44 protein-coding genes and 1 pseudogene (2 of these 45 running past the window's edge) are annotated in these 57,671 nt (G+C 66.4%); 18 read left to right on the top strand and 27 right to left on the bottom strand.

Annotated elements, in window-relative coordinates:
• From ABNQ39_RS29375 to ABNQ39_RS29365, 3 genes are all read left to right on the top strand, one after another.
• On the top strand, nucleotides 1-606 hold the 3' portion of the coding sequence (locus tag ABNQ39_RS29375; RefSeq protein ID WP_098735201.1) for an FCD domain-containing protein. It extends 165 nt beyond the left edge of the window; the window shows 606 of its 771 coding nt (coding positions 166-771); its start codon lies off the left edge, out of view; the stop codon is at nucleotides 604-606.
• 183 nt (nucleotides 607-789) lie between these two features.
• On the top strand, nucleotides 790-2,205 hold the full coding sequence (locus ABNQ39_RS29370; RefSeq protein ID WP_376965739.1) for a sigma-54-dependent transcriptional regulator: 1,416 nt from the start codon (nucleotides 790-792) through the stop codon (nucleotides 2,203-2,205).
• A complete protein-coding gene (locus ABNQ39_RS29365) occupies nucleotides 2,202-5,999 on the top strand; it encodes a response regulator (protein ID WP_376965550.1) in 3,798 nt (1,265 codons plus the stop codon). Before ABNQ39_RS29370 ends, ABNQ39_RS29365 begins: the two co-directional genes overlap by 4 nt.
• Nucleotides 6,000-6,017: 18 nt before the next feature.
• On the opposite strand, the gene ABNQ39_RS29360 is transcribed toward ABNQ39_RS29365, so the two are convergent.
• Nucleotides 6,018-6,263, bottom strand: a complete 246-nt coding sequence (locus ABNQ39_RS29360; protein ID WP_376965548.1) for a hypothetical protein — start codon at nucleotides 6,261-6,263, stop codon at nucleotides 6,018-6,020.
• 263 nt (nucleotides 6,264-6,526) lie between these two features.
• Between ABNQ39_RS29360 and gltA the strand changes: the two genes are divergently transcribed.
• The 3 genes from gltA to ABNQ39_RS29345 all read left to right on the top strand — a co-directional run bounded on the left by gltA (nucleotide 6,527) and on the right by ABNQ39_RS29345 (nucleotide 9,700).
• Entirely contained in the window at nucleotides 6,527-7,858 is a 1,332-nt protein-coding gene (gene gltA / locus ABNQ39_RS29355) for a citrate synthase (protein WP_376965546.1), read from the top strand.
• 46 nt (nucleotides 7,859-7,904) lie between these two features.
• Nucleotides 7,905-8,918, top strand: a complete 1,014-nt coding sequence (locus ABNQ39_RS29350; RefSeq protein ID WP_376965544.1) for an NUDIX hydrolase — start codon at nucleotides 7,905-7,907, stop codon at nucleotides 8,916-8,918.
• Nucleotides 8,919-9,049: 131 nt separating this feature from the next.
• Nucleotides 9,050-9,700, top strand: a complete 651-nt coding sequence (locus tag ABNQ39_RS29345) for a response regulator (RefSeq protein WP_098735207.1) — start codon at nucleotides 9,050-9,052, stop codon at nucleotides 9,698-9,700.
• A gap of 189 nt (nucleotides 9,701-9,889) precedes the next feature.
• On the opposite strand, the gene ABNQ39_RS29340 is transcribed toward ABNQ39_RS29345, so the two are convergent.
• From ABNQ39_RS29340 to ABNQ39_RS29325, 4 genes are all read right to left on the bottom strand, one after another.
• The gene (locus ABNQ39_RS29340) at nucleotides 9,890-10,699 is read right to left on the bottom strand and encodes a hypothetical protein (RefSeq protein WP_376965542.1); all 810 of its coding nucleotides are present in this window, start codon (nucleotides 10,697-10,699) and stop codon (nucleotides 9,890-9,892) included.
• A gap of 332 nt (nucleotides 10,700-11,031) precedes the next feature.
• Entirely contained in the window at nucleotides 11,032-11,865 is an 834-nt protein-coding gene (locus ABNQ39_RS29335) for an amino acid kinase family protein (protein WP_376965540.1), read from the bottom strand.
• 11 nt (nucleotides 11,866-11,876) lie between these two features.
• Nucleotides 11,877-12,716: an amino acid kinase family protein gene (locus ABNQ39_RS29330; protein ID WP_109051710.1), complete on the bottom strand. Its 840-nt coding sequence runs from the start codon at nucleotides 12,714-12,716 to the stop codon at nucleotides 11,877-11,879.
• A gap of 279 nt (nucleotides 12,717-12,995) precedes the next feature.
• Nucleotides 12,996-16,502, bottom strand: a complete 3,507-nt coding sequence (locus tag ABNQ39_RS29325) for a hybrid sensor histidine kinase/response regulator (protein ID WP_376965538.1) — start codon at nucleotides 16,500-16,502, stop codon at nucleotides 12,996-12,998.
• A gap of 268 nt (nucleotides 16,503-16,770) precedes the next feature.
• Here ABNQ39_RS29325 and ABNQ39_RS29320 point away from each other — a divergent pair, with 268 nt between their 5' ends.
• The gene (locus ABNQ39_RS29320; protein WP_376965536.1) at nucleotides 16,771-17,955 is read left to right on the top strand and encodes a hypothetical protein; all 1,185 of its coding nucleotides are present in this window, start codon (nucleotides 16,771-16,773) and stop codon (nucleotides 17,953-17,955) included.
• Between the two features lie 87 nt (nucleotides 17,956-18,042).
• Here the strand turns inward: ABNQ39_RS29320 and ABNQ39_RS29315 are convergent, their stop codons facing one another.
• Together ABNQ39_RS29315 and ABNQ39_RS29310 are read right to left on the bottom strand one after the other, a co-directional pair.
• Nucleotides 18,043-19,758 (bottom strand): MFS transporter, encoded by a 1,716-nt coding sequence (locus tag ABNQ39_RS29315; protein WP_376965534.1) that lies wholly within the window; start codon nucleotides 19,756-19,758, stop codon nucleotides 18,043-18,045.
• Between the two features lie 211 nt (nucleotides 19,759-19,969).
• Nucleotides 19,970-21,037, bottom strand: a complete 1,068-nt coding sequence (locus ABNQ39_RS29310) for a transporter substrate-binding domain-containing protein (RefSeq protein ID WP_376965532.1) — start codon at nucleotides 21,035-21,037, stop codon at nucleotides 19,970-19,972.
• Nucleotides 21,038-21,206: 169 nt separating this feature from the next.
• Between ABNQ39_RS29310 and ABNQ39_RS29305 the strand changes: the two genes are divergently transcribed.
• Entirely contained in the window at nucleotides 21,207-24,671 is a 3,465-nt protein-coding gene (locus ABNQ39_RS29305) for an ATP-binding protein (RefSeq protein WP_376965530.1), read from the top strand.
• A gap of 37 nt (nucleotides 24,672-24,708) precedes the next feature.
• Here ABNQ39_RS29305 and ABNQ39_RS29300 read toward each other — a convergent pair whose 3' ends face one another.
• Both ABNQ39_RS29300 and ABNQ39_RS29295 read right to left on the bottom strand, forming a co-directional pair.
• Complete coding sequence (locus ABNQ39_RS29300) at nucleotides 24,709-25,362, bottom strand: bifunctional 4-hydroxy-2-oxoglutarate aldolase/2-dehydro-3-deoxy-phosphogluconate aldolase (RefSeq protein ID WP_376965528.1); 654 nt, start codon at nucleotides 25,360-25,362, stop codon at nucleotides 24,709-24,711.
• Nucleotides 25,362-26,288, bottom strand: coding sequence for a MurR/RpiR family transcriptional regulator (locus tag ABNQ39_RS29295; protein ID WP_376965526.1), 927 nt, complete (start codon nucleotides 26,286-26,288; stop codon nucleotides 25,362-25,364). Before ABNQ39_RS29295 ends, ABNQ39_RS29300 begins: the two co-directional genes overlap by 1 nt.
• A gap of 211 nt (nucleotides 26,289-26,499) precedes the next feature.
• Between ABNQ39_RS29295 and ABNQ39_RS29290 the strand changes: the two genes are divergently transcribed.
• Nucleotides 26,500-27,342, top strand: coding sequence for a fumarylacetoacetate hydrolase family protein (locus tag ABNQ39_RS29290; RefSeq protein WP_376965524.1), 843 nt, complete (start codon nucleotides 26,500-26,502; stop codon nucleotides 27,340-27,342).
• A 67-nt stretch (nucleotides 27,343-27,409) separates the two neighbouring features.
• Here ABNQ39_RS29290 and ABNQ39_RS29285 read toward each other — a convergent pair whose 3' ends face one another.
• Both ABNQ39_RS29285 and hmpA read right to left on the bottom strand, forming a co-directional pair.
• The gene (locus ABNQ39_RS29285) at nucleotides 27,410-29,587 is read right to left on the bottom strand and encodes a methyl-accepting chemotaxis protein (RefSeq protein WP_376965522.1); all 2,178 of its coding nucleotides are present in this window, start codon (nucleotides 29,585-29,587) and stop codon (nucleotides 27,410-27,412) included.
• 493 nt (nucleotides 29,588-30,080) lie between these two features.
• Nucleotides 30,081-31,256 carry an NO-inducible flavohemoprotein gene (gene hmpA, locus ABNQ39_RS29280; RefSeq protein WP_376965520.1) on the bottom strand — a complete coding sequence of 392 codons (1,176 nt, stop codon included), beginning with the start codon at nucleotides 31,254-31,256 and terminating at the stop codon, nucleotides 30,081-30,083.
• A gap of 134 nt (nucleotides 31,257-31,390) precedes the next feature.
• Between hmpA and norR the strand changes: the two genes are divergently transcribed.
• Both norR and ABNQ39_RS29270 read left to right on the top strand, forming a co-directional pair.
• On the top strand, nucleotides 31,391-32,992 hold the full coding sequence (gene norR, locus ABNQ39_RS29275) for a nitric oxide reductase transcriptional regulator NorR (protein WP_376965518.1): 1,602 nt from the start codon (nucleotides 31,391-31,393) through the stop codon (nucleotides 32,990-32,992).
• Nucleotides 32,989-33,255, top strand: coding sequence for a hypothetical protein (locus tag ABNQ39_RS29270; RefSeq protein WP_376965516.1), 267 nt, complete (start codon nucleotides 32,989-32,991; stop codon nucleotides 33,253-33,255). Before norR ends, ABNQ39_RS29270 begins: the two co-directional genes overlap by 4 nt.
• On the opposite strand, the gene ABNQ39_RS29265 is transcribed toward ABNQ39_RS29270, so the two are convergent.
• Nucleotides 33,252-34,535 (bottom strand): TRAP transporter large permease, encoded by a 1,284-nt coding sequence (locus tag ABNQ39_RS29265; RefSeq protein WP_376965514.1) that lies wholly within the window; start codon nucleotides 34,533-34,535, stop codon nucleotides 33,252-33,254. The two genes, ABNQ39_RS29270 and ABNQ39_RS29265, sit on opposite strands and share 4 nt — an antisense overlap.
• Nucleotides 34,532-35,071, bottom strand: coding sequence for a TRAP transporter small permease (locus tag ABNQ39_RS29260; protein WP_376965512.1), 540 nt, complete (start codon nucleotides 35,069-35,071; stop codon nucleotides 34,532-34,534). Before ABNQ39_RS29260 ends, ABNQ39_RS29265 begins: the two co-directional genes overlap by 4 nt.
• Nucleotides 35,072-35,530: 459 nt before the next feature.
• On the opposite strand from ABNQ39_RS29260, the pseudogene ABNQ39_RS29255 reads away from it, so the two are divergent.
• The 3 genes and pseudogenes from ABNQ39_RS29255 to ABNQ39_RS29245 all read left to right on the top strand — a co-directional run.
• Nucleotides 35,531-35,674 (top strand): annotated as a pseudogene (locus tag ABNQ39_RS29255) (hypothetical protein); the annotation flags it as partial.
• Nucleotides 35,675-35,679: 5 nt separating this feature from the next.
• Nucleotides 35,680-35,958, top strand: coding sequence for a hypothetical protein (locus tag ABNQ39_RS29250; protein WP_376965510.1), 279 nt, complete (start codon nucleotides 35,680-35,682; stop codon nucleotides 35,956-35,958).
• A 244-nt stretch (nucleotides 35,959-36,202) separates the two neighbouring features.
• The gene (locus tag ABNQ39_RS29245; protein ID WP_376965508.1) at nucleotides 36,203-37,207 is read left to right on the top strand and encodes a hypothetical protein; all 1,005 of its coding nucleotides are present in this window, start codon (nucleotides 36,203-36,205) and stop codon (nucleotides 37,205-37,207) included.
• Between the two features lie 28 nt (nucleotides 37,208-37,235).
• Here ABNQ39_RS29245 and ABNQ39_RS29240 read toward each other — a convergent pair whose 3' ends face one another.
• Both ABNQ39_RS29240 and ABNQ39_RS29235 read right to left on the bottom strand, forming a co-directional pair.
• On the bottom strand, nucleotides 37,236-39,068 hold the full coding sequence (locus ABNQ39_RS29240) for a sensor histidine kinase (protein WP_376965506.1): 1,833 nt from the start codon (nucleotides 39,066-39,068) through the stop codon (nucleotides 37,236-37,238).
• A gap of 188 nt (nucleotides 39,069-39,256) precedes the next feature.
• Nucleotides 39,257-39,460: a general stress protein gene (locus ABNQ39_RS29235; RefSeq protein WP_376965737.1), complete on the bottom strand. Its 204-nt coding sequence runs from the start codon at nucleotides 39,458-39,460 to the stop codon at nucleotides 39,257-39,259.
• A 215-nt stretch (nucleotides 39,461-39,675) separates the two neighbouring features.
• Here ABNQ39_RS29235 and ABNQ39_RS29230 point away from each other — a divergent pair, with 215 nt between their 5' ends.
• On the top strand, nucleotides 39,676-41,160 hold the full coding sequence (locus ABNQ39_RS29230) for a sigma-54 interaction domain-containing protein (RefSeq protein WP_376965504.1): 1,485 nt from the start codon (nucleotides 39,676-39,678) through the stop codon (nucleotides 41,158-41,160).
• A 32-nt stretch (nucleotides 41,161-41,192) separates the two neighbouring features.
• Here ABNQ39_RS29230 and uxuA read toward each other — a convergent pair whose 3' ends face one another.
• The 11 genes from uxuA to ABNQ39_RS29175 all read right to left on the bottom strand — a co-directional run bounded on the left by uxuA (nucleotide 41,193) and on the right by ABNQ39_RS29175 (nucleotide 53,289).
• The gene (gene uxuA / locus ABNQ39_RS29225) at nucleotides 41,193-42,389 is read right to left on the bottom strand and encodes a mannonate dehydratase (RefSeq protein ID WP_376965502.1); all 1,197 of its coding nucleotides are present in this window, start codon (nucleotides 42,387-42,389) and stop codon (nucleotides 41,193-41,195) included.
• A gap of 48 nt (nucleotides 42,390-42,437) precedes the next feature.
• Nucleotides 42,438-43,712 carry a TRAP transporter large permease gene (locus ABNQ39_RS29220; RefSeq protein ID WP_376965500.1) on the bottom strand — a complete coding sequence of 425 codons (1,275 nt, stop codon included), beginning with the start codon at nucleotides 43,710-43,712 and terminating at the stop codon, nucleotides 42,438-42,440.
• Nucleotides 43,712-44,215 carry a TRAP transporter small permease gene (locus tag ABNQ39_RS29215; protein WP_376965498.1) on the bottom strand — a complete coding sequence of 168 codons (504 nt, stop codon included), beginning with the start codon at nucleotides 44,213-44,215 and terminating at the stop codon, nucleotides 43,712-43,714. Before ABNQ39_RS29215 ends, ABNQ39_RS29220 begins: the two co-directional genes overlap by 1 nt.
• 71 nt (nucleotides 44,216-44,286) lie before the next feature.
• Nucleotides 44,287-45,312, bottom strand: a complete 1,026-nt coding sequence (locus tag ABNQ39_RS29210) for a TRAP transporter substrate-binding protein (RefSeq protein ID WP_376965496.1) — start codon at nucleotides 45,310-45,312, stop codon at nucleotides 44,287-44,289.
• A gap of 72 nt (nucleotides 45,313-45,384) precedes the next feature.
• Nucleotides 45,385-46,413, bottom strand: coding sequence for a Zn-dependent oxidoreductase (locus ABNQ39_RS29205; protein ID WP_376965494.1), 1,029 nt, complete (start codon nucleotides 46,411-46,413; stop codon nucleotides 45,385-45,387).
• Nucleotides 46,414-46,452: 39 nt separating this feature from the next.
• The gene (locus ABNQ39_RS29200) at nucleotides 46,453-47,973 is read right to left on the bottom strand and encodes a mannitol dehydrogenase family protein (protein WP_376965492.1); all 1,521 of its coding nucleotides are present in this window, start codon (nucleotides 47,971-47,973) and stop codon (nucleotides 46,453-46,455) included.
• A 159-nt stretch (nucleotides 47,974-48,132) separates the two neighbouring features.
• Nucleotides 48,133-48,891, bottom strand: coding sequence for a GntR family transcriptional regulator (locus ABNQ39_RS29195; protein ID WP_098735233.1), 759 nt, complete (start codon nucleotides 48,889-48,891; stop codon nucleotides 48,133-48,135).
• Nucleotides 48,892-49,173: 282 nt separating this feature from the next.
• Nucleotides 49,174-50,007: an ABC transporter permease gene (locus tag ABNQ39_RS29190; protein WP_376965489.1), complete on the bottom strand. Its 834-nt coding sequence runs from the start codon at nucleotides 50,005-50,007 to the stop codon at nucleotides 49,174-49,176.
• Nucleotides 50,008-50,019: 12 nt separating this feature from the next.
• Entirely contained in the window at nucleotides 50,020-50,922 is a 903-nt protein-coding gene (locus tag ABNQ39_RS29185) for an ABC transporter permease (RefSeq protein ID WP_098735235.1), read from the bottom strand.
• On the bottom strand, nucleotides 50,919-51,986 hold the full coding sequence (locus ABNQ39_RS29180; RefSeq protein ID WP_109096235.1) for an ABC transporter ATP-binding protein: 1,068 nt from the start codon (nucleotides 51,984-51,986) through the stop codon (nucleotides 50,919-50,921). Before ABNQ39_RS29180 ends, ABNQ39_RS29185 begins: the two co-directional genes overlap by 4 nt.
• 112 nt (nucleotides 51,987-52,098) lie before the next feature.
• The gene (locus ABNQ39_RS29175) at nucleotides 52,099-53,289 is read right to left on the bottom strand and encodes an extracellular solute-binding protein (RefSeq protein ID WP_376965486.1); all 1,191 of its coding nucleotides are present in this window, start codon (nucleotides 53,287-53,289) and stop codon (nucleotides 52,099-52,101) included.
• Nucleotides 53,290-53,930: 641 nt separating this feature from the next.
• Here ABNQ39_RS29175 and ABNQ39_RS29170 point away from each other — a divergent pair.
• Nucleotides 53,931-54,992, top strand: a complete 1,062-nt coding sequence (locus tag ABNQ39_RS29170) for a hypothetical protein (protein WP_376965484.1) — start codon at nucleotides 53,931-53,933, stop codon at nucleotides 54,990-54,992.
• A gap of 36 nt (nucleotides 54,993-55,028) precedes the next feature.
• Nucleotides 55,029-55,913: a hypothetical protein gene (locus ABNQ39_RS29165; RefSeq protein WP_376965482.1), complete on the top strand. Its 885-nt coding sequence runs from the start codon at nucleotides 55,029-55,031 to the stop codon at nucleotides 55,911-55,913.
• 333 nt (nucleotides 55,914-56,246) lie between these two features.
• Here the strand turns inward: ABNQ39_RS29165 and ABNQ39_RS29160 are convergent, their stop codons facing one another.
• Nucleotides 56,247-57,068 carry a hypothetical protein gene (locus ABNQ39_RS29160; protein ID WP_376965480.1) on the bottom strand — a complete coding sequence of 274 codons (822 nt, stop codon included), beginning with the start codon at nucleotides 57,066-57,068 and terminating at the stop codon, nucleotides 56,247-56,249.
• Between the two features lie 393 nt (nucleotides 57,069-57,461).
• On the opposite strand from ABNQ39_RS29160, the gene ppc reads away from it, so the two are divergent.
• Nucleotides 57,462-57,671: the 5' portion of a phosphoenolpyruvate carboxylase gene (gene ppc / locus ABNQ39_RS29155; protein WP_376965478.1), read on the top strand. It continues 2,562 nt past the right edge of the window; only the first 210 of its 2,772 coding nucleotides appear in the window; its start codon is at nucleotides 57,462-57,464; its stop codon lies beyond the right edge, outside the window.

The following is a 57,671-nucleotide window of genomic DNA, read 5'->3' as shown; positions in this document are numbered from 1 at the left end:
AAGCTGGAGGAGCGCGGCCTGCTGGTCAGCGGGCGCGGCGGCACTCATGTCGCCAGCTTCCTGTCGCAGATCGCCGATCCGCTGATGACGCTGATGCGCAACAAGCCGGACGCGTCCTTCGACTATCTGGAGTTCCGCCGTTCCATCGAAGCGGCTGCGGCCGGGCTCGCGGCCCAGCGGGCGACCGACCTCGACCGCGACGGCATCCGCACCATCGTCGCCCGGATGCAGGCCGCCCACGGCAAGGACGACAGTTCGGAAGAGGCGGATTCGGACGCCGACCTGCATCTGGCGATCTACGAGGCAGCGCACAACGTCGTTATGCTGCACATCATGCGGACGTTGTCCGACCTGCTGCGCAACGACGTGTTCTACAACCGCACCGACCTCTATTCCCGGCCGGGCGTGCGCGAACTGCTGCTGCAACAGCATCTGGCCATCGCCAATGCGGTGCTGGACGGCGACGCGGATGCTGCGAGTGCGGCGGCCGAGGGCCATGTGGAGTTCACCTTGCAGACCCTGCGCGAGATCCGCGAGCACAACGCCCGCGTCCAGGTCTCGCTGCGGCGGATCGGCCGGACCGACCTGATCGACAGCGGTGTGTGAGAGGACCCGGACCGCTCCGGATCTCCGCCCGGCGGGGCGTCATGGCGAAGGTCCTATGTCTGTGGGATTGCCCTGACTGGCGGCAAGCCTTTGGCCGGGTTACACTGTGGCATTGCTCAGTGTCGCCGTCTGCCTGACTGGACTTGCCTTATCCACTCTGCCCGAGTGCCGCCCTTGTCTTCCTTGTCCACTTCCAAGAAGCGCCGGATCCTGCTGATTGAGGATACGGTCCCGCTCGCCAAGCTCTACATCGAGTTCCTGCGCGCCGACGCGCACGAGGTCGTGCATTGCACCCGCGGGGGCGAAGCGTTGGACGCGGCGGCGGCCTCCCCGCCCGACGCGGTGATCCTCGACCTGAAGCTGCCGGACATGGACGGGCTGGAGGTGTTGCAGGCGCTGCATGCCCGTGACGCAAGCGTGTCGGTGGTCATCATCACCGCCCATGGCTCCATCGATCTGGCGGTGGAGGCGATGAAGCTCGGCGCCTTCGATTTCATCGTGAAGCCCTTCAACGCCGACCGCCTCAATCTGACCCTGCGCAACGCGCTGGAACGGCGGACCCTGGCCCGCATGGTGGAGGGATACCGCAAGGATCTGGACCGCGGGCGCTTCCATGGCTTCATCGGCAGCTCGCCCGAGATGCAGGCGGTTTACCGGACGATCGAGAGCGTGGCGGCCAGCCGGGCCAACGTCTTCATCACCGGCGAAAGCGGGACCGGCAAGGAGGTGGCGGCCCAGGCCATCCACCGCGCCAGCCCCAGGCGCGACGGCGCCTTCGTCGCGCTGAACTGTGCCGCGATCCCCAAGGACCTGCTGGAATCGGAGATCTTCGGCCATGTGAAGGGCGCCTTCACCGGTGCGTCCGGCGACCGGCCGGGTGCGGCGCTGCTGGCCGACGGCGGCACGCTGTTCCTGGACGAGATCTGCGAGATGCCGTTCGACTTGCAGAGCAAGCTCCTGCGCTTCGTCCAGACCGGCACGGTCAACCCCGTCGGCAGCGGCCGGGAGGAGCGGGTGGATGTGCGCTTCGTCGCCGCCACCAACCGCGATCCGCTGGCGGAGGTGCAGGCCGCCCGTTTCCGGGAGGATCTCTACTACCGTCTGCACGTCATCCCGCTGGCCCTGCCGCCGCTGCGCGACCGCGGCGACGACGTGATCGAGATCGCCCGCACCTTCCTGTTCGACTATGCGCGGGAGGAGGGAAAGGCGCTGGCGGCCTTCACGCCGGAGGTGGAGGCGAGGCTGCGCGCCCATGACTGGCCGGGCAATGTGCGGCAATTGCAGAACGTCGTCCGCAACGTCGTGGTCCTGAACGACGGGCCGCAGGTCACCCTGGACATGCTGCCGCCGATGAGCGGCCCGGATGCGGCTTCCTGCGCCGCCTCCGGTTCGCCGTCCGCCGACCTGCCGGAGGGGGACGATGCCGTGCAGCCATTGTGGCAGGTCGAGAAGGAGATGATCCAGAAGGCGCTGCGGCTGACCGGCGACGATGTGCCACGCGCCGCCCTGATGCTGGAAATCAGCCCCTCCACCATCTACCGCAAGCTCCAGCAGTGGCGTATCGCCGACGGCCGCAGCGCCGGGGAGACGGCTGCGTGAGTGCGGATCCGGTCGAAGGGCCGGTGCCGGCGGCCCTGCCGCCCGATGAGAGCGGCCGGCTGGCGGTTCTGCACTCCTACTGCATCCTCGATACGCCGCCCGAGCCGGGGTTCGACAACATCACCCGGCTGGCCCAGCATTTCTTCCGGACCCGCATCGCGCTGGTGTCGCTGATCGACCGCGACCGCCAGTGGTTCAAGAGCCGCGCCGGGCTGGAGGCGACGGAAACCCACCGCGACTTCGCCTTCTGCGCCCATGCCATTCTGGACGACGGCGTGCTGGTGGTTCCCGACGCGACCGAGGACCGGCGGTTCGCCGGCAATCCGCTGGTCACCGGCGACCCCCACATCCGCTTCTATGCCGGTGCGCCGCTGGTGGCGGACGGGCGGACGCTGGGGACGCTGTGCGTCATCGACGACAGGCCGCGTGACGGCTTCGATGCCCGCGAGGCGGAGACGCTGGCCCAGCTCGCCCGGCTGGTGGTGGACGAGATGACGCTGCGCCGCGAGGTTGCCCGGCGCGAGCGGGCGGAAGCGGAGCTGCGCGACCGCTCGCGCCTGCTGAACCTCGCCGAGGAGATCGGCCAGTTCGGCCACTGGTACATCGATTTCGTCACCGATGCCCGCCGCTGGTCCGACGAGGTCTATCGCATCCTGGGCCTGCCGCCGCAGCAGCAACAGCCGACTGTCGAGCTGTCGCGCGCCTGCTACCACCCCGACGACCGCAAGCCGCTGGCCGCTCTGGTCGAGCGGGCACGGAAGACCGGCGAGGGGTTTTCAATCGAGGCCCGCGTCATCCGGCCCGACGGGGCGCTGCGCCATGTCTTCGTCCGCGGCATGGCCGAATGCGGCGACGACGGCCGGCCGGTCGGCCTGCTCGGCGTGGTCCAGGACATCACCGACGCCAAGCGGGAGGAGGCGGAGCTGCGGTCGAACCGCGAGCTTCTCGATCTGACCGTCCAGGCGACGCGGGACGGCATCTGGGACTGGAATCTGGAAGGCGGCGGGATCTGGTTCTCCCCCACCTGGAAGGAGCAGCTCGGCTACCGCGACGGCGAACTGGAGAATAGCCTGGACATGTGGGCCGGGCTGATCTTCGAGGAGGACCGGATCGCCGCGCTGGAGATGGTCCGCGCCTACAATGCCGGGCTGATCCCGAAATTCGAGGCGGTCCAGCGCTTCCGCCACAAGCAGGGCCACACCGTCTACATCCTCAGCCGCGCCACCCACATCCGCGACGCCGAGGGCCGCGTCGTGCGCATGGTCGGCGCCCACACCGACATCACGCGCGAGAAACTGACGGAAGAGGAGCTGAGGCTCGCCAAGCAGACGCTGGACGATGCGATCGAGGCGGTGCCGGAGGGGCTGGCCTATTTCGATGCCGACGACCGGCTGATCCTGTGCAACGAGCGCTATCGCGAAGCCCATCCGCTGACGGCGCCGCTGATGGTCCCCGGCCGCCCGTTCGAAGATATTCTGCGCGCCGCCGTGGCGAACGGCGAGTTCGCCGGCAATCCGGACGGGCCGAGCGACGAAGCCTGGATCCAGGCCGAACTGGCCCAGCACCGCAATCCCGGTGCGCCGTTCGAGCGGGAACTGCCCGACGGCCGCTGGATCGTGGTGGCGGAGAACCGGACCAGCAACGGTTCGCTGGTCTGCACCCGCACCGACATCACCGAACGCAAGCGCTTCGAGGCGGAGTTGCAGCGTCAGGCCGCCGACATGTGCGCGCTGGCCGAAGGGCTCGACGCCGCCCGCGAGGAGGCCGACACTCTGCGCGCCCGTGCCGAGGCGGCGACCCAGGCGAAGTCGGAATTCCTGGCGGCGATGAGCCACGAGATCCGCACACCGATGAACGGCATCCAGGGCATGACGGAGCTGCTGTTCGACACCCCGCTTACCGACGAGCAGCGCCAGTTCGCCCAGGCCATCCGCAGCTCGTCCAATGCGCTGCTGACCATCATCAACGACATCCTCGACATCTCCAAGCTGGAGGCCGGCCGCGTCACCATCGAAACGCTGCCCTTCGACGCCGCCGATCTGGTGGAAGGGGTGGTGGAACTGCTGACGCCCCGCGCGCACGAGAAGGGGATCGAGATCGGCTTCTACATCGATCCGCTGCTGCGCCGCACCCTGTTGGGCGATCCGACGCGCATCCGGCAGATTCTGGTCAATCTGGTCGGCAACGCGGTGAAGTTCACCGACCGGGGCTCCGTCGCGGTGGAGCTGGAAGTGCTGGACGCCACCGACGCCCATCTGGTGCTGCGCATCACCGTGACGGATACCGGCATCGGCATCCCCGCCGAGGCGATGCCGACCCTGTTCAACAAGTTCCAGCAGGTGGACGGCTCGATCACCCGCAAGTTCGGCGGAACCGGCCTTGGGCTGGCGATCTGCCGCCAGTTGTCGGAACTGATGGGCGGCAGCATCGCGGTGGAAAGCAGCCTGGGCATCGGCAGCCGTTTCCTGGTCGACCTGCCGCTGGCCCTGTCGGAAGAGGCTCTGCCGCCGGCCGAACAGCCGCTGGCCGGGCGCAGCGTGCTGGTGGTGGACGATCTGGCGGTGAACCGCCGGGTCCTGGCCTCGATGCTCGACAGCCTGGGTGCCCGGCCGGCCTGCGTGGAGAACGGGTCCGACGCGCTGGAGGCGTTGCGGCGCGGGGCGGCCGGGGGCCGTCCCTTCGACGTGGTGCTGGCCGACCAGACCATGCCCGGCATGGGCGGCGAAGCACTGCTGGCGACGGTTGCCGGCGACCCGGCGCTGATCGGGACGCGGCGCGTGCTGATCGTCACGCTGGGGCCGGCGGTGCGCAGCGAAAGCGGACCGGCGCCCGGCTTGGCCCATGCGACCCTGAACCGTCCGCTGCGCCAGAGTTCGCTAGCCGCCTGCCTGACCGGGCTGTTCGCCGCTGCGGCCCCCGCCACGTCTGCCGCTCCATCGGCCGAAGCGAAGGTGGAGGAGGTGCCCCGCCGCGGCCGCATCCTGCTGGCGGAGGACAACCGCACCAACCAGCTGTTCGCCACCACCCTGCTGCGCCGGCTGGGCTACACGGTGGAGGTGGCGGAGGATGGCGAGCAGGCGGTGGCGGCGGCCTGCCGCGGCGGCATCGATCTGGTGCTGATGGATGTCCAGATGCCGGGAATGGACGGGCTGGAGGCTGCCCAGGCGATCCGCGCGCGCGGCGGTGCGCTGGCCTGCCTGCCCATCATCGCCCTGACCGCCGATGCCATGCCCGGCACGCGCGAGCTGTGCCTGCGTGCGGGGATGAGCGATTATCTGACCAAGCCGATCAGCCGCGCCGGGTTGCTGTCCGCGCTGGATCGCTGGATCGGCACGGTGGAACCGCCGGCCGCTGCGGCGGAGTCGGGTGGTGGAAACGGTAAGGGCAGCGCCCCCGAAATCGATGACGGCAGCGGCGAGGACGGCGAGGTGCTGGACGAGGCGGTGCTGGACGATCTGGTGGAGACGGTGGGCGCCGACAGCTTGGCGCTGATCGTTGACAGTTTCCTTGAGGATGTCTCGCACCGGCTGGAACGGCTGTCCGCCATGGCGAACGCCATGCCGGCCGGCACCGTCGACCTGCGCGCACTGGCCCAGGAGGCGCACGACCTGTCCAGTCTCGCCGGCAGCTTCGGCGGCATGGCGGTCATGCACATCGCCTGGCGGATGGAGGTTCTCTGCCGCAACGGCGACAGGGATCAGGCGGCCAGGCTCCTGCCGGTCCTGTTGCGCGAGGCCACACGGCTGGAGCGGACCCTGCGCGAGCGCACCGGCGTTTCACCGCCGGTGGCCTGACGTCCTCCGGCCCTCGAGTCAGCCGGTGCCGGGCTGGGTCGAGCCGTCGGTGTCCTCCGCCCGCTCCCGCAGTTCCTTCGACGACAATCCGGCCGGGGTGGCATCCTGCAACGTGCCGTCGCCCGGCGTTTTCGTCATGTCCTCGCGCGGGGAGCGCTCGCCGGCCGGGGTCTGGTCATGGGTGTCCGCCCCGGATTTCACCCCGGATTTCTTCGGCTGGGGCATTCCTTCGGAGGGGGTGCGCGTTTGAGGCGTGTCGGTCATGATGTCCTCTGCTATCTTCTGCCTCTGCAATCTTCCGGAGGAGTCAACGACCAGGATGGGTGCGTGTTCCGCATCCGGCCTATCCTTCGGAGGGTTGAAGGAAGACGTCTCCGTCCAAGGGGACCGGGAGAAGACGGCGCGGCGCCCCGCAGGTGCCGAAGCGCGCAGACCCAATGCGTGCCAAAGTCGGGCCAACCACCAAGGTCCGGCAGCGGAGGCCGCGAGCCGCCGCCCAGCCGGCCAGCAAGGAGTGTGAAAAGGTCATGGAATCGAGCAAGCACACGCCGCATGGCGATGTGACCCAGGTCGGCACCGTCACGCTGACCGACGACGCCACCGGCAAGACTTTGAAGCTGCCGCTGCTCGGCGGGTCCACCGGTCCCAACGTGATCGACATTCGCAAGCTCTACGCCGAAACCGGCTATTTCACGTACGACCCCGGCTTCACCTCCACCGCCGCCTGCGATTCGGCCATCACCTACATCGATGGCGACGAGGGCATCCTGCTGCACCGCGGCTATGCCATCGCCGACCTTGCCGAGAATTGCGATTTCCTTGAGGTCTGCCATCTGCTGCTGAACGGCGAACTGCCCAACCCGCAGCAGAAGGCCGATTTCGAGCGCACCATCACCTACCACACGATGGTGCACGAGCAGCTGGCCAAGTTCTACAGCGGCTTCCGCCGCGACGCCCACCCGATGGCGATCATGTGTGGCGTCGTCGGCGCCCTGTCGGCCTTCTATCACGACTCCACCGACATCTTCGATCCGGTGCAGCGCAAGATCGCGGCGCACCGCCTGATCGCCAAGATGCCGACCATGGCCGCCATGGCCCACAAATACACGGTCGGCGAGCCCTTCATGTATCCGCGCAACGACCTGTCCTACGCGGAGAACTTCCTCTACATGACGTTCGGCACGCCGTGCGAGGAATGGAAGGTCGATCCGGTCCTGTCGGAAGCGATGGACAAGATCTTCATCCTGCATGCCGACCACGAGCAGAATGCCTCGACCTCCACCGTCCGTCTGGCCGGCTCGTCGCACGCCAACCCGTTCGCCTGCATCGCGTCGGGCATCGCGGCCCTGTGGGGTCCGGCCCATGGCGGTGCGAACGAGGCCGTGCTGAAGATGCTGGATGAGATCGGCTCGGTGGAGCGTATCCCCGAGTTCGTCCGCCGCGCCAAGGACAAGAACGACAGCTTCCGCCTGATGGGCTTCGGCCACCGGGTCTACAAGAACTACGATCCGCGCGCCAAGATCATGCGCGAGACCTGTTATCAGGTTCTCGACCGGCTGGGCATCCAGGACGAGCCGCATCTGGCCATCGCGATGGAGCTGGAGAGGATCGCCCTGTCGGACGAGTATTTCATCGAGAAGAAGCTCTATCCGAACGTCGATTTCTACTCGGGCATCATCCTGAAGGCGATGGGCTTCCCGACCAGCATGTTCACCGTGCTGTTCGCGCTGGCCCGCACCGTCGGCTGGATCAGCCAGTGGAAGGAGATGATCGAGGATCCGGCCCAGAAGATCGGCCGCCCCCGCCAGCTTTTCACCGGCCACGCCGCCCGTTCCTTCGTCCCGTTGGACAAGCGTTGATCCCACACCGCCGGACGCCCCCTCTTCGAAAGGAGAGGGGCGCACCGTGACCCAATCTCTCCAACTGGGCCTGTCGGTCGCCATCGTGGCGGTGACCGGCGGGACGCCGCGCGTCGTGACGGTGCGCAGCGGCTTCACCGTGCCGGACAACCACCGGCGCGGTGACGAGCCGTTGCCGCATCGCGACGCGCTGCCCGGCGCGCCCTTCGAGCCCGACCGTTTCCGCACCCTGCAGGACGGCGTTCGCGCGGTGGCGGAGGGGTTGTCGGGCCTGGCGCTCCGCTATGTCGAGCAGCTCTACACCTTCGGCGACCGTTACCGCGACCCGCATGAGCTGTTCGGCGGTCCGCGCTCGGTCGTGGTCGGTTATCTGGCGCTGGTCCGGGATGGCCCCCTGGGCGGCGGCGGCTCGGCCGAATGGCGCGATCTTTACGACCATTTCCCGTGGGAGGACTGGCGCGATCAGCGCCCGCCGCTGCTGGATGCTGTCATCGCCCCGGCGCTTGGCGGCTGGATCGCTTCGGCGCCCGACGAGGAGACCCGGCTGCGCCGGGCCGAGCGCGCCCAGATGGCCTTCGGCCTGGACGGCGCCGACTGGGACATGGAACGCGTGCTGGAGCGGTTCGAACTGCTCTACGAGGCCGGGCTGGTGGTGGAGTCCTTCCGCGACCGCGACCTTACCGCCCGGATCGACCCGTCGGTGTCGGCCGGCGGGCCGATGCCGCGCGCGCTCGGCCGGCCGATGGCGCGCGACGGCCGGCGCATCCTGGCAACCGCGCTGGAGCGGCTGCGCGGCAAGCTGCGCTACCGCCCCATCGTGTTCGAACTGCTGCCGCCGACCTTCACCCTGCATCAGCTCCAGCTGGTGGTGGAGGCGCTGTCGGGCGAACGGGTCCACAAGCAGAATTTCCGCCGCCTGATGATCACCGGCGGCTTCGTCGAGCCCACCGGCCAGTATGAAAGCCAGACCGGAGGCCGGCCGGCCGAGCTGTACCGCTTCCGCCGTCAGGCCATCCACGAACGCACCAGCGCCGGTGCCATTCCGTCCGCGGACGGATGAAGGGAAATCCATCGGAAACGTCGACGCGCGGCATTGGGCGCAGTTGTCAACGGTCGGCTGCAAGGGGATACTGGTGGAACCGTTTTAAACCCGGACTATCCTTGTCCGGAAATTCCATTCTCGGAAAATCAATGTCGCACCGCATCCTGATTGCCGACGACCACCCGCTGATGCGTACCGCCTTGACCCAGACCATCGGTCAGGCGATTGCCGGCGCCGTGATTCTGGAAGCGTCGCGGTTCGACCAGATCAAGCCGCTGCTGGACACTGGGGAGCCGCCGGACATCATCCTGCTGGACCTGCACATGCCCGGCATGAGCGGCCTGATCGGCCTGATGATGCTGCGGTCCGAACACCCGGCGATCCCGGTGATCGTGGTCTCGGCATCGGAGGATCCGGTGACGATCCAACGCTCCATCGATTATGGCGCCTCTGGCTTCGTGCCCAAATCGGCGCCGAACACCCAGATCGTCGAAGCGATCCACGCCGTGCTAGACGGCGAACTGTGGCTGCCGGAGATCAACGGCGGACCCGAAACCGAAGCCCCCGACCCGGCCCAGCGCGCCGCCACCCTGACGCCCCAGCAGCTCCGCGTCCTGGCCGGCATCGCCGAAGGCAAGCTGAACAAACAGATCGCCTATGAGATGAACGTCGCCGAAACGACGGTGAAGGCGCACGTCACCACGATTCTGCGCAAGCTGGGCGTGCTGACCCGCACCCAGGCCGCCGTGCTTGCGAGCCAATTGGCACTGTCCGCCGTACCGCCGCCGCCGGTGGAGTGAGCGTGCGGCCTTGCTGCCCATGGTTGGCGGTCGGTCCTGCAGGGCGTGGATGAGGAGGCTGCGCGGTTACGGGCGTGCAGGTGGCTGGCCGTCTTGGATATCGGCATTCTTCCGGCCAGCCGAGTATCGGTGACGGTCGGCCAGCAGGACAATGGGGCCAGTTTGTGACCGACGGCGCCTGCTTGTTCGTTACACGAGCAGATTCAGGCTCTGCATCGGTGTGGTGCCCTTGGAGGCATCATGCGCTTTGCGCGCGTCGATGTAATCGTTGAGTGTCTTGGCTATGCGTTTGTTCGAGGGATCGCTGCCAGTCAGCGCCTTCGCGGCTTTAGCCAGCTGGTCGGTTGGCACATCTTTCAGAGCATCGAACAGATCGTCTGGATTGCCGTCGTGCAGCAGCTTTGAAATCCCCTTGTTCAGCTTTGCGTAGAATTCCGATTCATCATTGAGGCTCTTGAACGTCAGCTTGCTCATGAGCGTGTCCGCGGCCTTGCGTCCGACAGCCTCGACACGGTTGTAGGCACGAAATTCCTCACGCGAGGAAAAGATTTTTCCGTTGATGACCCAACTGGTGAGGTGGGAATCGACTTCGTCTTGGCTTTCCAACGCACCGTCGACAACATTCTTTTCAAAAGCATCGATGTCGTCGAGGCTGCCGATCACGTTGGAGCCGCTGCCTCCCCGGCCCCCATATTCCGTGTCGGGCGAGTAGGGCAGCCCGGTCAGGTCATCGATGCCGCCAGTCAGGGTTTTGCCGAGTGTGGCTCCCTCTGTACCGTCGATGCTGTAGCGCGACTCGAGAACCTCGCGGCCGTCGTTCAGCTTGCGGCCGCTCAGGCTGATCGTTACGTTGCCGTCGGCCGAGGTGAAGCTCTGGGACACGCCCACGATGTGACCGGTTTCCTGGAATGCCTTCCTCGCCGCTGCGAATCCGCTCTTGAACTGGTCGCGGAGCTCTCCGATCAGTGCCGATCCAGAACTGGTTGCCGTGATCGTCATAACATCCCCGTTTCAGAACGGTGGCTGGGTGCTCCTTGATAATATTCTATCACCAAGGTTGGGAAAATCCAACCCTGGGGAGAAAATCTATGCGTTTTTACCCCGTTACCCGCTGCCCATCCGCCAGCAACTGCCCCAACAATGCCCGCAGCGCGCCCGGACGAACCGGTTTGTAAAGCAGCCGGCAGCCTGGGCGTGTTGACCCACACCCAGGCCACTGCGTTGGCGAGCCAATTGGTGCTGTCCGCCGTATCGCCGCCACCGGCGGAGTAGAGGCGGGCGCACCGGATCGCCGCCGGTACGCCCGCTGCCCTGACTTCAATCCCCGGCCGTCAACCCCGGCGGGCGCCGGTGTGGATCATGGTGCCGACATGCTCGCCGCGCAGTGCGGCGGTCAGCCGTCCCGGAACCAGGCCGTTCACCAGCTGGACGCGGGTGATGTGACGGGCATTCGCCAGCACCTCGACGAAAGCCCGGTCCACCGGCAGGGGACCGTCATGGGCGGCCAGATCGGCAGCCGTGATTTCCGGCAGCAGACGGGCCACGGCACCGTCCGCACCGTTGGGATCGTTGCTGTGGATACCGTCCACATCCTCGACGATGGTCAGGCTGGCGGCCCCCAGCGCGTCGGCCAGCAGGAAGGCCCCGGTGTCGGCCCGGTGGGACGGAATGCGCGAGGTCGGGAATTCGTGATGGTGATAGGGCGGGAAGGCGCTGCCCACCACCGCGCGGGCGGCCGACAGATGGACGGCCAACTGGCTGGCGATGGTCGGATGCTCCACATAGGAGACGCCGTCCGGTGCCAGCAGCGAGGCCAGGATATGGCCGTTCTGTCCGGCCTCGCTCGCCGCCAGCGGCGCCAGCGAGCCGACCGGCAGGCCCAGATCGAGCCCGACGCTGTAGAGATGGCGGGCGCGGATACCGGCCCCCGTCAGGATCAGCAGGCGGTGTTCCGGCAGGATGCGGCGGATTTCCTCGACGACCGGCAGGATCGCGTCGCGGCCGCGGTCTATGATCGACCGGCCGCCGATCTTCACCACATGCAGCCAGGGCAGCAGCGCGATCGGCCGGCCGCCGGCGACCGGACGGGTCAGATCGTCGTTGAGAAGGGTCTGCCGCGCGAGCGGCGAGGCCACATGCTTGATGGTGTTGATGGTCTCGGACATGTCCCGGCTCCTCAGCTCGCGGTGATGATGGTGCCGACATGCTCGCCGGCGAGTGCGCGGGTCAGGTTGCCGGGGACCAGACCATTGACGATCTGCACCTCGCGGACATGGCGCGCGGCCTTCAGCAGGTCGAGCACCGGGAATTCCAGGATCGAGTCCTGAAGTCCCTTCGCCTTCATCTCGTCGACCGAAATCTTGGGAATGAAGGTCGCATCCTTGGACGTCTTCGGGTTGGCGGTGTAGAGCCCGTTCTCGTCCTTCACATAGATCATCCGCTTGCAGCCGAACTGTTCGGCGACCAGGAAGCAACCGGCGTCGGTGCGGTAGGGCGGGATCACCCCGTTGGCCGGAGGACGCATCCACAGCGTGTAGGGCGGCATGCCGCTGAAGACCACGGCATGCACCTCCGCCAGATAGAGCGGAACCGCCGACAGGCCGGCGCCGTCCACCGCGGAGACGCCGTGCTTGGCGAGGAGCTGCCCCAGCATGGCGGCATTCTGGTCGGCGACCGAGGCGCCGAGCTGCGACAGCACGCCCGCCGGCAGGCCGAGGCCGGCGGCGATGGAGTAGAGGTGCCGGGCGCGGGTGCCGGCGCCGGTGCCGATCAGCAGCTTGTGGGCCTTGCGCGCCGCCGCGATCTCGTCCACCAGCGGGTAGACCGCCGCCCGGCCGCGGTCGATGACGCTCTGTCCCCCAATCTTGATCACCGTGGCATCGGGGAGGATGCGGAAATCCGCCGCCGCTTCCGCCGTCGCCTGAAGCTCGGCATCGGTCAGCGGACGCTGCATCAGCAGCGCCTCAAGTTCCGCAGTCGAATGTGTCGTGGAATTTGCCGCCGTGGGATTCACCATGGAAGGGCAATCCTTTCGTTCCGTCATTGCACGTCAATACCTGTCGTCGGCGCCGCCGCTGCGTCCTTTTGTGGAACCGAGTCCTCCCGACGGTTCCGGACGAAGCCGCAGAGCGCCTCCCCAGTATTCGCATCCTGCCTGACGGGGCCTGTTCGGATCGTGGAGTCCGTTGACCGGAAGCTCCAAGGCTGGCCGTGACGGTCGATGCCCCGGAACCGTATGGCTCCGCGTCTCAACCGTCAATAATCTCAATTTCTGTACGGTTTAATTTCAGCGTGGCTAACCGGCCATCCGCTGCCTTTCGGCGAGCAGCTGGCCCAGCAATGCCCGCAGCGCGCCCGGACGCACCGGCTTGTACAGCAGCCGGCAGCCGGCCGCCTCGATGTCCTCGCGCACGGCGGCGTCGCGGTCGGCGGTGACCACGGCGGCGGGGATGTCGCTGCCCAGCGAGGCGCGCAGGGTCCGCAAAGCCTCCACGCCGGTCAGGCTGCGGTCGAGGTGGTAGTCGGTCAGGATCACGTCGGGCGTCCGTCCTTCTAGCTTCTCCAACGCAAGGTCGGGGGCGACGGCGGTGACGACGCGGCAGGACCAGCTGGACAGCAGATCCTCGGTGGCGCGGGCGATGGCCGGCTCGTTCTCCAGGCAAAGGACCAGCACGCCGCGCAGATCGCGGCCGCGCGGGCGGACCACGACGGCACGAGCGGCGACCGGCTCGTCGGTCAGCGGCACCAGCACGGAGAAGGCGCTGCCCCGCCCGACCTTGGAGCGCACCTGCACCGTGTGGCCGAGGATGCCGGCCAGACGCTCGACGATGGCGAGGCCAAGTCCAAGCCCCTTGCCGCGGTCGCCCCGATCGTCGCCGTCGTTGTCGAGCTGGCGGAACTCCATGAAGATTTCCGGCACCTTGTGTTCGGGGATGCCGGGGCCGGTGTCCCACACCTCGATGGACAGGAAGTTCCCGCGACGCCGGCAACCCAGCAGGATGCGGCCGGTGCGGGTGTAGCGCACCGCGTTGGCGAGATAGTTCTGCAGGATGCGCCGCAGCAGCGTCGGGTCGCTGCGGACGATGGCGGAGCAGTCGACCACCCGCAGCCCCAGCCCGTGGCGACTGGCCAGCACGGTGAACTCCTCGCCCAGTGGCTTCAGCAGTTCCTCGATCCGCATCGGCACTGGGTTCGGCTTCACCACGCCGCTGTCGATTTTCGACACGTCCAGCAGATCGCCCAGGATCGTTTCGACCGACCGCAGCGAGGTGTCGATCTGGCGGATGGCGCTGTCGCCGTTGCGTTCGCCCAGAGCCGACAGGAACAGCCGGGCGGCGTGCAGCGGTTGCAGCAGGTCGTGGCTGGCGGCGGCCAGGAAGCGGGTCTTGCCGCGGTTGGCGCGCTCAGCCTCCGCCTTCGCCTCCGACAGGGCGTGGGTTCGCTCCTCGATGCGGCGTTCCAGCGTTTCGTTGGCCTCGCGCAGGGCGGCGGCGGCGCGGTGGCGTTCGGTGACGTCGGTGTAGACGGCGACGAAGCCGCCGCCGCCACCGGGCCTTTGACCCGGCATCGGGTTGGTGGCGATCTCCAGCACCGTGCCGTCGGGCCGCACCCGCTCATAGACGTCGGGCTTGTTGCGGCGGCGTGGATCGGACCGGCGTTCCAGCAGGGTCTCGATCTCACCGTTGCGGCCATATTCGCCGCGCCGGGCGATCAGCCCGACGATGTCCTGCAACGAGGTGCCGACCTGGACGAAGCCGTCCGGCAGTTCCAGCAGGACGACGAACTGGTTGTTCCAGGTGGCGACGCGCCAGTCCTCGTCGAACACGGCGATGCCCTGGGGCACATTCTCCACGGTGGCGCGGAGCAGCTCGTGCTGCTTCAGGATGGCGCGCGAGGCTTCGTCGATGATCGACCGCGCGTCGGTGCGCGACAGCCGGCGGTCGGACAGCAATCCGGCCACCACGACGCGGGCCGACGCCGACCCGACGGCGCCGGCGAGCAGACGCTCGGTCAGCTGGATCGCCTCGCCGTCGGTGCGCATCAGCAGCGCGGTGCGCAGATCGCCATCGGCCACGCCGGTGAAGCGGCGGAAGGCGGCATCGGCGCGCGACTGTCCGACATAGCGCAGGGCCAGATCGTGCAGGTCGGCCAGCGTGGCGCCGCGCGGTCCGTGCGGCTCGCCGTCGGAGGCGCGGCGCAGGCTCATGAAGCGGGCGGCCTGCTGGCGCTCCAGCGTCGACGGGCGGGTCAGCAGCGAGACCACGACGAACAGCAGGAGGTTCGGCCCCAGGCTCCACAGGGCGGCGTTGGTCAGCGGGTCGATGCCGGCGATGCCGGCCAGCGCCACCGGGCTGAGGCCGGTCAGGCCGAAGGGCCCCTCGCGCAGGGCGCTGGAGGCCAGCCATCCGGCATCGGCGAAGGACGGCAGCAGCATGGTGTAGGCCCAGCCGACGAAGCCGGCGCAGATGCCGGCGAAGGCGCCGCTCCGGCTGGCGCGGCTCCAGATCAGCCCGCCCAGCAGGGCCGGGGCGAACTGCGCCACCGCGGTGAAGCTCATCATGCCGATGGTCGCCAGCGGAAAGGCCGGGCCGATCAGCCGGTAGCAGCCATAGGACAGCAGCACCAGCACGATCACCGCCGACCGCCGCACCAGCAGCAGGATCCCTGCCGGATCGTCGCGCAGCCGCCGGTCGTCCGGGCGCAGCGCCATCAGCAGCGGGACGGCGACGTCGTTGCAGATCATGGTGCTGAGCGCCACCATCTCCACCAGGATCATGCTGGTGGCGGCCGACAGACCGCCGATGAAGGCGGCCAGCGCCAGCCACGGCCAGCCCTGGCTCAAGGGGATCGACACCATGAAGGTGTCGGCATTCGTAGTGCCGTCCGGAAACAGCATCAGCCCGGCCAGCGCCACCGGCAGGACGAAGATGTTGATGGCGACCAGATAGGCCGGGAACAGCTTCGCCGACGACCGCACGTCGCCGCCATGGGTGTTCTCCACCACGGCGACGTGGAACTGGCGCGGCAGGCACAGGATCGCCAGCCCCGACAGCAGGCAGGCCACCCACCAGTCGGTACCGATGCTGTCCATCCGGATCAGTTCCAGAAAGCCCGGATGGCGGACGGCGGCGTCGAAGAAGGTCGCCGGGTCGCCGAAGACGGACAAGGCGATGGCTCCGCCCACGCCCAGCGCCGCGGCCAGCTTCACCACCGACTCCGCGGCGATGGCCATCATCAGGCCGCGGTGATGCTCGTTGGCCGACACGCTGCGCACGCCGAACAGGATGGCGAAGGCCGCCATCAGCAGCGCCGCCATCAGCGCCGTCCCGCCCGGCATCTGGCTGAGATCGGTGCCCAGCGACGCCCCGGCCAGGATTTCGAAGCTGACGCTGATCGCCTTCAATTGCAGGGCGATGTAGGGCAGCAGCCCGATCACTGCGGCGACGGTGACGAGTGCCGCCAGGCTGCGGCTCTTGCCGTAGCGTGCCGACAGGAAGTCGGAGATCGAGACGACGTTCTCCGACTTCGCCACCCGGACGATGCGGGCCAGTACCGGCCAGCCCAGCCCGATCATCAGGATCGGCCCGATATAGATGGGCAGGAAGTAGAAACCGCCGGTCGCCGCCCGGCCGACCGCGCCGTAGAAGGTCCAGGAGGTGCAGTAGACGCCGAAACTCAGCGCGTAGAGCCAGGGCGTGCGCCGCTCGCTGCCATGGGGGCCGGTCCGGTCGCCGTACCATGCGATGGCGAACAGCGACAGCAGATAGGCCAGCGATGCGGCCAGGATGAACCAGCTTTCCATGGGGCTTTGCGCCTCCAATTCTTGATTTTCGCTCCCTGCGGACAGCAGCCTATCACAAACCAGCCATTGTCGCCGCGCCTGCGATCCGCATCCACACGCGGTTTCCACTTTCGGCAGAGCGCAAAGGGATGCGCCCGGTTGTATGGGGAGCAAAGGGAGCCGTCCTACCGCACGGCCGGTCCCGTCGGGACACTTCCCATCCTTTGGTGTTCTTCCTGCAAGGCTGCAAAGCCTTTGGTCGAACACGAAAAGGTGAAGGAGAGTCCGAATGGTTTCGGTCAGCGCCGGTTCCCAGTCCAGCCTCAACACCGACGCGCTTGATGTGACGAACATCCAGGGCGGCACGATCACCGGTGCCACGCCCGACCAGCTCGTCATCACCTATCCCGGCAACCGGTTCACCGATTTGCGCGGCAATTTCACCTACGATCCCCTCACCAAGGCCCTAACCGGGGGCACCATCACCAGCGTCACCAACGCGAGCAACGGCGTTCTCGACGTGGCGGTGTCGGATCTGAACCTGCCGGTGGCGACGGCTCTGAACTGGGCTGGCACCGGCACCAGCCCGGAGGCGATCCGCGCCGCCCTGCTGGGAGGCAATGACAGCCTGTCCGGGTCGGACCTCAACGACACGCTGCGCGGCTATGCCGGCGACGACACCATCAAGGGTGGCATGGGCGACGACCTGCTGGATGGCGGCAGCGGCGTCAATGTCATCGACGGTGGCGACGGCAGCAACGACACGGTCGCCCGCCACGCCTCGCTGGCCGACAGCGGCGCCGTCAAATACAATGGCGAGATCTATGTGATCGACGCCAATGGCTATGACCGGCTGACCAATGTCGAGTTCATCCAGTACACCGACCAGACGGTGGCCGGCGCCTCGGCCCCGGTATTCGACGGCCTGTCCTATCTCGCCGCCAATCCGGACCTTGCCGCCGCCTATGGGATGGACAGCGAGGCCGCCTTCGACCATTACCGCTCCTTCGGCTGGAGCGAAGGGCGGTCGCTGACCTTCAATGCCGCCGGCTATCTGGCCGACAACCCCGATCTGGCCGCGGCCTTCGGCACCAACACAGCCGACGCCACCCGCCATTACATCGAGACCGGCCGCAACGAGAATCGCCGGTTCGATTTCGATGCGGAGTCCTATCTGGCCGCCAATCCCGACCTGATCCAGGCCTTCGGCAACGACCCGACCGCGGCGGCGCTGCATTACGCCACCATCGGCCGGACCGAGGGGCGGAGCCTGGGCTTCGACGCGCAGGCCTATCTGGCGCGCTACCCGGATCTGCAGGCAGCCTTCGGCAGCGACCTGCAGGCGGCGACCGCCCACTATGTCGCCGAGGGCTATGAGGAGGGTCGCGTCGCCGCACCGCTCGCCCCCGCCACTGGCGCCGCCTTCGCCGTGGACGATGCGGCCCAGCGCCACGCGACGCTGACCATCGCCTGACGGCGAACGGGTGGAGGCTGAACGGCAAACGGGCGGAGGGTCATCCCCTCCGCCCGTTTTCTTTGTCAGGCGTTCATGCGACGACGGTCAGTCGTGCTGGTATATGTCCACGTCCTTGGTTTCGCGGACGAACAGCAGGCCGATCACCAGGGTCGCCGCGGCGATGATGATCGGGTACCAGAGGCCGGAATAGATGTCGCCGGTGGCCGCCACGATGGCGAAGGAGGTGGTCGGCAGGAAGCCGCCGAACCAGCCGTTGCCGATGTGGTAGGGCAGCGACATCGAGGTGTAGCGGATGCGGGTCGGAAACATCTCCACCAGCATCGCGGCGATCGGGCCGTAGACCATCGTCACGTAGAGGACCAGCACCGTCAGCAGGGCGATGACCATCACCGTGTCGATGCGGGCCGGATCGGCCTTGGCCGGGTAGTTGGCGGTCTTCAGCGCATCGCCCAACCCCTTGTCGAAGGCGGCGCCGGCTGCTTTTGCGTCGGTCGGGGTGGCGGCGGTGGCCGGACCGTGGCTCAGCGACACGGTGGTGTTGGCCTGCGGCACAGCCGTGTAGCTCGGGATGACCGTGCTGCCGACCTTGATCGACGCCACGGTGCCGGCGGGCGCCACTTCGTTGGTGTAGGGGATGCCGCGCTTCACCAGGGCGCTCTTGGCGATGTCGCAGGAGCTGGTGAACTGGCTGGTGCCGACCGGATTGAACTGGAATGAGCACTCGTTGGGATCGGCGAGGACGACGACCGGCGCGGTGGCGATGGCCTCCTCGAGCGCCGGGTTGGCGTAGTGGGTGATGCCCTTGAACAGCGGGAAGTAGGTCAGGCAGGCCAGCAGCAGCCCGGCCATGATGATCGGCTTGCGGCCGATCCGGTCGGCCAGCGTGCCGAAGATCACGAAGAAGGGAGTGCCGATCAGCAGGGCCGCCGCGATCATCAGGTTGGCCGCCTGTGCATCGACCTTCAGCGTCTGCGTCAGGAAGAACAGTGCATAGAACTGGCCGGTGTACCAGACCACCGCCTGGCCGGCGACGAGGCCGAACAGGGCGAGCAGGACGATCTTCAGGTTCTTCCACTCGCCGAAGGATTCGGTCAGCGGCGCCTTCGAATGCTTGCCTTCCTCCTTCATCTTCTTGAAGGCGGGCGATTCGTTCAGCATCAGCCGGATCCACACCGAGATGCCGAGCAGAGCGATGGAGATCAGGAACGGGATGCGCCAGCCCCAGGCGTTGAAGTCCTCCGGCGACATGGCGACGCGGCAGCCCAGGATGACCAGGAGCGACAGGAACAGGCCGAGCGTCGCGGTGGTCTGGATCCAGGAGGTGTAGTTGCCGCGGCGGCCGTGAGGGGCATGTTCGGCGACATAGGTCGCGGCACCGCCATACTCGCCGCCCAGCGCCAGCCCCTGCAACAGGCGCAGGCCGATCAGGATGATCGGGGCGGCGATGCCGATGGAGGCGTAGTTGGGCAGGATGCCGACGATGAAGGTCGACAGGCCCATGATCAGGATGGTGACGAGGAAGGTGTATTTGCGGCCGATCATGTCGCCGAGACGGCCGAAGACCAGGGCGCCGAAGGGGCGGACCGCGAAGCCGGCGGCGAATGCCATCAATGCGAAGATGAAGCCGGCGGTCGGGTTGACGCCGGAGAAGAACTGCGCGGCGATGACCGCGCTGAGCGATCCGTAAAGATAGAAGTCATACCATTCGAAGACGGTCCCGAGCGAGGATGCGAAGATGACTTTCTTCTCCTCGCCCGTCATCGGTCGGACGGCGTCCGATGTCGAAGCCGCATAGGCCATGGTCTTCACCCTCCCAAGTGAATAATCTATAATTTTGGTTGGTTTTTTCGCGTGCGGTGCCTGTCGGTCACGTGATTTGATGACCGAGCCCGCGCCTTGGTTGTGTGACTGATAGTTGCGTACACGAACAGTACGCGTCACCCCCGACCATGGTCGGGGGTATCGGGGGTGCGGTAATGGGTTACGCTAATCTTTTGAGCGGATACCGGACTTACTGGAACACGGGAGCGTAGAGCAGGCCCCCTTGAGTCCAGGGCCGGTTCAGGCCGCGGTCGAGCTTGAAGGGCGACCGGTTCCCGAGATTGCGTTCGAAGATCTCACCGTAATTGCCGACCTGCACCACCGCCTGATAGGCCCAGTCCGGCCGCAGTCCCGCTTTCGCCGCCACCTCCGGCATGCCGGACAGCAGGCGGCGCATCTCGCTGGTGCCGGTGATGCGCTGGAAATTGGCGTTGGCGCCGGACACGCCGGCATCGTCGGTCAGGAACAGGGCGAACATGGTCCAGCGCACCGCCGCCATCCAGTTGCGGTCGCTGTTCGGCGTCAGCGGAGCCAGCGGCTCGCGCGAGGCCAGGGACGATGGAATGTCGGCGATCTCCACCGCGTCCTGCGGTGTCTCCATCATGTGCAGCGCCGTGGTGAGCAGCGCGCGGTCGGCGCTGATCGCCGCGCAGTCGCGGCTGAGAAAGGCTTCCAGCGTGTCGGGCCAGCCGGGGAAGCTGCGCAGCTTCCAGGGCCGCTTGCCGCCGCCGATCAGGGTTTCCAGCTCGGCCTGGGTGGTGGTTCCGGCCGGGACGCAGACCGTGAGGTCGCCGTCCAGCGCCGAATGGCCGTCGGGCAGCCGCCATGCGGCGATCCCCTGCACGTCGTAGAAGATCGGCGGCCCGAAATCGACGGCATAGGTGGCGTCGCGGGTCAGCGTCCAGGAGGTCTGGGCGAAGGAGACGTCGACCTCGCCGGCGGCGACGGCGGCAAACTCCTGCGGCTTGGACAGACGGCGGATTTCGATGGCATCGGCCTTGCCCAAAACCGTTGCGGCCAGTGCCCGGCACAGGTCGACCATGAAGCCGACCGGCCGCCCGCCATCGTCGTTGGCGGCGAAGCCGGGATTGAAGGACACCCCGCAGCGCACGACCCCGCGCCGTTCGATCTCGGCAAGGACCGGGCGGTCGCCGTTGCGTGCGGCGGCGTCCGGCTGTGCCGCGACGGTTCCGGCGGACAGCAACGGTTGCAGCGCCAGCAGCAAGCCGACTGTGGCGGCAACAGGCTTCGACCCCATCCTTCTCCCCTTATCCGACGGCCGCGCTATGATACGCTGCCGGCGCGGCCACGCAAACGATGCGCAGCCGAGGGAAGCGGGAACGGGAATGGCGGGTGACAGCAAGGCGGGGCCAAGCGGTTCCGAATCGGGCGGTTCCGGATCGGCAAAGGCGCCGGGGAAGGCTGGCATGGTCAGGATCGGTGTCGGCGCCCGATTGTTCGGTGCACTCGCCTTCAACGGTCTGGTCGCCTTCCTGATCGGGCTTGGCGCCTATATCGCCTTCGACGGGCTGCATGCCGGCATCACCAAGGTCACGTCCGAGCAGTTCCCGGCGGTGGTCGCCTCCGCCAAGCTGGAGCGCCAGCACCAGCGGATCATGCGGACCCTGGAACAATTGGCCCTGTCGCAAGAGAATTTCGGACGCGAAACGATCAAGCAGGGGTTGGCCGACCAATTGGACGGCTATGACCGGTTGCTGGCGGAGATGGACTCCTCCGACGGCCGGCAGACCCAGCGGATCAGCGGGCTGAAAAGTCAGCGCGACGAGATCCTGCGGCTGCGCGACGCCATCGACCGCGGCGTGACCGCCCGCATCACCGCCCGCCGCGCCCTCGCCGAGCGCAACCGCGACGTGCGGCGGATGGCCGACGCCCTGGCCGAACCGGCCCTGCGCGGGGTGGAGGATGCAGGCGTGCAGCGCTGGTTGGCGATGGCGGAGCGGCTGCTGTACCTGATCGCCTCGGTCCATCAGGCGGAGAACAGCTTCGCGCTCACCCGGCTGGCCGACAGCGCGGTGGCGCAACTGTCGGCGCTGGATGGGTCCGCCCCGGTCGGTCCGGCGGACGGCTCAGGTGACAATGTGGCGGACCGGCTCGCCCGGCTGGCGGAGGGCATGCGCTCGGTTGTGGAGGGCGACCGCTCCGTCTTCCGCCAGCGGCAGGCGGAGTTGCAGGCCTCGGAGATGCTGAACGGGCTGGTCGACCGTGCCAATCAGGTGTCGCTGGTCAACACCGGCCTCAACACCGGCATCTTCGTCGAGCAGACCAAGGCGGCGGAGGAAAGCCGCCAGCAGGTGATCGAAGTGTCGACCACCTACACCCGCCTGTTCTTCGCCTCGGTCGGCGTCGTGGTGCTGGGGATGGTTCTGTCGGTGCTGTATGTGCGGCGCAAGGTGCTGGCCCGGCTGTGGGCGGTCAGCGAAGCGATCCGCGACCGCACCGGCGGCGGCCGGGCGGAGGTGCCGGTGACTGGCGCCGACGAGATCGGCGAGCTTGCCCGCGCCCTGCGCTTCTATATCCAGGAGACGGAGGACAAGAGCGAGGCGCTGCGCCGCAACGAGCAGTGGCTGCGCACGGTGCTGGAGGCCGCCCCGGTCCCGCTGGTGATCTCCGGCCGCGCCGACGGCCAGATCCGCTTCGTCAACCGCCGCGCCGCCGACCTGTTCGAGGTCGATGAGGCCGGCGAGTTGCTGGGCCGCCCCGCTGCCAGCGTCTGGTACGTCCCGCAGGTGCGCGACGAGTTCGTCCGCGACGTCTTCACCAGCGGGCTGGCACTGGATGTGGAGACCGAACTGGTGACCCGCTCCGGCCGCCGGCTGTGGGGGCTGCTGTCCGGCATCGCCTTCGAATTCCAGGGCGAGGAGGTGCTGCTCAGTTCGGTGGTCGACATCACCCGCCGCCGCGAGGCGGAGGAGCTGCTGCGCCGGACCCAGGCCTTCCTGGACGCGGTCATCGACAATGTGCCGAGCGTCCTTTACGTGCTGGACGGCGACAGCGGCCGCGTCCTGCTGTGGAACCGGGCGGCGGAGGATTGCTTCGGCACCCGCCGCGCCGACATCGAGAACCGCACGCTGGCCGATGTGCTGGGGCCGGAAACCGGCCGGGCGCTCGCCGGCGGCGATCCGGGATCCATGCGCTCGCTGGGGGTGGAGGAACTGGTTCTTCCCCGCAACGGCGAGAACACCGTCTTCGCGTTGCAACGCCATCCCTTCGAATGGTCGGGCGACGGGCGCTGCCGCATCATCTGCGTTGCCAACGACATCACCGCGTCGCGCCGGGCGCGCGAGGAACTGCGGCAGGCCAAGGAACGGGCGGAGCGAGCCGACGCCGCCAAGACGGAGTTCCTCGCCACCGTCAGCCACGAGATGCGCACGCCGCTGAACGGCATCCTCGGGCTGTGCCGGCTGCTGCTGACCGGGCAACTGCATGCCGGGGAGCGCCGCTACGCCATGTCGATCATGCGCTGCGGCCACGGGCTGCTCGATCAGGTCAACGACATCCTCGACCTGCGCAAGATCGAGGACGGCAAGCTGGATCTCGACCCGGCTCCCTGCGCCCTGCTGCCGGTGCTGGAGGAGGTCGTTGCGACCGTGGAAGGACTGTCGAACGAGAAGGGGATCTACCTCGACCTCGACATCGCGCCGGAGGTTCCGGAACAGGTGGTCATCGACCGCCAGCGGTTGCGGCAGATCCTGGTGAACCTCGTCGGCAATGCGGTGAAGTTCACCGAGCGCGGCGGGGTGGACCTGCGCGTCGACATCGAACCGGGTCCGGAACGTTCCGGTGCCGGAGAGATGCTGCGTCTGGCCGTGCGCGACACCGGGATCGGCGTACCGGCTGACCGCCGCGCCGCCATCTTCGAAAAGCTGGAGCAGGCCGATCCGACCATCGCCCGGCGGTTCGGCGGCAGCGGGCTGGGGCTCGCCATCGTCCGCCATCTGCTGGACGCCATGCAGGGCAGCATCCGTGTCGACAGTGTGGAGGGGCTGGGCAGCGTCTTCACCGTCACCATCCCCTTGCTGCGGGTGGAGGAGCCGGCGCTGCCGGCGCGTCCCGGACGGCTGCTGCCGATCAGCCGGGTGCGGTCGCTGGCCCTGCTGCTGGTGGAGGACGATGCGATCAACCGGGAGGTGGCGCTGGGGCTGCTGTCCGACGCCGGCCACCGCATCACCGTCGCGGAAACCGGCGAAAGCGCGCTGGAACTGGCCACCCGGCGGCACTTCGACGCCATCCTGCTGGACATCCGCCTGCCCGACATCGACGGGCCGGAGGTGGCACGCCGCATCCGTGCCCTGGAGGATGCCGACCGTGCGGCGGTGCCCATCGTCGCGGTGACCGCCAACGTCTTCGCCGCCGACCGTGCCCGCTACATCGCCGCCGGCATCGATGCGGTGATCGAGAAGCCGATCTTCCCGGAGCGGCTGATGCACCTGCTGTCGAACGCCGTCGCCCCGCGTGACGACGAAGACGAGGAGGTGGGGGCGGGAATGGTCCCGGCGGAAACGTCGCCCCGCCCGCGGGTGGTCGAGGACGATGTGAACGAGGAGATTCTGGAACGCTATATCCGCTCCCTCGGCCCCGCCCGCTTCGCCACCATCCGCGGCCTGCTGCTGGAATCGGCCCGGGAAGGGCTGCCCCGCCTGTCCGCCGCCGACACCCCCGACGACGAGATCGAGGACATCGCCCACCGGCTTGCCGGGGCCGCCAGCCATTTCGGCCTGACCGCGTTCGTCGGGCTGATGCGGGCGGTGGAGGACGGCATGCGCGAAGGCCGCCGGGTGGAGGCGCAGGAGTTGGCCGCCACCGCGGAATCGGCCTTCAGCCGCGGCCTTGCGGCGATGGACGCCGTGCGCGGGGTGCTGGAAGGGGTTTGAGGCGGAGGGTCGAGCCCCCCGCCTCATGCCGGTTCGCTCAGGCGCCCTTGGCGGCGCGATAGGCTTCCATCAACTGGCGGCCGGCGGCGAGGATGCCCTCGCGGTCGCCCTTCTTGACCAGGGTTTCATCGACCAGCTTGCCGCCGGCGCCGACGCAGGCGACGCCGGCCGCGACATAGGAGGCGACGGTGGTGGCGTCGATGCCGCCGGTGGGGACGAAGCGGACGCCGGGGAAGACCGACTTCAGCGCCTTGATGTGCGCCGGACCGACGGTGGAGGCCGGGAAGATCTTGATGGCATCAGCGCCGGCGGAGATGGCGGCATGCACCTCGGTCGGGGTCAGGGCGCCCATCAGGCAGGCCACGCCATGGTCGCGGCAGGCGGCAGCCACCTTCGGCACGACGCAGGGCGACACCACATACTTGGCGCCGGCCTTCACCACCTCGGCGACGGCGACGGGGGTCAGGACGGTGCCGGCGCCGATCAGGGCGCCGCCCTCCGCCGACAGCTCCTCGATCAGGCCGACGGCGCCGGGGGTCGTCATGGTGATCTCGAAGGTGCCGTAGCCGGCTTCGCGCAGCCAGGTCACGGCGGTGCGCGCCAGATCGGCGGAGCTGTTGCGGATGACCGGGACGACGCCGTAAGCGACGAGCTGGTCGAGGATTTCGTTCGGGGATTGCGTGGTGGACATCAGGATTCCTCTGTTTTTTTTCGGGTGGCGGAAGACGTGGAGTTTGAAACGGAAGCCGGCCGTTCCGGTGCACGGTGGTGCCCGGCCAGGACGGCCTTGATGCGGGCCAGACGGCGGTCGAGGCCGGGCGGGGCCTGCAGGCCGACGGCGACGGTCAGCACGTCGATCAGCGCCAGCTGCGCCAGACGCGAGGCCATCGGGGTATGGACCGCAGTGTCCTCGTCCACATCGACGGTCAGGCGGATGTCGGCCCGTTCGGCCAGCGGAGTCGCCGATGCGGTGATGGCGATCACCGTCGCCCCGCCGTCGCGGGCGATGGCGGCGACATCGAAGATCTCGTCGCTGGTGCCGGTCTTGGAGATCGCCAGCAGCGCGTCGCCGGGGCCGAGCGTCGCGGCGGCCATCGCCTGGAGATGGGCGTCGGTGCTGGCGGTGACCTGCGGCAGCAGGCGGAACAGCTTGTGATGGGCGTCCAGCGCCACGGCACCGGACGCGCCGACGCCGACGATCTGCACCCGCCGCGCCCGTGCCAGCACCCCGGCCGCCTTTTCCAGCGCCATGCTGTCGAGCCGGCCGCGCAGGCGGACCAGCGCATCGATGGAGCGGTTCAGCACCTTTTCCGCGGCACTGGCGACGCTGTCGCCGGGAGAGAGGTCGCGCACCAGCGGGGTCGGGCGGTCGCCCGCCTCCTCCCGCGCCGCCGAGGCGGCCAGATGCTGGGCCAGCGCGATCTTGAATTCCTGGAAACCGCCGAAACCGGCGGAGCGGCAGAAGCGCAGGACCGACGGCTCGCTGACCCCCGCCTTGCCGGCAAGCTGGGCCAGGCTGTCGCGCACCGCCGACCCGGGATCGGCCAGAACGCTGCGAGCCACCGCGGCTTCCGCGCGGCGCAGGCTGTCGAGGGAGGAGGCGATGCTGTCCAGCATGGGAGGACCGGAGTGGCTGCCGGATGGGCAGCGGATGGAGGCTTATCGGAACCGAATGTAGTTTTACTACAGGATGGCCGCTTTGTCGACCCGCCTGTGAAGCAATGCTACAATTCGTTCGCTCACCCCTTTACTTTCCACGCCGTCCGGGCAGGATCGACCGGCACCGCCGTCCTGTCGGAGGCAACCTCCTTATCTGGAAGGGTTTTTCATGAAACTGCTGCGCTACGGCCCGCCGGGCCAGGAAAAGCCGGGCCTGCTGGATGGCGATGGCCGCATCCGCGATCTGTCCGCCCATGTTGACGACATCGCCGGCGCCACTCTGCTGCCGGACGGGTTGGACCGCCTGCGGGCCATCGACCCGGCCTCGCTGCCGCTGGTAGAGGGCAACCCGCGCCTCGGCCCCTGCGTCGGGCAGGTGGGCAAGATGGTCTGCATCGGCCTGAACTTCTCCGATCATGCGGCGGAGACGGGCATGGCGGTGCCGCCGGAGCCGATCATCTTCATGAAGGCGACCAGCGCCATCGTCGGCCCGAACGATCCCATCGAACTGCCGCGCGGCTCGGAAAAGACCGATTGGGAAGTCGAACTGGCCTTCGTCATCGGCAAGACCGCCAAATACGTCTCGGAAGACGAGGCGATGGACCATGTCGCCGGCTATTGCATCGTCAACGACGTGTCCGAACGCGCCTTCCAGATCGAACGGCAGGGCCAGTGGACCAAGGGCAAGAGCTGCGACAGCTTCGGCCCGACCGGCCCGTGGCTGGTGACCCGCGACGAGGTCGAGGATCCGCAGGCGCTGAAGATGTGGCTGGAGGTCAACAGCCACCGCTATCAGGACGGCAGCAGCGCCACCATGGTCTATGGCGTGCGTTATCTGGTGTCCTACCTGTCGCGCTTCATGAGCCTTCAGCCGGGCGACATCGTTTCCACCGGGACTCCGCCCGGTGTCGGCATGGGCCAGAAGCCTCAGGTCTTCCTGAAGGCCGGCGACGTGGTGGAACTGGGTGTCGAAGGGCTGGGCACCCAGCGCCAGACGGTGGTCCAGGGCTGAAACCGCTTCGGGGCTGAAAAACGAAAGGCCCCTCCTTCCTGCGGGGAAGAGGGGCCTTTCGCTGGCATCACGCCGACCGCACCTGACTGAGGAAGCGGTCGATCTGCTGCTGGAGGCGGCCGGTCTGGCTGGAGACCTCCTGGGCAACCGACAGGACTTCCTGGGCCGACTGGCCGGTCTGGCCGGCGGCGGTCCGCACCTGACCGATGTTCTGGGACGCCTGGGCGGTGCCGCCCGCCGCCTGCTGGACATTGCGGGCGATTTCCGAGGTGGCGGCACCCTGTTCCTCCACCGCTGCGGCGATGCTGGCGGCGATGTCGTTCAGGCGGCCGATGGTCAGGCCGATGCTGCGGATGGCGCCGACCGCCTCGCCGGTCGCCTGCTGCATGGCGCCGATCTGGCCGGCGATCTGCTCGGTGGCCTTCGCCGTCTGGCTGGCCAGCTGCTTCACCTCGCTCGCCACCACGGCGAAGCCCTTGCCGGCCTCCCCGGCGCGTGCCGCTTCGATGGTGGCGTTGAGCGCCAGCAGGTTGGTCTGGCCGGCGATGTCGGAGATCAGGTCCAGCACGGCGCCGATGCGGCTGGCCGCCTCGTTCAGTTCGCGCATGGTGCTGTCGGTGCGCTCGGCCTCATTGGCGGCCTTGGCGGCGATGGACGCCGATTCGGTCACCTGCCGGGCGATCTCGCTGATCGACTGCGACAGCTCATGCGCGGCCGAAGCGGCGCCGTCCACGTTGACCGACGCGGTTTCCGCCGCCTCTGCCGCGTTGCCGGCTTGGCGCGAGGTGTCGTCGGCGGTCGCCACCATGCCGGCGGCGGTCTGGTGCATCTGGGTGGCGGCGGCGGACACCGTCTCCACCACCGTCTTGACGCCGTTTTCGAACTGGTCGGCCAGCGACAGCATGGTCTGGCGGCGCTCGCCGGCGGCCCGCTGGCGCTCGGCCTCGGCGGCGGTGCGGGCGGTCTCCACCTCGCGTGCGGTGTCGCGGAAGACCAGCAGTGCGGCACCCATCTCCGCGATCTCGTCCTTGCCGGTCAGCGCGATCTCGGCATCCAAATCGCCGGCGGCGATGCGGTCCATGCCGGTCTTCAGATCCATCATGCGGCGGATGACGATCCGGCCGATATAGAGCCAGACCACCAGGATCGACACCAGGATGCTGATCCCCGCGACGGCGATTTGCGTCATGCGGCTGTTGTCCAGCATATGGGTGGTGGCGGCGCTGGCCTCCGCGATGCTGCTCTTCTGCCCGTCCACCAGGGTGGAGATGCCCTTGGCCAGCGTGGTGGTCAGGGCGTGGTTGCTCTCCAGCAGCTGGGTGAAATAGCCCTCGATGGTCAGTTCCTTCTGGCGCAGGGTGACCATGGAGTTTTCGCCGATGGAAAAGCCGTTCAGCAGTTCCGCCTGCTTGGTAGCCACCGCGGCCAGCCGTTCCGGCAGTGTCTGCGCGTTGTTGGAAAGCCCGGCGAGCGACACGCCCACCCGCGTCTCGATGATCGCCAGCCGCTGGTCGTCCCTGGTGGTCGACGCTTCCATCAGCATGTTGCGGATGTTGGCGGCTTCCGCCGTGACGATGGCCAGCGGCTTCTTCTGCGCCATCACCTTGTTCAGGGTGTCCGCCGCCTCGCGCATCGCCGCAGGGGCGGCATCCGGCTCCGCCAGGGTGGAGCGGGCCTGCTCCTCGTCATTGTTGAGGACGGAGGTCCAGGGGGCAGCGAATTTCTGGATTTCCGCTTCGGCCGCCATCACCTTCGGCATCATCGCCATGCGTTCGGCGCCGAGTGCCACCCGTTCGGCCGCGGCCTGATCGAGCTGCGCCAGATTGCCGAGAAGCCCCTGCGATGCCTCCTCGATTGCGGCGAGCTGAGCGCCGGCAGAACCGGTGGCCCGCAGCCGGGACAGGCGCGCGTTGAACTCCTCCTTCGCGACGGCGATGCGGGCGGAGACCGCCTCGCGCGCGGCGGCGGTGTCGGCGGAGGTCAGGGCCGGGGCCAGTGCCACCAGCCGTTCGGCCTGCTGCGCCACCGCCATGCCCTCGGTCATCGCCGGCACCGCTTCGCCGACGATGGCGTCGATGGTGGTGCGCACGTTCGCATAGCCGATCAGCGCCACCGCGGCGGCGACCAGCGTGCCGGACAGCACCACGCCGATGGCGATCATCAGCTTGGCGCGCAGCCCGGAGTACCATGCACCGCCCTTGGCGGGTGCGCCATGGCGCATCATGCTCTGGCTATCCTTAGACATCCCATCCTCCCCCTTCGGTGCTCGGACACCGACGCTCCATAAGTCATTGCGGCTGGCCGTTCCGGCTCTCGCCGCACCTTAATTCCACCGAACCTGCCTGCGACGGTCGCGGGCGGGTCGCAGGCGATGTCGCAGAAAAGGAACAATTGCAAATAATTTGACCGTTCCGTGACTAGCAAAGCGCCAAATCGCTTAAGAAAGAAATAAGGAGAATCCACGATTCTTCCGTGACGGCCTGCGAATCGTGCCGCAGTGCAATGATCGGCCAGTCGGCCCCGGTTTCGATTTCACTAAAAGCGCGCATGGCTTGGCTGCCGCAAGCCGGAATGATGATCCAGGCCGGTCGCCGGCATATATAAAACTGGTGATATAACAGATTTACTCACAACCGGTGGGCGCAATGGCCTTGCGGTCCGCCGGACCGGCAAAAAGAAGGCCGGCCTTCGAAAAGGCCGGCCCATCCAGTCGGAGGCAAGGCGGTTTTGGCGTCGCGTCAGGCGAGCGCTTCGCGCGGGCCGAAGAACTCATGGACAATGGCCGACTCCGGCAGGCCGAGCGCGGTCAGCGCCTTGACCACCGCAGCCATGAACGGCTTCGGACCGACGACATAGGCGGCGACCCCCGGCTCCTGCGGCAGCAGCTTGCCCAGCCGCTCCTCGTCCAGCAGGCCGACCATATGCGGCGTGTCGCCCGGCTGCGGGTCGGCATAGCAGTAGACCGGCTTCAGCGCGTCATGCAGGGAAGCCAACTGGTCGACCTGCCGGCGGAAGGCATGGACCGAGCCGTTGAGCGCAGCATGGACGTAGATGACCTTGCGGCCGGCGGCCAGCGCCTGTTCGGCCAGCGGCAGGGCGGGGGTCTGGCCGACGCCCCCGGTGATCAGCAGCAGCGGACCGGCGCCCTCGCGCAGCACGAACTCGCCGGCAGGGGGATAGGCATCGATCTCGTCGCCGACCTGCACGCGGTCATGGAGGAAGCCGGAAACCAGCCCCTGCTGTTCCCGTTTCACCGAAATGCGGTAGTCCTTGCCGTTTGGCGAAGCCGACAGGCTGTAGTTGCGATGGACGGTCTCGCCGTCGATGGTCAGCCGCAGGCCGAGATATTGGCCGGGATGGAAGTCCATCACCTTGCCGCCATCGACCGGCGCCAGCCGGAAGGAGGTGATGACGGCGCTTTCCGGCGTCTTCTCCACGATGCGGAAGCGGCGGGCGCCGCGCCAGCCGCCGGTCAACGCAGCCTTGCGGGCATATTCCTTCTCTTCCGCGGCGATCAGCAGCTCCGCCAGTTGCCAATAGGCGGCACCCCAGGCGTCGGCGACCTCGGCGGTCACCGCGTCGCCCAGAACCTTGCCGATGGCTTCCATCAGGCAGGTGCCGACGATCTTGTACTGGTCGGGGGTGATGTTCAGCGAGACGTGCTTTTGCACAATCCCGTCCACCGCCGGTCCCAGCACCTCGAGCCGGTCGATGTTGGAGGCGTAGGCGATGATGGCGTTGGCCAGCGCTTCCGGCTGGGCGCTGCTGCGCTGGTGGCTCTGGTTGAAGACGGCGCGCACCTCGGGGAAGCGCTCGAACATCAGCGGATAGAAGGTGCCGGTGATCTTGTTGGCGTTGGCGGCGACGACGGGAGCGGTGGCCTTGATGACGGCGATCTGGGCAGGCGTCAGCATGGGAGGGGGCAATCCTTTTGCGCGTCACGATGTCGCAACCAGATGGCAAGCCCTGTGCCAAAGCGACGCAGCGCGGGAATCCGCCCTGCACAGAAGCCGCGTTGTCAAAGTGACCGCGCAGGGTATGATGTCGGATGGACAACGATGCGGTCATTTCGACACCAGCGCTCCCGCTGGAACAGACTGGAGCGCTGGTGCAGGCGCTGGACGATCCGGCACGGCTGTGGCCGTTGCTGCTTGCTCTTATGGCGCGCCACCTGCCTTGCGATGCCTGCGCACTGCTGCGGCGGGACGACCGCGCCGGAACCGGACGGGCGGGGGAGGGGGTGCTGGTGCCGCTGGCCACCCGCGGCCTCAGTCCCGACACGCTGGGGCGGCGCTTCGAACTGGACGAGCATCCCCGCCTGAAGGCGATTGCCGAGGCCGGGGACGGACCGTTGCGCTTCCCCGCCGGCTGTGAGCTTCCCGACCCCTATGACGGGCTGATCCCCGATCTGCGCCAGCGGCTGCATGTCCATGACTGCGTCGGTGCACCGCTCAGCGTCGATGGGCGGCCGTGGGGCATGCTGACCCTGGATGCGCTGAACGAGGGGCGTTTCGAAGGGTGGGAAGGGGCGATTGCCGCCTGGGCCCGGCTCGCCGCCGACCTTGCTGCGGCGATGGAACGGCGTACCGCCCTGTCCGGCGATGGCGCCGCCGCCCTGCGGATCCTCGACGATCCGCCGCAAGGGCTCGACTTCGACCCCATCGGCGCCAGCCCGGCGATGGCGAGCCTGCTGGCGGAGATCGACACCGTTGCGGCCAGCAACCTCGTCGTGCTGGTGCTTGGCGAAACCGGGGTGGGCAAGGAGTTGATGGCGCGACGGCTGCACACCCGTTCTCCTCGCGCCGCCGGACCGCTGGTCCACGTCAACTGTGCCGCCCTGCCGGACGCGCTGGTGGAAAGCGAACTGTTCGGCCATGTGCGCGGCGCCTTTTCCGGTGCGGTGGCCGACCGGCGCGGCAAGTTCGAACTGGCCGACGGCGGCACCCTGTTCCTGGACGAGGTCGGCGAACTGCCGCTGGCGGCGCAGGCGAAGATGCTGCGGGCCTTGCAGAATGGCGAAATCCAGCGCGTCGGCTCCGACCGCCACATCACCGTCGATGTGCGGGTGATCGCCGCCACCAACCGCGATCTGGCGGCGGAGGTGCGGGAGGGCCGCTTCCGCGCCGACGTCTATCATCGGCTCAGCGTCTATCCGCTTCGGGTGCCGCCGCTGCGCGACCGCGGCACCGACATCCTGCGGCTGGCCGGCCTGTTTCTGGAGCGCAACCGGGCGCGGCTGGGCCTGCGCAACCTGCGCCTGTCGGTGGCGGCGGAGCGGCGCATGCTGGCCTATCCCTGGCCCGGCAATGTGCGGGAACTGGAGCACGCCATCGGCCGCGGCGCCATCCGCGCCCGCGTCGCCCGCCCCCCGGACGGCGGCGTGCTGACCCTGACCCCCGCCGATCTTGGACTGGAAGAGGGAGAGGGGAGCACCGTGACGGCTACCGTCCCGGTGCGGCAGCCCCGCCCGCCGCAAACGCCGGACCTGCCCGACCTACCGCTGCGCGACGCGGTGGAGGATCTGGAGCGCCGGATGATCCGCAAGCATCTGGACCGCCATGACGGCAATTGGGCGCAGGCGGCGCGGTCGCTCGGGCTCGACCGCAGCAACCTGTTCCGCCTCGCCCGCCGGCTGGGGCTGCGGGAATGAGCGGGGAGGGGCTGTCCTGGCGCACGGACATCGATGCGCTGGTCTTCCGGCCGGCCGGGCACGGCGGCTGGTGCGCCGTCCACCGGCTGGCCTTCCGTGCCTTGCTGGACCGGCGGGAACCGACGCCGGAGGACTGTCTCGCCTACGCCGCCGCCCACCGTGCCTCGTTCGAAGCCGCGGCGTCCGACAAGATCGCACAGCGGGGCTACGCCGCCGCGGCCAGCCTGCATCTGACAAGCCGCGACGTCTCCCGCCTCCTCTAGAACCCCATCTGCCGCGGCATCCACAGTGCCAGCTCCGGCCAGACAATCACCGCGACCACCACCAGCAGCATGGTGATCAGCGGCCACATCACCCAGCGTAGGGTGCTTTCCATCGTGCAGCCGGTCATCCGGCAAGCCACCATCAGGTTGACGGCCATCGGCGGGGTGAACTGGCCGACCGCGATCATCAGGGTCAGGATGACGCCGAACCAGGTCAGGTCCCACTTGTAGGCGGTGGCGATGGGGATCAGCAGCGGCAGCAGGATGATGAAGATCGAGATACCGTCCAAGAAGGTGCCGACGATGGTCAGCAGCACCACCAGAAGGGCCATCACCCCATATTCGCCCAGGCCCGAATGGATGATGGCGTCGGCGATGGGATCGATCACCGACAGAGTGCTCAATGCCCAGCCGAACACGCTGGCAAGCGCGATCACCGTCAGGATGATGGCGGAGATCTCCGCCGCCTCGACCAGCATGGAGTAGAGGTCTCGGAAGCGGATGGTGCGGTAGACAACCATGCCCAGCAGCAGGCCGTAGGCCACGGCGATCACCGCCGCTTCCGTCGGGGTGAAGACGCCGAGACGCAGGCCGCCCAGGATGATGACCTTGGCGAACAGGCCCAGCGACGCGTCCCACAGGCTGCGCCAGAAGGGCGGGCGCGGCTCGTGCGACAACTTGGAGCCGAGATTGTGTTTTCGTGCCAGCCAGAAGACCGGGATGATCAGGGCCAGTCCGGCCAGCGTGCCGGGAATGATGCCGGCGGCGAACATCGAGGTGGTCGGGGCGGCCGGCACGAGCACGCTGTAGATGATCAGCGCGACCGACGGCGGGATCAGGATGTCAGTCGCGGCCGCCGCAGCGATGACGCTGGCGATGTAGGGGCGGGGATAGCCGGCGCGGATCATGCTGGGCGCCATGACGCCGCAGACCGCGGCGGCGATGGCCGGACCGGAACCGGAAATGCCGCCCATCATCATCGCCACCACGACGGCGATGACCGCCAGCGCACCCTTGCCCTGGCCGACGATGGCGGTTGCGAAGCGCACCAGTTTCTGCGCCACGCCCGACCGGTCGAAGATGGTGCCGGCCAGGACGAACATCGGGATGGTCAGCAGCGGATACTTGGCGATGCCGGTATAGACGCTGGTCGGAACCGAGATGACGCCGAGATGGGCGAAGGCGATGGCGGCGGTGCCGGCCAGCCCGAGGGCGGCGGCAATCGGCACGCCCAGCACCATCATCACCAGAAAGGAGCCGAAGAGCAGAGTGGTGATCACGGCTCGCCCTCCGGGATATGTCCGGTCTCAAGCGGCTCCGTGCCCTTGTGGATGCGCACCATGCGGCCGACGGTGCGGGCCAGCACCACGAACGACAGGACCGGCAGGCAGATCGTGTAAATCCACTGCGGCAGACCCAGCGCCGGCGATGTCACCTCGAACCGGTAATCGTCCCAGGTGGCCCAGGCGCCGTAAACCGTCAGCAGCCCGTACATCAGCGCGACGCAGGCCATGGCGAACTGCTCGGCCCGGCGGCGATTGACGGTCGACATCTTGTCGGTGACGAAGGTGATGCGGATGTGCCGGTCCTTCACCACTGCGGCCGACGCGCCGAGGAAGGTCAGGATGACCATCAGCGCAATCGAATATTCCTCGGTAAAGGCGAAGGAAACGTCGGTCAGGTAGCGCACCACGACGTTGGCGAAGGTGATCAGGGCCACCACTGCCATGGTGATGGCGACCAGCACCTCTTCGATGCCCAGGGGGACGCGTGGTTTCGGCACCGGCCGGACGACGGTGGGGTCGTGATCGCTCATATTGCCAGGGTCCAGATGGAGGGAGCGGGATTATTCCCTTCACCGGGCAATCAATGCAAGAAACGATCTGCCACGCGGATTCATCGGGCCAAAGTCAGCATCGCGCGCATACCGGGAAATGCGGAGCAATTGCCGCCAAAGCATAAATCTTTAAGGTGCGCTTGACGGATTGATTGCTCCTTTTTATCGATGTATATCTCGATAAAACACGCTATTGGCATCAAAGCGGCAAATATGCTTCTGTGCCTAACTATTCGGTTTCAAAGAATCACGCGCTACGCAATTGTGATGAAGGAGTGAGCTGAATGGCTTTCATGACGACCCTCACCGAAGGCATGAATTTCTTCCAGGTCCAGTGAGCGGTCCATATGCTGGAGACTGGTATCTTGATGGCCTGGGTGGAAATGACACCCGAATGGGGAGCAGGACGCCGATTATCTCGATGGAGGAAGCGGGTCTGATTTAATTTATGGCGGTTCTTGGAACGATACTTTGTTCGGCGGTAGCTATCCTTTCGGTTTCGGAAGACCGACCAGCTGCAAGGAGGATCCGGTAATGATATATATTATCATGATTTCTCATCTGGCGGTGTCACCAGCATAATTGATTTGTCGGGAGGCGAACTCGGCAATAGCGACACGCTTCGTCTGAGCAATGCACTTGGAACATTGTCGCTTCGGTGGGGCGATGACCGGTCTACGTTGTTCATCGGCTTGGCCGGTGAATTTGACGATGGTTCATTTGATAATGGTGTGGCCATCACCGGCATGCTCAGCAACCTGGGAGCGGAAACTTCTGGAACGATTGAGAATTTTTATGTGAACGGCAACCAGTCGACGAGTTGGCTCTCGGCGGTCAAGAATGGCTGGCAATTGGCCTTTGGATAATTCTGTTGAAAATATCCGATAGATTGAGGCCGTGACGAAGATCATGATACGCCAGAACATTGCGCGAATTTCTCAAATTCTCGCGATGTTCCTTAAATTATATTCGTGGAAAATTATCATTACAATCAGCATTTCTGAAATTTTCAGGCAGTAATTTCAAGACACTGCCTTGTGTTGCTGACCGATGCACTGGTCATGACTTGACCTTTGCATCTCTGCGAGTTTCACACAGAGGGGTGCTTCGATGAGTGTATCGCCCTTGTCATCCGGGCTGTCACCGCTGTCCGCGTCCTACGCGGCATCCAGCCTGCCCATCCAGTCACGGTCATCCGCCACCGGTGCCGTTGGCACCGCCGCCAAGGACTCCGTATCGTTGAGCGAACTGGGAAAGTCGTTGCGTGGTGAGTCCGCCATCGCCTTCAACGCCCTTTCGGACAAGCAGCGCGGCCAGCTCATCGATCTCGTCGACAGTGGGAAGATGAGCGGCGAGGAGGTGCACGATGCGCTGAAGCAGCGGCTGAAACAGGCACGCGGCAGTGCCGTCAGTGCGACCCAACGCATGTTCGCCAACGATCATGCCGAACTTCTGACCGGTGGAAAGGCGGGTCCCGAGGAACTGCGCGACGCTCTCGCCACGACGCTCGACCGTCGCTCTTCCCTGATGGACAAGCTGCAATCGGCGTTGGGCCAGGATGGCGTGCAAGCAGCGTCCGATGCGCTGTCGGCACGCGATCTCAACCCATTGCTGTCGGGCAACGGGGCCGGCAACACCACCATGGCCGGCTTTTTCGATGGCAAGGGTGCCGATTCCCGGTTGGCTTTTACGAAGAAGGAGGGTGATGCCGCCTACAAGCTGAAATCCCTCGGGGTCGAGCTGGACGACATCGACAACGCCTTGCGCAGTATTGGCGAGAAGGACGCCGCGGCGATCCTGTCGGAGCGGGCAGGGCTTCCCTCCTCGCGAACCGTGGCTGCTGATGCCGATTTCTCTGAGAAGGATGCGGTGTTCCTGCCTTTCGTGTCCGTCTCCGCCCAGGGTGGGGCAGGGCGCAAGACCGATCTGGCGGGCGAGGCGGATCGGTTGAAGGCATTCTATCAATCTGCCCGGGCCGAGTCGGTCGGATCCGGCATTTCCCGCATTGATGCCAAAATGGCTCTGCCGGACATCGCTGACGCCGAGGCTGGGGGCTCCGTTCGCATGGTTGCGTCCGATCCCTCCTATCTCAAAGGGCTGTTGACGCGCTATTGATCAGACGGTTCCGGCACCGGTTTGGGCGCTACCCCTCGCATTTCTCTGCCGGCTGACGCATCGCAATCGCCTCTTCACACAACATTGGCAGGCGCAAGGTGAAGACGCTGCCCTGACCCAGCCGGCTGTCCGCCGTCACCGTCCCGCCATGTAGGGCGGCGATCCGACGGACCATGTTCAGTCCGACGCCGCTTCCCGCCGCCGTCCCGGTGTTGGAGGCACGGAAAAAGCGGTCGAATACCCGCTCCAGGTCGCCGTCCGGAATGCCGATTCCCTGGTCGGCGACCGACAGCGCCAGCCACGCTCCATCCGCCTCTTCCTCCTGCCGGGCCCGCAGCCTGACCGGGGTGCCGGAGGGGGAATATTTCAGCGCGTTGTTCAGCAGGTTGTGGACGCACAGCTCCAGCATCGGACCGTCGCCCACCACCCAGTGCGGGCAGCCGTCCAGATCCAGCTCGATGCGCCGGCCGGGTGCGGCGTCGCCCTGGGCCGAGGCGGCGGCGCGCAGCAGGGCCGGCAACGCCAGCCAGTCGCGGCGCAATGTGAAGGCGGGATCGTTCAGCCGGTCGTCGGCAAGGCAGGTTTCCAGGATGTTGACCTGCCGGCGCACGGCGCGGCGGATCTTCTCCAGCCGCGGCAGCATGCCGGGGGCCTTCACCTCCGCATCCATCAGCAGAAGCTGGGCCGCCCCGTCGATGATGGCGAGCGGCGTCTTGAACTCGTGCGCCGCCATCGACAGGAAGCCGTTCAGCGCCCGCTTCGCCTCCTGCTCCGCCACCAGCCGCTCTTCCGCCTCCAGCCGGGCGAGGTCGAGGCGGCGCACGGTGTCCTCCAGCCGCCTCTCGGCCCGGTGGCGGTGGGTGACGTCGCGCAGCATCAGCAGGCAGCCGACCTCGCGCCCGCCGCCGCCCGCCGTCAGCGGCACCCAGGTCACCTCGAAGCTGCGCGGAGAGTCGCCGCAGTCCAGCGTCAGCGGTCCCGGTGCAGCCGCCGGCATGGCGCCGACCATGGTGGACAGGGCCGACAGCCCGGGCAGGTCGGCAAGCCGTCGCCCGATGGCGGCATGATCGCCGGCAAGCGCCTGTGCCGCCGGATTGGCTTCCACCACGGTGCCGTCGCCGTCCAGCACCAGCACCGGATCCGGCACCGCGTCGAGCAGTGCATCGCGGGCCACCGGCAACAGTTCGAAAAGGCGCCGCCGGGTGATCAGCCAGTAGAAGATCCCGTCCATCATCAGGAAGCTGAAGGCGGTGGGGTCCAGGTCGAACAGGGTCAGGTTGCCGAAGACATAGCCGGCATTGGCGCCCCACGGGACGGCCATCACCACCAGGAAACCGAGGTAATGGGTGCGGTAAGCCGGCGTCGCCCGGTGGATGCCGCTGGCGGTGACGACGATGCTCATCACCATGAAGGCATAGATGTAGATGGTGACGGCGTAGAAGAGCAGCCCGTGGCTGTAGACCAGGGCGGCGCCCGGCTCCGCGTTGACCGGCTGGATGGCGGTGTAGAACAGGTGGTGGGCGTCGTTGGTCAGGGCAACCGCCCAGGTCGCCAATCCGATCGTCACCAGCACCAGCCGCCAGCGTGCCGGCAATTCGCCCCTGGTGTAGGACCACAGGAAGAACGCCCACAGGCTCGGTGTGCAGACAATGCCCAACCAAGCCATTTCCGCCCACAACAGCTTGTCAGCGGGCGCCGGCACCATGCTCTCGACGGCGACGGCCGTCGACCACCAGGCGGCCGACAACTGCATCAGCACGAAATCGGTGCGGCCGGGGAAGGCGGGAAGGGTCCAGCTGCGCGCTGCGATCCACAAGGTGGCGACGACCGCGGCCAGAAGCAGGGCTGACGGAAGGGTCATCGCGGAGCGTGCATGGGTCGGGGCTTCGGCCGTGGTCGGTTGCAGCGGACGGGAAGTGCAGAGAATGAACCTTTCCGTCGAAGCTGCGCAAGCTTCTCCGCGGAAAAGGAAAAGCGCGCAGAAGTCGGCGCGCTTTCCCAGCCGGGCTGCTCGCCCGGACCTCACCGGATCGTGGAGCCGGTCACTCCTTATTCCTTGTTGCCGCCGCCGCCGTGGCTGTGTTCGCCACCTTTCTTGCCGGCCTCCGACGCACGTTCGGGATCGTTCTTGAAGTTGCCGCCCGACGCTTGGCCGCCCTTGTGGCCGGCTTCGGCCGCGCGCTCCGGATCGTTCTTGAAGTTGCCGCCGGAGTGCTGGCCGCCTGCGCTGCGCCCTTCGTTCTGGTTCGCCATGATGTGTTCTCCATCCTGTGTGATGATCGAAAGGTCGTCACCGTGCGGAAACGCAACGGTGCAGATCAGAACAGGGTGCCGGTGGGATGGTCGCGCCTCCTCCACCATCGGTTCAGTGCGGCCTTACCGGAAGTGGCAAGCCCCAGCCGGTTGCGGATTCGGACGTACGGGCCGATAAGGTAAGCCTGCTCTGACATGGAACGGGGACGGCGGGAGTGAGTGATCGGGAACGGTTCTCCGAAGTGCGGCAGGGCGATGCGGCGCTGCTGCGCAGCCGGGCGATTCCCTCGCTGTTCGAAGCGCTGGAAACCCAGTCCGAAGGAACGGTGGCGGTCGACCGCCATGCCCGGGTCGTGTGGATCAACGAGAAATACGCCCGGATGCTCGGCATCTCCGACCCCGCCGAGGCCATCGGCCGCGAGGTGGAGGAGATCATCCCCCATTCGCAGATGCGCCAGATCCTGGCGACCGGCCAGCCGATCCTTCTCGACCTGATGCTGTTCGGAACCCAGCGGCTGGTGGTTTCGCGGTTTCCGCTGACCGACGATGCCGGTGCGGTGATCGGCGCCGTCGGCTTCGTTCTCTACGACAGCCTGCACCGGCTGAAGCCCCTGCTGGCCGAACTGTCGCGACTGGAGGCGGAGCTGGCGGCGACCAAGCGCCGGCTCGACGAGGGGCGGCAGCCGCGCTACACGCTGCAAAGCTATGTCGGCGACAGCCCGGTCTGCCTGGAGGTCAAGCGCAAGGCCCGTCTCGCCGCCCGCACCGACGCGCCAATCCTGCTGCTGGGGGAGACCGGCACGGGGAAGGAACTGATCGCCCAGGCCATCCACGGCCTGTCGGCGCGCAGCGGGCGGTCCTTCGTCGGCGTCAATGTGGCGGCGATCCCGGAAACGCTGCTGGAGGCGGAGTTCTTCGGTGCGGTGCCCGGCGCCTACACCGGGCTGGACCGCCGCGGGCGGGAGGGACGCTTCAAGACCGCCGACGGCGGCACCCTGTTCCTAGACGAGATCGGCGACATGCCGCTCGGGCTTCAGGCCAAGCTGCTGCGCGCCTTGCAGGAGCAGGAGATCGAGCCGCTGGGGTCCGACCGGCCGGTGAAGGTCGATGTGCGGGTGATAGCGGCGACCAACGTCGATCTGGAGCAGCGGATCCGCGACGGCCGCTTCCGCTCCGACCTTTATTACCGTCTGAACGTGCTGCCGATCCGCCTGCCGGCCCTGGCGGAAATGGGTGGCGGGCTGGAAGCCATCGCCGAATCCATCCTGCAAGAGATCGCAGCCCGCACCGGACTTCCCCTTCGCGGCCTGACCCCGGAGGCGGTGGAGGCGCTGGGCCGCCACCGCTGGCCGGGCAATGTGCGCGAGCTGCGCAACGTGCTGGAGCGTGCCTGCCTGCTGACCGACAACCGCCGCCTGACCGCCGCGGACCTCGCGGAAGCCTTGCCTGACCTGGGTGAGGCCGGCACCGACGGCGCGCTTGCCGTTCCGCTTCCGGCTGCTGTCCCAACGGAGCAGCGTCCGCAATCGCTGCCTCTGCCGGGCTATGACCAAGCCTACGACGAGTTCGAGCGCGGGTTGCTCGGCCGGGCGCTCGCGGCCAGCGGCGGCCGGGCGACGGAGGCGGCACAGGCGCTCGGCATCTCCCGCGCCGCCTTCTACAAGAAGCTCGCCCGTCTGGGGATGCGCGCCGGCGGGTAACGCCGGCGCGCATTCAGCTCAGAACAGCTTGCTCAGACCGGCAGCTGCTTCATCGCCGCGACGGCGGTCATCACGCCGCGGATCTCGGCCAGACCGCGCAGGCGGCCGATCATCGGATAGCCGGGGTGGGTCGGCTTGCCGACATCGTCCAGCAGCTCGTGGCCATGGTCGGGGCGGAAGGGCAGGCGCCAGTTGTCGTTGCCGGCGTCCTGGCGGCGCTTCTGCTCCTCCAGCAGGGTGGTGACGACCGACACCATGTCGACGTCGCCGCCCAGATGGTCGGCTTCCTCGAAGGACCCGTCCGGATCCTTGGCGACGTTGCGCAGATGGACGAAGTGGATGTCCTCGACGAAGCGCTTCGCCATCGCCGGCACATTGTTGGTCTGCCCGGCACCCAGCGAGCCGGTGCAGAAGGTCAGGCCGTTGTTGGGCGACTTCACCGCATCGATCAGGTGGGCGAGGTCGTCCTCGGTGCTGACGATGCGGGGCAGGCCGAACAGCGGACGGGGCGGGTCGTCGGGGTGGATCGCCATGCGGATGCCGACCTCTTCCGCGGTCGGGATGACCTCGCGCAGGAAGCGGGCCAGCGTCTCGCGCAGGCCGTCGGCGGACATGCCGTTGAAGCGCGCGATCATCTTGCGCAGGCCGGGGATGTCGTAGCGGTCGTACGCCCCCGGCAGGCCGGCCATGATGTTGGTCAGCAGCTTGGCGCGGTCGCTTTCCGACGAGCGGTCGAACCATTCCTTGGCCTTGGCGAGAACCTCCGGCGAATGGTCCTCCTCTGCGCCCGGACGCTCCAGCATGTAGACGTCGAAGGCGGCATGCTCATGGGCGTTGAAGCGCAGCGAGGTGCCGCCGCCCGGCAGTGCCGCCGCCAGTTCCGTCCGCGTCCAGTCCAGCACCGGCATGAAGTTGTAGCAGATGGTCGTCACGCCGCAGGCTGCGAGGTTGCGCATCGACTGGCGGTAATTGTCGAACAGCTCGGTCAGGTCGCCTTCGCCGATCTTGATCGCCTCATGCACCGGCAGGCTTTCGGTGACCGTCCAACTGAGTCCGAGTTCCTTGTCGGACTCGATCATTGCCTTGCGCTTTTGGATCTCCTCGACCGACCAGACCACGCCGTAGGGGATGTGGTGCAGGGCGGTGACCACGCCGGTAGCGCCGGCTTGGCGGATGTGGTTCAGCTTGATCGCGTCTTCGGGACCGAACCAGCGCCAGGATTGTTCCATGGCTGCGAACTCCTTGGAGTAGAGAGGGGGCTTTGGAAGTCTGGAAAATCAGCGGAAAAGCAGGCTCGGCAGCCACAGCGACAGGGCCGGGATGTAGGAAACCAGGAACAGGATCAGGATGTTGCAGAGCAGGAAGGGCCAGATCGCCTTGGTGATCGCGCCCAGCGAAATCTTCGCGATGTTGGCCGCGACGAACAGGCAGACGCCGACCGGCGGGGTGGTCAGGCCGATCATCAGGTTCAGCACGGCGAAGGTGGCGAAATGGATCGGGTCGATGCCGACCTGGGTCGCCACCGCTAGCAGCGGCGGGAACAGGATGATCAGTGCCGCAATCGTCTCCATGAAGGTGCCGACGATCAGCAGCAGGATGTTGATCAGTAGGATGATCAGGTACTTGTTGGTGGTCAGCGCCAGCATCGATGAGGCGATGGCCTGCGGGATCTGCTCGCTGGTCAGGATCCAGCCGAAGACGTTGGCGAGGCCGACCAGCAGGATCAGCCCGCCCGCTCCGATGGCGCTTTCCAGCAGGATGCCGGGCAGCTGGCGCAGCTTGAAGCCCTTGTAGACGAACAGACCGATGACGAAGGCGTAGAGCGCCGCGACGATGGAGGCCTCGGTCGGGGTGAAATAGCCGCCGACGATGCCGAACAGGATGATCGCCGTCATCAGCAGCGCCCAGAAGGCGCCGCGGCTGGCGCGGACCAGCGCGCCGAAGCCCTGCCATGGCTCCCGCGGATAGTTGCGTGCTCGTGCCAGGATCCACACCGTCAGCATCATGCCGATGCCCAGCAGCAGGCCCGGAATGGCGCCGGCCATGAACATCTTGCCGACCGACAGGCCGGTCAGGGTGCCGACGATGATCATCGGCACGCTGGGCGGGATGATCGGCCCAACGGTGGAGGCGGCGGCGGTCACGGCGGCGGCGAAGGGCGCGTCGTAGCCGGACTTGCGCATCGCCGGGATCATCACGGCGCCAATGGAGGCGGTTTCCGCCACCGCGGTGCCGGAGATGCCGGCAAACACCATCGACCCGGTGACGTTGGCAAGGCCGAGGCCGCCGCGGATATGGCCGACCAGCCGGTTGCTGAACAGCACGATCTGGTCGGTGATGCCGCCGCCATTCATCAGGTTGCCGGCCAGCACGAAGCCGGGAATGCAGAGCAGGACGAAGCTGTCCATGCCCGCATACATGAACTGCGGGACCACCGCGAGGTCGATGTCGCTGCCGACCAGATAGACCGCCGACGCGCCGCCCAAGGCGATGCCCACCGGCGCGCCCAGGATCAGCAGAACGGCGAAGGTGACGAACAGTGCGGTGACCATCAGACGGTTTCCCCATGGCTGGGCGGCGCGGAGTCGCGCCCAAGCCCGGCCAACCGGGCAATCGAGAAGAAGGCGAGCGAGACCGGGATGATCAGCGTCACGACATAGACCCAGATCATCGGGACGTTGATGGAGCGTGCCCGCTCACCCAGGCTGCCGACGACATAGTCCCAGGCGCCGGGAATGATCGCGACGGCGAAGACCAGAATCGCGATGTCGACCAGCCGCGCGACGGCGGTCTGCATCGGCTTGGGCAGCAGCAGGATGAACATGTCGACGTTCACCAGCTCGCCGCGCAAAAGCGCGAGGCCACAAGAGAAGGCGACGAGATGGACCAGCGCGAAGCGGGCCACCTCTTCCGTCCAGGGCGGCGACGGAAAGCCGGGCACCCGGCCCAGCACCTGGATGGTCACGACGACGATGAGGACGCCGATGGCCGCCAGGGTTCCCCAACGGCAAAGGGCGGAGACGGCCGACACCAGGGCGGCAAAGGCGTTGCGCATTGGAATGGCTCTTGCGGTTTGGGGGGAGACGGGCGCCCTCTCCCGGTCCGGGAGAGGGCCTTAATCTCCGCTCACTTCACCGCAAGGATTTCGTCGTAGATCGGCTTGATTTCCGGCGACAGCGCCGCGACGACGGCCGGACGGCCCTTCTCGGCGAAGGCGGCCTTGTCGACGGCGATGAACTCCATGCCCTTGGCCTTCAGGTCGGCGGCCAGCTTGGCCTCGTCCTCGATGAACAGCTTGCGCTCGGCGGCCTGGGCAGCCTTGGCGGCCTCCATGATGGCGGCGCGCTGTTCGGCCGGCAGCTTGTTCATCTTCTTCGAGCCGCCGACCAGATAGATCCAGCTGATCACGTGTTCCGTCTGGTTCACGTATTTCTGGACCTCGTAGAAGCTCGCCGACTTGATCAGCGCCAGCGGGTTCTCCTGCGCCTCGATGGTGTCGTTCTGCAGGCCGGTGAACACCTCCGAGAAGGCCATCGGCGTCGGCTTGGCGCCCAGCCCCTGCCAGAAGGACACGAACAGCGGCACGTTGGGGACGCGCATCTTCAGGCCGTTCAGCTCGTCCGGCGACTTGATCGGGCGCTTGCTGGTCAGGTTGCGCGGGCCGCGGGCGAAGTAGGTGAGCGGGACCAGCTGGGTCTTCTGCTCGATGGAATCGGCGATCTTCTTGCCCGGCTCGCCGGTTACGACCTTGTCGAGGTGATCGAGGTCGCGGATGGCGTAGGGCACCGCCAGCAGTGCCGCGGCCGGCGCCCAGTTCTGCAGGGACTCGCCGGTGATGGTGAAGTCGATGGTGCCGAGCTGGATGCCCTTGATCAGGTCGGTTTCCTTGCCGAGCTGCTCGTTGGGGAACACCTTGACCTCGACCGCGCCGTTGGTGCGCTTGGCGACTTCCTCGGCGAAGACCAGCGAGGCCTTGTGCCAGACATTCTCTTCGTTGGCGAGGTGGCCGAGCTTCAGCGTCGTCTTGGCCTGGGCGCGGACGATGGCCGGGGCGGCGATGCCGCCCAGCAGCGTCGCACCGGCGGCGATGCCGGCGCCGAGGCCGATGCTCTTAGCCAGCGTGCGGCGCGAAATCGGGGTCTTGCTGTTCATCCTGGTGTCCCTCCGTTTTTGGCGGATCATGCCCGCCATTGCTTTGACTGGTGGCTGCCGTCCGGCAGGCGGTCAGCTTTCGAAGTCGAGCTGGACCTTGATGGTGCTGGACGGGTCGGTCTCGATCAGCGAGAAGGCGCTCGCCGCGTCGGCGATGGGGAAGACCTGGGTGATCATCGCCGCGGGCTTCAGCTTGCCGCTCTCCAGCCACTCGATGACTTGCGGCAGCAGGCGGCGGTTCAGGCGCGAGCCGACCAGCGTCAGTTCCTTCTTCACGATCTCCTGCTGGCTGATGTTGCAGGGGGCGGGAGAGAAGCCGAGCAGGCCGATGCGCGCCGCTGGGCTGGCGAGGCGGCAGGCCTCCTCCAGCAAAGCCGGCACGCCGGCGCCGTCGATCACCACCGTGGGGCCGAGCCCGTCATTCTCGTCGCGCACCGCGTCGGGAACCGACACCCGCGACGAGTTGAGGACGACATCGGCACCGAACTCCTTCGCCCGCTCCAGCCGCTTGTCGTCGAGGTCGGCGACGATGCAGCGGGCGCCATGCAGCTTGGCGACCTGCACCACCGTCAGCCCGACCGTGCCGGCGCCATAGACCAGCAGCGTGTCGTCGGCGCCGATGCCGGTGCGCGACAGCACGTTGGCAGCGATGGACAGCGGTTCGGCCAACGCTGCAATCGAGATCGGCAGGTCGGAGCGCACCTTGACCGCATTCGCGGCCGGCACCACGACATGGTTGCGGAAGCCGCCGTCGCGGTGGACGCCGAACACTTCCAGATTGGCGCAGACATTGGTGCGCCCGGCCCGGCAGGCATAGCAGCGGCCGCAGGATACCACCGGATCGACCACCACATGGTCGCCGGCAACGACGTTGGTCACGCCGTCGCCGACCGCTTCCACCGTGCCTGCGAACTCGTGCCCGATCACGCGGGGATAGACCGCGAAGGGGTTGGAGCCGTGGTAGATGTGCAGATCCGACCCGCAGATGCCGGCGCGCTGGACGCGCACCAGCACCTCGCCGGCCTTGACCGGCCCGGCAGACGGGGTGTTCTCGGGACGGAGCGCCAGCACATGCGGCTTTTCGACGGTCAGGGCAACCACGGGACCACTCCCTACTGAAGAGGATGCTGTGAGAAAAGGTCAGGCGGCCGCTGCGACGACGGCGCGAGCGCCTTCGGCGAACAGGCGCTTGAGTGCGGCGGTCACCGGAGCGGTGAAGCGCGGGTCGCGCGGCAGATCCTCGCCGAACACGGCGGTCAGGCCGAACAGCGCCTCAGCCAGCCGGTCGGGATTGCCGGCGGTGGCGGCTGCGATCTCAGCCAGACGGGATGCCAGCGGATCGCGCACGTCGATGGGCTGGCCCTTCTCGTCGGTGCCGGCGACATAGCGCATCCAGGCGGCGACGGCCAGGGCCAGCCGGTCGATGGGTTCACCGGCGGCAAGCCGGTCGCGGATCGGGTTCAGCAGGCGCTGCGGCAGCTTCTGCGTGCCGTCCATGGCGATCTGCCAAGTGCGGTGGCGCAGCGCCGGATTGCGGAAGCGGGTGATCAGCGCATCCTTGTACTGCTCCATATCCGCACCCCCCTGGTCCTTGGGCGGCATGTGGAGCGTCGGCCCGGTCTCCCGGTCCATCAGGTTGCGGACCAGCGTGGCGAAAGCTGGGTCGGCCATGGTGTCCGACACCGTCTCGTAGCCGGCCAGATAGCCGAGATAGGCGATGGTGGAGTGGCTGCCGTTCAGCAGCCGCAGTTTCATCGTCTCATAGGGATGGACGTCGGCGACCAGTTCCACCCCGACCGTCTCCCAGGCCGGTCGTCCGGCGGGGAAGCGGTCCTCGACCACCCACTGGGTGAAGGGCTCCGTCACCACCGGCCAGGAATCCTGCATGCCGAGCGCCTGCGAGACGCGGGCGCGGTCGGCCTCGGTGGTCGCGGGGACGATGCGGTCTACCATGCTGTTGGGGCAGGCGACCGTTTCCGCAACCCAGGCGCCGAAGGCCGGATCACGCAGTTCGGCGAAGCGGCGCAGGATGCGGGCGACGGTGTCGCCGTTGCTCGGCAGGTTGTCGCAGCTCAGCACGGTGAAGGGGGCCAGCCCGGCGGCGCGGCGGCGGGACAGCGCCTCGGCCAGGAAGCCGATGGCGGTGCGCGGCTTGTCCGGATTGTCCAGGTCGTGGCGGATGTCGGGATGGGCTTCGTTCAGCGCGCCGGTCGCCGGATCGTGGCAATAGCCCTTCTCGGTCACCGTCAGGGTGACGATGCGCACCGACGGGCGGCACATCCGCTCCAGCACCGCTTCCGGGTCCTCATGGGCGACCAGCAGGTCCAGCAGGCAGCCGATGACCCGCAGCCGCTCCCCCTCCGCATCGCGCACCGCGACGGTGTAGAGCCCGTCCTGCGGTTCCAGCGCGTCGCGGGTGTCGGGACTGCGCAGGCTGACACCGGCGATGCCCCACGGCCCGAACTGCTGTTCCAGCAGGGCGTCGGTATAGGCCGCCTGATGGGCGCGCTGGAAAGCACCGACGCCGAGATGGACGATCCCGATGTCGAGCGCCTCGCGGTCATAGCCGGGGCGGGCCACCGTCGCCGGCAGGGTGGACAGGCCGGAGGCGCTGAGGCGCCGCGACGGGGCGCCGGAAGGAGGGACGGTGGACGATGGCATGGAGAGCATTTCCTTCCAGGCGAGCGGTTGGCTCACATTCTTGTATGGTAGTATGTCAAGAAGCGCGGAGAAGGGCAACCCGGATTGTCATCCTGGCAAACCATATAGTCCTGCTACTGCCGTCTCCGCTTGCCGCCGGCACTGCACATGCGGTGGCGGTCAGCGCAGGGCGGCAACCCGTGACCGGCCGCTGCTTCTGGAGGTCGCCTTCGATGCCGGCGGAGTTCCGGCCTCCTCAAGGGTGAACAGGTCGGGGAACTTGCCTTCCAGTTCGGGCAGAGAGGTCAGGATCTCGCGCAGATGCAACCCCATCGCCGCCTCCGCCTTGACCGGGTCGCGGGCGACAATCGCCTCCAGCACCGCCTGATGCTGCGAGATCAGCCGGCGGATCGGCGTGGCGTAGGGAACACTGAGATAGCGGACGCGGTCCATCTGCGCCTTCGTCTCCTCGACGATGCGCCAGGCATAGTCGCACTCCGCCCCGATGGCGATGGCGCGGTGGAAGGCCTCGTCCAGTTCCAGGAAACGCACCGGCACCGGCTCGTCGGCGATGTCCCACTGGGCCTTCAAAAGGTCGCGCAGTTCGGCGATGCCGGCCGGCGTGATGGTCTCACAGGCCTTGCGCACCACGGCGGTTTCCACCGCCTCACGCACGAAGCGGGCGTCGAGCACCTGCTTGACCGAGATCTTGACGACGAAGCTGCCGCGCTGCGGCCGGATAGTGAGAAGGCCGGCTTCGCTCAGCTTGATGAAGGCCTCGCGCACCGGCTGGCGGCTGACGCCGAGCTGGTCGGCGATCTCCTGCTCCGACAGGGCCTGGCCGGGGCTGAACTGCATCGTCACGATGGCTTGGCGCAGCACCCGGTACACGCGCCGCGCGATCGGCTCGCCGGATTCCACGTCGATCTTGTTCAGCATCGGCACGTCATGGTGTATGGCGCCTCGAAACCAGCCCGAAGGGCCGGAGCGAATGATTGGTCTATCAGGATACTACCATACCAAGCGGCCGGCAAGAGTATTTCCCGCCGACCCTGCTTGATGCGATGCGGGTTTCTCACGAAAACTCGTCCGGATCAAAGAGACCTCGTCAGAGTTCCACAAACAAACTGCCGGCCTGTGGCGGCGGAAATTACGGGAACCCCGTTCAGGATCATGATGTTGGTATCACAGCCTTGAACGGGGCAGGCATGGACAGCGAACTTATGCAGCCGGACGCTTGCCGCGGCCGACGATCTGGGTCGGATTTACGAAGCGCAGGGCGACGATCAGCCAGACCAGCGTGGTCACCATATAGATGACCGCCATGGCGTCGATCGACTGCACCGCCCGGACGCCGGATGCGAACACCGCGTAATAGAGCGCCACCACCAGGGTCTGGCTGCCGGGTCCGGAGACCAGGAAGGTCAGCTCGAACATGCCGATGGTGCGGACCAGCACCAGCAGCAGCGCCGCCAGCACGCCCGGCATCAGCATCGGCACCAGCACATGGACGAACATCTGGAAGATGTTGGCGCCGAAGACGCGGGCCGCCGCCTCGGTGCGCGGATCGATCTGCTCGATGAAGGGGATCATCACCAGCACGACGAAGGGCACGGTGGGCACCAGATTGGCCAGGATGACGCCGGTCAGCGTGCCGCCCAGCCCCGCCTTGTACAGCACCGTCGCCAGCGGGATGCCATAGGTGATCGGCGGAACCAGCAGGGGCAGCAGCAGCAACAGCATCACCGCCCGCTTGGCCGGAAACTCGCGCCGCGCCAGCGCATAGGCGGCCGGGACGCCGAGCAGGCCGGACAGCAGGACTACGGCCCCCACCGCCTGGAAGGTGACCCACAGCACGTCGCCCAGTTGGAACTCGTCCCAGGCAGCGAAGTACCAGCGGGTGGTGAAGCCCACCGGCAGCCAGGTGCCGAGCCAGCGCGTCGCCACCGACGAGGTCATCACCGAGGCGATCAGCCCCAACAGATTGATCAGAAACAGCCCGATCACCGCCCAGACGGCGAAGACCCACAGGCGGGACATGATGGATTTCTGCATTGCCGCCTCTCCTCAGCCTTTGGCGCCCGCGGCGGGGCCGCGGTAGAACAGCGAGCGGCAGCCGAGAACCGCAACCACCACCAGCAATTGGACCGCCCCCATGATCATCGCGATGGCCGAGGCCATGGAGTAGTCGTACTCCTCGAACGCGGCCTGATAGGCGGCGATGGAGATGACGCGCGTGGCGCCGGCTGGATCGCCGACCAGCACCGCCGACGGCAGCACCGAATAGGCCTGGACGAAGGACAGGCAGAAGGTGATGGCGAGGCCGGGGATCAGCAGCGGCAGGAAGACCTCGCGGAAGCGGGCGGCCGGGCCGGCGCCCAGCGTCGCCGCCGCATTCTCCAACGACGGGTCGATGCCGGTGACGTAGGACAGCGTCAGCAGGAAGGTGAAGGGGAAGCCGGTCAGCACCAGCGAGATGAAGACGCCCCAATAGCCGTTCAGCACGGAGATCGGGGTGGACAGCAGCCCGACCGCCATCAGGGCGCGGTTGAACCAGCCCTGCGGTCCGAAATAGAACAGCATGCCTTCGGCCACCAGAACGGTGCCGAGCGTGATCGGCAGCACCAGCAGAGTGGTCAGCAGACGCTGGCGCCGCATCAGCCGCACGCGGAAGGCGATGGGAATGGCGATCAGCAGATTCAGCAGCGTGACCGGGAAAGCCAGACGCAGCGTCTTGAAGATGGTGCCGTAGAGGAAAGGATCGCTGAAGAACCGGGCGTAATTGCCGAACAGCGATCCGTCCTTGGGCTCGAAGGACAGCATCAGCCCGTAGAGGAACGGGTAGATGAACAGCCCCAGGATCAGCGCCACGCAGGGCAGCACCAGCAGGGTCGCCCCGTCGATGCCGCGGGCCGCCAGCCGCTGGCGCAGGGTCGGACCCTCGGCGCGGCCTTCGAGGACGGCGCTCATCGCGCGTCTCCGAACACCAGCACGCGGCCGGCATCGGCGCCGAGCCGGACGGCGGCGCCCCGCTGCAGCGGGTAGGGGGAGGCGAAATGCAGCTCGGTGCCCGACGCGGTGACACCGACGCCGTGGAAGCCGCGCCCGCGATACTCCACCGCCTCCACCCGCACCGGGATGCCGCTGTCGGTGCCGGTCGGCTCCAGATCGTCGGGGCGGATCGCGGCGACGGCCGCTTTGCTCGCGGAAGCCGCACGCATCCGGCCGCGGATCACCGTGCCTTCGATGTTCAGCAGGGCGTCCTCGCCCTCCATCCCGACCAGTTCGCCGTTGACGCGGTTGCGGAAGCCCATGAAGTCGGCGACGTCGAGATGGGCGGGCAGGGCGTAAAGCTCCGCCGGGGTGCCGACCTGCCGGATGGCGCCGTCGCGCAGGACGACGATGCGGTCGGCCAGCGACAGCGCCTCTTCCTGGTCGTGGGTGACGTAGATGGTGGTGGAGCCGAGAGACTGGTGGATGCGGCGGATTTCCTGGCGCATCTCCAGCCGCAGCTTGGCGTCGAGGTTGGAAAGCGGTTCGTCCATCAGCACCAGCGGCGGCTCGACCACGATGGCACGGGCGATGGCAACGCGCTGCTGCTGGCCGCCCGACAGCTGGCCCGGCAGCTTTTCCGCCTGCGATTCCAGCCGCACCGCCGCCAGGGCGGCGTCGACCCGCTTTTCCAGTTCCGGCTTCGGCACACCGCGCATGCGCAGGCCGAAACCGATGTTCTTGCGCACGGTCATGTGCGGGAACAGGGCGTAATTCTGGAAGACCATGCCGAAACCGCGCTCTTCCGGCCGCAGCACGTCGACCCGCCGGTCATCCAGCATGATGCGCCCGCCGCTGACCGGCAGCAGCCCGGCGATGCAGTTCAGCGCGGTTGTCTTGCCGCATCCCGACGGACCGAGCAGAGCGATGAACTCGCCGCGCTCGATGGTGAGGTCCAGCCCTTTCAGCGCCGTGAAGGCGTCGAACTCCCGCCTCACTCCCTGAAGGTGCAGTTGCTTGAAGGTGGTGGCTCCGACGGTCATTCCGGGGTCCTGTGGCTGGATGGGGCGCTGTCTTCGGAGGGTCCCGTCGCCCGGTGCCGGGTGGCGGGACCCTCCGTTTCACGTCGTCGGCGGGTGCGCGGTCACTTGCCCGTCACTTGCCCTTACGCGCGCCGATCTCCTCGTCCCAGCGGCGGAAGGCCTGCACCAGCTTGTCGGCGGCGAGTGGCAGTTCGATGGGGTGGTCGGCGATCAGCTTGTCGTAGGACGGGCGGCCGAACTCGGCGATGGCGTCCTGGCTCTCCTTCGGCGCCATGGCGAGCGTCACGCCCTTCACCGCCGGGCCCGGATAGAAATAGCCCTCGTCATAGGTGTAGGCCTGCTGCGCCGGGGTCAGCAGATGGTTCATCAGGTCCAGGAGGACGGCGAGCTTTTCCGCCGACACGCCCTTGGGGATGCACATGTAATGGGCGTCGGCGACCCAGCGGAAATTCTCCACAGCGAAGACTTCGGCCGACTTCGGCACCACGCCGAGCACCCGCGGGTTGATGTCCCAGCCGGTGGTCGACACGATGATGTCGAGCGACCCTTCGCCCAGCGCCTTCATGGTCGGCGTGGTGCCGCCTGGATAGGCCTCAATGGTCTCGCCCAGCTCGCGCAGGTAAGCCCAGGTCTTTTCCCAGCCATTGACCGGATCCTTGGGATCCTTGTCGCCCAGGATGTAGGGCAGCCCCATCAGGAAGGTGCGGCCGGGACCGGAGTTGGCCGGGCGGGCATAGGCGAAACGCTTCGGATTGGCCTTCGCCCAGGCCAGCAGCTCCGCGGCCGTCTTCGGCACCTGCTTCACCCGTTCCGGCGCATATTCGAACAGCGGGCCCGACGGGTAGTAGGTGACCACCACGCCCTGGCCTTCGGCGAGCCCCTGCATGCGGGCGGCCGGTTCCAGATAGATGTCTGACAGTTTCGGCAGGTCGCCAGCGCGGTCCGGCAGCAGATTGACCCACAGCTTCTGGTCGATGCCGGCGGACAGCACATCGGTGCCGGTCAGCACCAGATCGATGTCGACCCGGTTGGCGTCCTGCTGCGCCTTCAGCTTGCCGGGGAGTTCCGGCGCCGGCGCCTTGGAGAAGACGATGCGCGAGGCCCAGTCGGGCTTGGCCTTGCGGTAATTCTCGATGGCCTTCTGGGTCAGCGCCAGATTGCCGGCGACGTCCACCACATTCAGCGTGACCGGGCTCGCCGGCTTCGGCAGGGCGGCGAACACCGGCCGGCCGGACGCCAGAAGCCCGGCGGTGCCGGCGGACGCCGCGAGGAAGCCGCGTCGTGAAATCCCGTGGTCGATCATAGGTTTCCTCCCGTTTCTGCGTATTTTCAAATTGTGGTGGTTCGAGCTGCGGCAGACATACTGAAGCGGCCGGGAAGCCATGGCGGTTTGCCTGACGGGACCGGTCGGAAAGCGGGATCGTGGAAGATGCGGATAATTCGTTCCTGTGCCGAATGCTAGTATGGTAGTCCCGGCTCCGCAAGCGGAAACTCGTATGGTAGCGTAGCGGTGCTGAGTGCTAGGTGCGGTGGGTTTGGGGCTGAAATCTGCTCCCTGACCGATGGCTGTCGAAAGCCGGCGCGTTATGGACCGCTACAATGGCAAGCTGTGAAAATATTCAGGATAAGCATATGAATCGTCCAAATTCATGTGCCAGTATGCTATGAATTGATATCAAGCGAATTACTATATCTCCTCGATAGAGACACCTAAGTCCTGAAAAATATATCGATAGAATGGCGAAAATATTATTCAAATATAATTTTGGGTAAATTGATTTTATGTCGATAGAACAAGAGCGTTGAAACGACTCATTTCGACGCATCTTGATGCACCCAAAAATCAAGGGAATCTCCTAATATGTTGGTGAGCTTGCAATTTTTCATGCGTTCCCCATTCCATTGGTGACGCAAATCAGGGTTTGATGGTTTTGGTGGGATTGAATGACAGCGATACCTAAAATGTGCGCAGTAAAAATAGAAGGCTCTCTTAAAAAACTAAAGAATGTCATTGAAAGGCGTATAATAAATATTCTGGTTTTTACGGAAAATCATTTTTTATTCCCCGATGATTTTCACAATGATTTTTTGAATTCTGACTACAACGTGAGGATTTCATCCGACCAATCGATCATCGAGGATCCAAATTTTGACTTCGATATAGTGATTCTCTGCGGACACTTAAAGAATGAAGAAATATTTGGCTGGAAGCTGCAAAGCATAAAAAGGCAACCTTTTATTGCGCTCTGGTCATGGGATAATCATCATCAGCCTATCCTCAACTGTAAGTCGGCAATGGTCGCCGATGCGGTTTTTCCTGCTCATTGGTTCGCACATGAAGACATGGCAAATGCGGCCACCCTCATAGCGCCGCATCTTCCTCTTTGCATAACGCAGTGGAGCAGCGTCTTTCTTTCTTCGATAGAGGAAAGGATCTGTGCTGCACAGCGATGCGACAAATTGTATGGCGGATTTTTCAACCACGAAGATGCAAAAGAAAGGAGTGAATTGATCGCTGCTTTTCGCGAAAGAAACCCGAATGAACATGTGTTCTCTTTAGGTCTTGATAAAAGATCGACCTACTTCTCGTACAGTCAGGAACAGAGATTAATGGATTGGTCTTCTCATAAGACCAGTCTAATTCTTCCATTGAGAAACGATATATCGCAACGTTTGTTCGATGCCCTGGCATGTGGGTTGATCCCGATCGTTCCGCCAGAATTTCCCGATCTCGATCTGGTCGTTTCACGGCACGATCAGCAATCCTTGCCGATCGTCCGGATGGAGAGCTATTCCGTCGACGGTATCGCGGACGCCCATGCCCATGCGTTGAAGCTGTTTGATCGCGATGGCAGGCAAGGTGTGATGCGCAGGCATCGGTTTGCCCGCGACAATCACGGTTTGCGCAACAGAATTGATCGACTGGTCAGCCTGTTCCGTCCAGGCACGGCAATCTCAAAGGTCCGAATCGACTTCGAACGCGGAATCCACGTCTACCTGACATGATCTCAGCCGCCCCCCGCACGCAGTGATGGCCTTTCCATGATCATTCTCCTGACGACCCCGGAACATCAGTACACGCTTCGCAGCATTGCCGAAGGTCAGTTCGGCGTGCCGGTTCCGGACATCCGGAGCCTGACTTACGATCAGGTCTTTGCCGCGTCCACGCTGCCGAAAGCCACCTATGTTTTCGCGGATCTCGAGCGTCTTTCGACGCCCCGCCTGAGGCGGGCCGCCGACCTGTACCGGAAATTGCGCGATCTTGGCGTGCGCTGCATGAACGACCCGGCCTGCGCGATGAGCCGGGTGGAACTCCTGACCAATCTCGGCGAGAGAACCGGCAATCCCATAGAGGTCTATCGAGCGGACATGCGCCCCAGGCCGTCACGTTTTCCCGTCTTCCTTCGCCTTGAAGACGAGCATGAGATGCCGTCGGACGCCCTCTATCACAACCAAAGCGAGCTCGACGAGGCTCTTGCCGTCCAGCGCCGGAACGGAGTGCCTTTGCGCGGCGTTCTCGTCCTGGAAAAGGTCGATGCGGCGTACAACGGCGCCCTGTGGGCCAAATGGGGGAGTTGGCGGATCGGAGACCGGATCGTCGTGGAGCACATTGCCGTCGAAGACCGCTGGATGGTCAAGTATGGCCGGCATGACTGTCTTACGGAAGACATCGTCTCCGACGAGTTCGACGCCGTATCGACCAATCGGTTCGAACCCATGCTCAAGCCGGCGTTCGAGATCGCCGGGATCGAGTATGGTCGCGCGGACCATGCCGCCACACGGGACGGAGCGGTGGTGTTCGAGATCAACACCAACCCGTTTCTTGGCAACTATGTGCCGGACCCCTGGCTGAAACGCCGTGACACTCAGATGCTGGCGAGACAACGCTGGAGCGAAGCGATGCAAGCGATCGACACGCTGTGCTGACTACCGGTTGACGAGGCTTCCATGATGGACAGGCATTGCGGGGCCATGGCGAACCATGGCCCCGCAATTTCAACCTGTATGCGCAAGGCGAAACAGGTCAGAAGACGGTATCGTCAAGAAAAAAGCGGCGAAGGAGGCGGCGGGGGCGGGGGCGGACCAAGAGGCAGATCGGTTTCGATGGAGAAGAACATGCTTTCCATTCCTAAGTTATAGGGTCATTTCAAACGAAGGCTGAGCGGGAACATCCTTCGAGACAATGATAATCATTGCTCCAGACCTCCCCGTCAAGATTGTGTCTTGTGGATCAGGCGGAAATTTGTGGCGGCGTTCCCGTCACTCAGGCATGTCCCAATCCGCAACGTCCGGCTTCACCGGATGATGGATCATGTTCCTCCGGCTGAAGCCGCTTGGGTCCTCGGCAAAATAGCGCGGGCAGGAGGGGCGCCATATCAGGGTGCCCGGTCGCAGGCATTCGTTCTGCGGAGTGTTCTCGTAATTGGTTCCGCGCCGGGCGGGCGGACAAAGCGGACCCTGCCCGCCGATGTCTTCGACGGTGAAGCCACCGGCGAGCGCGACGGTCGGCAGGGTGAACTCGTAATGGCCGCGCCAGCCGGCAACGGACATGATCAGCCCATAGGTCCGCGCGAAATGGCGGGACAGGCGCATGATCGGGTGGAACGCCCGGTGGACGAGGTCGGGGCTGACCGACGCCGGCATCGCGGCCGACTGCCAATAGTACCAATCGCGACTTGCGGCGAGCGGCTGGACCGTCGTCGTCAGGAGATCGGACGCGTTCCGGCTGAACTGGTCGAAAAGCTGCATCCAGTCACCGGAATAATCGACGTCGTATTCGATGACCCAGACGAAATCGGCGTCGAGAGACAGGACGCAGGGAATGATCGCCACGTCCAGGTAGCCCCGCTGCACGCCGCCATGCGCAGCCATCTCCCGATAACGGGCCGGCATGCAGGAGTCCGGCGGCCGATAGGCGAAATCGACTTGCGGTTCCGCCCGGTTGCCCGGATTGAACATGAAGTGCCAGTCGATCATGTGCGCGGTCTGGTGGACGAGACGCCGGAAATGCCGCTCGATCCGTTCGGAGCGGACATGGCAGACGAACAACCCGGCGACCTTGACGGGAGGAACGGGTTTCATCGCTTGCCCTGGCTCTTCGGTCTGTAAATCGGCGGCACGGGACCCCCGGACACCCCCGGAATCCCGCCAGCTCATAGTATGGGGCGGGCGCCGGCCATTGAAGAGAATTCATGGGCTTGGCGCTGACACGCCACCCGGTCGAGCCGTGTGGCAGAGCAGGGGAAAGAGGTGGAGCGGACATCGGATATGCGACGTCGCATTTCACAGCGCTGCGACTTATGGAAATTATCTCGCACCAGCACACGGACGGTTGAAACTTCCGACAGAATCGGCATGCTGTCGCCGATGGTCTGACCACTTCGCGTGCAGGGGGTACCTCCTGCCCGAAAAATGATCATCCTCGTTCGCGCATCGACCCGTATCCGTCCATCCTCGACCAGGAAACCGTCGCCCATGTCCGCCATCCTGTTGCAGGAAAGTTCCGAGACGAAGGACCAGCCGCTCCGCGAAGACATCCGCCTGCTGGGGCGCATCCTGGGCGACACTGTCCGCAGCCAGGAAGGGGAGGCGGTGTTCGACATCGTCGAGCGCATCCGCCAGACCTCGATCCGCTTTCACCGCGAAGAGGACCAGGGTGCCCGCAAGGAGCTGGAGGCGATCCTG

Source organism: Azospirillum sp. A26 (assembly GCF_042604635.1).
Taxonomy (GTDB): domain Bacteria; phylum Pseudomonadota; class Alphaproteobacteria; order Azospirillales; family Azospirillaceae; genus Azospirillum; species Azospirillum palustre.
This window is presented reverse-complemented; position numbering and strand designations above follow the sequence as displayed.

Excerpts from the sequence above, each read along its gene's own strand:
- ABNQ39_RS29360 (WP_376965548.1), bottom strand. The coding sequence starts at position 6,263 with ATGACCGACACGCCTCAAACGCGCACCCCCTCCGAAGGAATGCCCCAG.
- gltA (WP_376965546.1), top strand. The coding sequence starts at position 6,527 with ATGGAATCGAGCAAGCACACGCCGCATGGCGATGTGACCCAGGTCGGC.
- ABNQ39_RS29345 (WP_098735207.1), top strand. The coding sequence starts at position 9,050 with ATGTCGCACCGCATCCTGATTGCCGACGACCACCCGCTGATGCGTACC.
- ABNQ39_RS29340 (WP_376965542.1), bottom strand. The coding sequence starts at position 10,699 with ATGACGATCACGGCAACCAGTTCTGGATCGGCACTGATCGGAGAGCTC.
- ABNQ39_RS29335 (WP_376965540.1), bottom strand. The coding sequence starts at position 11,865 with ATGTCCGAGACCATCAACACCATCAAGCATGTGGCCTCGCCGCTCGCG.
- ABNQ39_RS29330 (WP_109051710.1), bottom strand. The coding sequence starts at position 12,716 with ATGGTGAATCCCACGGCGGCAAATTCCACGACACATTCGACTGCGGAA.
- ABNQ39_RS29325 (WP_376965538.1), bottom strand. The coding sequence starts at position 16,502 with ATGGAAAGCTGGTTCATCCTGGCCGCATCGCTGGCCTATCTGCTGTCG.
- ABNQ39_RS29320 (WP_376965536.1), top strand. The coding sequence starts at position 16,771 with ATGGTTTCGGTCAGCGCCGGTTCCCAGTCCAGCCTCAACACCGACGCG.
- ABNQ39_RS29315 (WP_376965534.1), bottom strand. The coding sequence starts at position 19,758 with ATGGCCTATGCGGCTTCGACATCGGACGCCGTCCGACCGATGACGGGC.
- ABNQ39_RS29310 (WP_376965532.1), bottom strand. The coding sequence starts at position 21,037 with ATGGGGTCGAAGCCTGTTGCCGCCACAGTCGGCTTGCTGCTGGCGCTG.
- ABNQ39_RS29305 (WP_376965530.1), top strand. The coding sequence starts at position 21,207 with ATGGTCAGGATCGGTGTCGGCGCCCGATTGTTCGGTGCACTCGCCTTC.
- ABNQ39_RS29300 (WP_376965528.1), bottom strand. The coding sequence starts at position 25,362 with ATGTCCACCACGCAATCCCCGAACGAAATCCTCGACCAGCTCGTCGCT.
- ABNQ39_RS29295 (WP_376965526.1), bottom strand. The coding sequence starts at position 26,288 with ATGCTGGACAGCATCGCCTCCTCCCTCGACAGCCTGCGCCGCGCGGAA.
- ABNQ39_RS29290 (WP_376965524.1), top strand. The coding sequence starts at position 26,500 with ATGAAACTGCTGCGCTACGGCCCGCCGGGCCAGGAAAAGCCGGGCCTG.
- ABNQ39_RS29285 (WP_376965522.1), bottom strand. The coding sequence starts at position 29,587 with ATGTCTAAGGATAGCCAGAGCATGATGCGCCATGGCGCACCCGCCAAG.
- hmpA (WP_376965520.1), bottom strand. The coding sequence starts at position 31,256 with ATGCTGACGCCTGCCCAGATCGCCGTCATCAAGGCCACCGCTCCCGTC.
- norR (WP_376965518.1), top strand. The coding sequence starts at position 31,391 with ATGGACAACGATGCGGTCATTTCGACACCAGCGCTCCCGCTGGAACAG.
- ABNQ39_RS29270 (WP_376965516.1), top strand. The coding sequence starts at position 32,989 with ATGAGCGGGGAGGGGCTGTCCTGGCGCACGGACATCGATGCGCTGGTC.
- ABNQ39_RS29260 (WP_376965512.1), bottom strand. The coding sequence starts at position 35,071 with ATGAGCGATCACGACCCCACCGTCGTCCGGCCGGTGCCGAAACCACGC.
- ABNQ39_RS29245 (WP_376965508.1), top strand. The coding sequence starts at position 36,203 with ATGAGTGTATCGCCCTTGTCATCCGGGCTGTCACCGCTGTCCGCGTCC.
- ABNQ39_RS29240 (WP_376965506.1), bottom strand. The coding sequence starts at position 39,068 with ATGACCCTTCCGTCAGCCCTGCTTCTGGCCGCGGTCGTCGCCACCTTG.
- ABNQ39_RS29235 (WP_376965737.1), bottom strand. The coding sequence starts at position 39,460 with ATGGCGAACCAGAACGAAGGGCGCAGCGCAGGCGGCCAGCACTCCGGC.
- uxuA (WP_376965502.1), bottom strand. The coding sequence starts at position 42,389 with ATGGAACAATCCTGGCGCTGGTTCGGTCCCGAAGACGCGATCAAGCTG.
- ABNQ39_RS29220 (WP_376965500.1), bottom strand. The coding sequence starts at position 43,712 with ATGGTCACCGCACTGTTCGTCACCTTCGCCGTTCTGCTGATCCTGGGC.
- ABNQ39_RS29215 (WP_376965498.1), bottom strand. The coding sequence starts at position 44,215 with ATGCGCAACGCCTTTGCCGCCCTGGTGTCGGCCGTCTCCGCCCTTTGC.
- ABNQ39_RS29210 (WP_376965496.1), bottom strand. The coding sequence starts at position 45,312 with ATGAACAGCAAGACCCCGATTTCGCGCCGCACGCTGGCTAAGAGCATC.
- ABNQ39_RS29200 (WP_376965492.1), bottom strand. The coding sequence starts at position 47,973 with ATGCCATCGTCCACCGTCCCTCCTTCCGGCGCCCCGTCGCGGCGCCTC.
- ABNQ39_RS29195 (WP_098735233.1), bottom strand. The coding sequence starts at position 48,891 with ATGCTGAACAAGATCGACGTGGAATCCGGCGAGCCGATCGCGCGGCGC.
- ABNQ39_RS29190 (WP_376965489.1), bottom strand. The coding sequence starts at position 50,007 with ATGCAGAAATCCATCATGTCCCGCCTGTGGGTCTTCGCCGTCTGGGCG.
- ABNQ39_RS29185 (WP_098735235.1), bottom strand. The coding sequence starts at position 50,922 with ATGAGCGCCGTCCTCGAAGGCCGCGCCGAGGGTCCGACCCTGCGCCAG.
- ABNQ39_RS29180 (WP_109096235.1), bottom strand. The coding sequence starts at position 51,986 with ATGACCGTCGGAGCCACCACCTTCAAGCAACTGCACCTTCAGGGAGTG.
- ABNQ39_RS29175 (WP_376965486.1), bottom strand. The coding sequence starts at position 53,289 with ATGATCGACCACGGGATTTCACGACGCGGCTTCCTCGCGGCGTCCGCC.
- ABNQ39_RS29170 (WP_376965484.1), top strand. The coding sequence starts at position 53,931 with ATGACAGCGATACCTAAAATGTGCGCAGTAAAAATAGAAGGCTCTCTT.
- ABNQ39_RS29165 (WP_376965482.1), top strand. The coding sequence starts at position 55,029 with ATGATCATTCTCCTGACGACCCCGGAACATCAGTACACGCTTCGCAGC.
- ABNQ39_RS29160 (WP_376965480.1), bottom strand. The coding sequence starts at position 57,068 with ATGAAACCCGTTCCTCCCGTCAAGGTCGCCGGGTTGTTCGTCTGCCAT.